Origin of the sequence: Acinetobacter sp. WC-141 (genome assembly GCF_000313935.1) — a bacterium.
GTDB lineage: Bacteria > Pseudomonadota > Gammaproteobacteria > Pseudomonadales > Moraxellaceae > Acinetobacter.
Genome location: NZ_AMSS01000046.1, coordinates 1 through 53623 on the forward strand (window position 1 = coordinate 1; position 53623 = coordinate 53623).

Consider the following 53623-nt stretch of genomic DNA (forward strand, 5'->3'; position numbering starts at 1 on the left):
GACTGGGAGGTCTAATGGATAACGAATATGCCAAGTTCTTTTTCAACCGGAAAGTTGATGTCTATCAACTGGAGTGTATTGAGCTTTCTCATCCATCTTTTCTAAACACATATCGACTTGTTCGTAATGATGATAGAGGTGTCTATGTGCAGCATAAGGTTGGAACTGGTCAGGTCTTTTATGAATATTTGCCTGTTTCAATTCAAAGATCAGGAATGTTGGGTGATCTGGACCAGACGTTGACAGTCTCTGTTTCAGGATTGGGTGATGTATTGCCAGATGAATTTGAGAGAGTAATTGAAGGACAATATCCGAACGTTAAACCAACCGTAAATTATAGACTTTATAGTTCAGACAACCTTAATTCCCCAATGTTTTATCTACTTGGCCTACAACTCTCCAGTGTTGCCATGAATCATAAGGCTGTGACATTCAAGGCTGAATCACCACGTCTAAACACAAATAAAACTGGAGATATTTTCTCACTTGATCGTTTTAGTGGTCTCAAGGGAGCTGTATGAAAAGTCACGACCATTTGCTTGATAAGCAATATGACGAAGAGCATTACAACTGTGTTCATTTCGTCCATGAAGCTGCTTTGGATTTATATGGAAAAGATCGAGGTGAGGCACTTGAACTCTTTATGCAGCCTAAGGGAAAGATTTCATTCCTTTCATCACGTTTAAAGCTTTTAAATCCGCTGCCCATGCCCAAGGAGGGCTGCATAGTCGCCTTCCACCCAAGACAAAGAAACAAGCCCCCGCATGTGGGGCTTTTTCGTGGGCAAAAGATTCTGCATCTCATGGAAAGCGGAGTTACTTACTTACCTGAAGAGGTCGTAATGGGAATGGGGTTTAGTCGAGTCAGTTATTATGATTAAAGTTATTTATAAGCAAGATGCATTGTCTGAAGAAAAGACAATTGAATACGCACATACCATAGGGCAGTGGCTTACTTCAAAATATGAGTGCATGCCTGAGCATATCCGTATTTTTTATACACCTAGCAATATGGATCATGCTGAAATCTCTTTTGCTAACGAAGTCACACCCAAGAATGCTTATGATTTAAAGCAGCTTGATTTCTTACCTGGTACTTTCATTGTTATTGAGAACCCCAGATGGGTTGCTGCTATCGTTTCAATTGTAATTAGTATTGCGATCGCGTTTTTAATGCCTACGCCATCGATGGCGCAGACTACACAGAATATTAACCAATCTTCATCCGCAAATAACGAACTTTCTAATCGAGAAAACAAGATCCGGGTGAATGGTCGTATTGCAGATATTTATGGTGCTGCTTGGGATACGCCTGATTCAATAGCTGTGCCTTATAAGGTTTATGAAAACAATATTGAAGTTGAGCATATGGTCGGTTGCATAGGCCGTGGTCAATATCACATTAAAGGTGCCTACGATGGTGAAACCAACATTGTAGATATTGCCGGTGCATCGGTAGAAGTCTTCCATCCAGGCGTCGATATTGTTTCTGGACAACCTTATTTTTCTGTCGGTACTGAAATTACCACACCGCCTTTAACAGTACAGCATCAAACATCTGTTAATGGTCAAGTCTTACGTCCTGCAGATACACAAACTTTAGAAGGGACTAATTACCTTCATTTTGCATATCCCAATGAGATCCTGCGAGCAGCTGCTAACAATACAGATTTAACGACTAAATTTGTCAGCAATGACCGAGTAGAAATTACTAATGCTTCATTTACTTATAACGGGCAAACATACGATTTAAACGGAACTTATAGTGTCTTATCCGTTGCTGATGACCGTATGACGTTATCAAATCCAGCTGCTGTTAATGCTAACTGGTTAAAGCTTAAAGAGTTATCTAATCAGCAAACAGCTGCTGCATCTCCTAAGCTTGCATCCATCGGTGAGAAATGGATTGGCCCTTTTATCTTAGACAATATTGAACGTAGTCGAGTGCTTTGTAACTTTGTCGCTACAAATGGCCTTTATACCGTTTCTTCAGGGGGCAATCAGGCAGCTGTAAACGTCACGATTGAGGTTGAGGTAACGCCAGTTAATGAGTCTGGTGCAGCTATTGGTAATCCAATGTTGAAACAGATCATTCTTAAAGGCTCCGCTAAATCTCGTCAAACCGTTGGTGCAACACTTGATATGGTTACATTTCAGGGGCGCTGTAGTGTCCGTGCACGCCGTTTAACTCCAACCCCTGGAGTAACAACGGTGGTTGATGATGTGAAATGGCAAGCCCTATATGGTGCATATCCTCTACAAAGCACGAAATACGAGTATGAAACGGTTTTCCGTGCACGTACCTATGCAACGACTGGAGCTTTATCCGTTAAGTCCCGCAAGATTAATTTTGATCTTCAGCGGATGTTACCGACTTATAAAAATGGAGCAATGACAACAGAGCTATTTCCAACATCAAGCTTTGCAGATGCACTTGTCTCAATGGCACTGGATGACAAGATTGGCCGCCGTACGATTGAAGAGATTGATATAGAAAACATCTATCGTACTTATAACGATATTGTTGATTATTTTGGCACACCTTTAGCGGCTGAGTTCTGTACAACGATTGATGATACAAACCTTTCGTTTGAAGAACTGGTCACAAACCTTTGTGATGCTGTTTTTTGTACAGCATATCGGCAAAACAATAAGCTTAAAATCTACTTTGAGCGACCAACAGATAACTCGGTGTTACTGTTTAACTTCAGGAATATTATTCCGGATAGCTATAAACATGATCTTACCTTTGGTGTAATGGATGATTACGATGGTTTGATCTATGAATACACGGATCCGACCGATGATAGCCGCATCAATATCTACTTGCCGGATAAAGGAGCCAAGAACCCCAAAGAGGTGAAATCGGTAGGTGTACGTAACAAGTGGCAAGCTCATTTTAATGCTTACCGGCTTTGGAACAAACTTCGCTTTCAGCGTAAATCTATCACCTTTGATGCAGCACCTGAATCTGAATTACTGGTTTTACGTGACCGTATTGCTGTAGCTGATTATCGCAATGATATTCATCAGAGTGGTGATGTAGTGCAGCAAGAAGGCTTAATTCTCACCTTGAGCCATGACGTAGATTTCATAGCTGGCAAGAGCTACGTGATTTATTTGCAAATGGGGGATGGTAGCGTTGATCTACTTCCTATTACTGCTGGATCTGCCAAGAACAAAGTTGTTTTAGGACGCTTACCAAATGGTGCTCTCAAACTAAGTTCAGATGATTTTGTTAATACGATCTATACGGTTGTTAATGACGATACAAAGGACTCACTACCTTATCTGGTGGCAAAGAAAGATCCTGTTGATCAATTCTCAAATACGATAACTGCAGTGAATTACGATGTGCGTTATTACCTTAACGATAAGGATTTCAATGATTTACCTGTAGATGATTCACCGATTTACATTAGATATGACCAGTTAGATATCAATCTTGCGCGTTTATATCAGATGCAAAGAGGTGATTTACCAACTACAGGTGAGATTAGTTTTGTGGTTGAGGCTGGTGCTTTGGTATCGAGTTCGAGTTCACTTAGGACTGAAACCAAAATGATTTATAAACATACTTATAATTCAGAAACTAAAGAGTTCATTGTTCCAGCTACACCTGAATTACCGGCAATTGATACAGGTGAATTTCCTTCAGGGCTTGTCGTAAATCTTACAATCAAAGGAGCAGTTGTTGGGCGTGGAGGAGATGGCGGGCTTCCACATTTAGCGTATGGTGGTCTGTCTGGTGATTCAAATTATACCTTTACCAGAACACGACGTGACGGGTTTCAAGGTGCCCCAGGTTTAATGAACCGGCACAGTAAATTGAACCTGATCATTGATGGTGGAACGCTAGCTCGAGGTGGTTCAGGTGGAGGTGCCACTCCAAGCGGGATTTATACTGAATTGACGTATGGGGTTCAAGGTATTCCTGGTGGAGCTGGAGCACCGTATGGTCGAGTTATGACAGGCGAACCTATCTACAATGATACTCAGGACTGGCGTTGGTATCTTGAGGGCGGATATTTAATGGTTGTAAAAGTCACTGATGCTGAAGCTGAGATGCCTGGTAAAGGTTATCGAACTCAGAACGATCGTTATGGATCTCCTTTATCAGGAGATGGGGGGGGATGGGGTCAGCGTGGTACCAAGTCTACAAATGATGGAACATGGAACTGGCGATATCATGGCACAACTGAAGGGCAACCGGGTGCAGGCGGTGCTGCAATTGTCGGAGTGGCACCATTAACAACACAATTGATAAATGGAGGGAAAATCTTACAAACCCTTTAATACTTTGAAAGAACTTAGAGCACCCGATTGGGTGCTTTTTTCTGTCGCACCTATGATGGATTGGACAACGAACAACTACCGCTTCCGAGCGGTTTTTTATTACCTTAATTTTCTGGAGAAATAAATGGAACCAGTTTCCACAAGCGGTTTAACAGCAATTTTAAAGTTTTATGGTGCTGCAATCATGGTGACTTTAGCGGTCGCTTTAGTTGCAGCAGTAGTATTGATGACACGTATGCCGCGGTCACCGCAGGAATGGGCAGTGGGCTTGATTTGTACGGTTGTATCAAGTTTGGCGGGTGGTTCATTCATTATCGTGAAGTGGGGGCTTCATGAATGGGTTACTGATGTATGGGGAATGATTGCACTTGGTGGTTTTTTCTTTGTTTGTGGATTACCCGGTTGGGCTTTAGTTCGGTGGATCTTTAACTTCATTGATAAGCAGGAAGGTAAAACGATCGTTGAAGTGATCAAAGAGTTTAAAAAAGCCAGAAAAGACATTGAAAACAGTTAATGCCGCCTTCGGGCGGTTTTTTACATCTAAAGGAAAGTGAAATGAATATCGAACAATATCTTGAAGAATTGATTAAGCGAGAAGGTGGTTATGTTAATAATCCGGCAGATCGTGGCGGTGCAACAAAGTACGGTATTACTGAAGCTGTTGCTCGAGCAAACGGATTTAAAGGGAACATGAAGGATTTGCCGCTTGGTGTCGCCAAGTCTATTTATCGCAAAAACTATTGGACAGCTCCGCGTTTTGACCAAGTAAATACAATCAGCTCAGCAGTGGCCGAAGAGCTTTTAGATACTGGGGTTAATTGCGGTACCGGCTTTGCAAAGCCACTTTTACAACGTGCTTTGAATTTGCTGAATAATCAGGGTAAGGGCGGTTGGCCAGATCTTACGGTAGATGGAATTTATGGCCCAGCTACTCTTAATGCTCTAAAAACCTATTTGGCCAAGCGCGGGAAAGAAGGTGAAAAAGTATTGGTGCGAGTACTTAATATTATGCAGGGACAGCGATACATTGAAATCTGCGAGCGTAATCCAAGCCAAGAGCAGTTTTTCTATGGCTGGATCGCCAACCGGATCTCGTAGTATGAAAGTCTTTCATTGTGAGCGGTCTAAGTTTGCTTTGGTTCTAACAGTGCTGTGCATTCTGCTTTCAGGTTGCACAGCTCATACTATTAATAGCAATGTGAATGTAGGCATTTGTGTAAAAGCTCTCTGAGGAGGGCTTTAAATAAAGCTATATTCTTGTAAACTCTTAAATTTTTTTACTTTTAGAATTTTAGTCATCATAATAATCAAAAAGGTTAATTATTAAATAACTTCTCTTAATAAGAGAATGGAGGTGAACGGTGCAAGAAGGCAAAATGCCAACTAGTGATCTAGTTAAAATCATAATATTTTCATTATTACAGTTACCTTATATGTATCTTGTAGGCTGGGGAGTGGTGCCAATTTTAATTTTAATTTTGGGCTTCTTTCTGGCAAAAAGAGATCAAAAAATAAGTACATTCAATGCATCAATTATATGGTGTAAATATTATTTATATCTTACCGCCGTGATTGTCTGTCTTTGTGCTTTGTATGTGATATTCATTGAGAAGAGGTATGCCACTAATGAAATTTTTCAATATGCGATACTTCCTTGGGTGGCTTTTTTATCAGTCCCGATAAGTTACTCACTCTTTTTAGAGCATCTTTACAGACGACCAATTCAAAATAATCCATCTACCCTCCTTGTATCAACTAAAAGAGAAGAACTAAGTATTCTAAAAACTGAGAATATGAAAAGTTATTCCGTTGCAGACGAATTATTGAAATGGAAAGAGCTTAAGGACCAAGGGTTAATTACCGAGAAAGAATTTGATGAAATGAAGAAGAAAATTATAGGTTCATAGTTTTTAGTCAATTTTTTTCAAGTTTTAGCATCCTATAGGCTATATGTTCAGCTCATACGATCAATAGTAATGTGAATCTAGGTAGTTGAGTGAAAGCCCTTTAAAAGGGCTTTTTAATATTTGAAAATTTCTTTTTAGTCTTAAGAACTCTTCTTATAAATAAATTTGTTGAAATCCTAACTTTGCTAAATATACCTATTCTTTCAAGTATAAAAAAAGGACTTTCGTCTAACATGCGCTTAAACTTTAATAAATATTTTATTTCATGAGTTTCATGATTTTGGTCTTGATAGGTTAGTTTTATTATTGGTCCTAGTTTTACAATATCGGCATACATATCTTGAGCTTTTGAAGAAAAGCTTACCTCCATATAGTGGTGCTTTTCTGTATCATTTATACTTTTAAAGATATCAAAATCATATCTTGAATTATGAAATCCATAATTGACTCCTGGATTGTTAATACAGGTTTCTGTTAATTGTAGATTTAAGAAGAATGCATTTTCTCCCGTATTTAACATCTTTAGGCCAACTCTAATTACATCTTTTTCTATAAAATCATCATATTGATTGGTAAGTCTTGTAGTTTCTAAAATTATATTTGGCCGCTTTCCAATTGATTGTATATGTAAAGTATAGATAGCTGAGAGAACAGCGCCTAAAGTTGAAATCCCTGAAAAAAAATAGAGAGTTAGTGTTAAATTTATTTCTGGTTTAAATTCTGTGAAATATTTAATTCCGAAAAAAAATGATAGGGATAAAATTATAACACTTATGGCTGCTATAATAATTAAGTTAAGATATTTCATATTCAGATCTTTTAAAATAATAAAAGTTTAATGACGGTTAATTATAACGGCCGACCCATTTCTTTACTCTCTTAAGCGTATCTAGATCTGCATAAAAAAATGGAAATAGCTCTCCGTAATAGGGAAGATTCATTAACCCACCTAAATCAGCGTTTGGACCATTATTTGATTCAAAAGAAATTTTGTCTAACATTCGATAGATTGGTTTTAGTGTTTGAATTAATCTATAAAGTATATAAGGTTTGCTCTTGTTTACAATGTATTGGAATTGCCATATATCTGCAGTGAGTAAAGGATGGCCATTAAAATCTAACAAATTAGTATATCCGACACCGTACTTTTCATTTTTACTATAGATTTTAATTAAGTCCTTTTCAATTTTTTCATATTTAACACTTTCTCTTAAAAAACGTTCAGAAAGAAGTACCCATTCATGTATGGGATGCTTATGATTATTATAATTTGCATTTGTAAGATTGTTTAAGTTTAAGTATCGATTAGTCGTGGCATATGTGCTAAGAAAACTTATTAGATCATATTCTAAAATTTCATCTGAAAAAGAACCGCTGTCAATATCATACTTTGAGGTTAACAAAAGGTTTGCTTTTAATAATTTTAAAAGATTATGCCCCGGTTCTTTTAAAAATTTATCTGACGGTTTTTGATAATTGTTTTGATACATATATTCAGAAACTAAGGCAATTTTTAAAAAACGCTCTATACCGATACTGAGACTAAAAAAAGCAGAATAAAACATTCCATCATGATTGCTGAATAATTCGGCTTTTTTTAAGTATTCTATTCCTGAGAGGATAGAAGTACCTGCAAGATAGCTTTCTTGCAATAGATCATTAAAGTTAGAATTACCATAAATTATTTTTATCATCATTTCACCAATAAAATTATGAAAAATTAATCTATTTTATCTTCTTTTTATCTAAACTTCCCCTGATTTGAATAGTATTTAATTAACTCTAGGTTGCAGCAGTAATACTTATTCTTTCACTGAAAGTAAAAAAAGCCTTACAATGGGCTTTAATTTTAATTATTTAAACCTTCCCATGTCATTGCGGTATAAAAGCTCTCATTTGTTGGCTCACATTTTGCAATCGCAATATGTCTAGCCTCTTCTGAACTGTTTGCTTTAATAATTAATTTATGTTCAAGATCTAGATTTTGATTATCTAAATAGAAGCATATTTGGTAACGACATAGCATATTCATACCTCACTTTTTAGCCGACTGTACCAAGTATAGGAATCATTTGTGGCCCAGTCATACGGGCTTTTCCAATAATTTCTACTAATTCATCATAAGTTAAATTAAAAGAATCTTCACTATCAAAAACATAGACCATATTTTTCCCACATCAATTCCGGTCGTGAGTGGCGAGCTCTGGGTGATTGTTGTTAAGACAGAAACATTATCTGAAAGTTTACTAGTACAAACGATAAAAACTTGCATGGTAATCAGCTTCCTGTGCATCTTATTGTCAGGGTGCACAGCTCATACTATCAACAACTATGTGAATGTGGGTATTTGTGTGAAAGCCCTCGAGGAGGGCCTATAGCTTTATGCTTTAATTTGAGGTTGAGGTGGTTGAGGACTTTTATCAATAATTAATTTATCGCCCTTTATTACTCTTACAGGCGGTGGTGGTGGTGGTGGTGGAATGTTTTGATTTTGACTCATCGAATTTCCCTTCAAGTTTGTGACCAACATAAAATAAACTAACAATTAGTGTTAAGACTAAAATCGAGTAGGAGCTGCTTGCAATCTTAGTCAGCTTTGTTTGACGATCTACATTATTTAAATAATATGCTGAAGAGCATTCCGCATATTGTTTTATAAGATATAGATTAAATTGTTCCCTCACATATTTTTCAATTTCTTGCTGACTTGGTGGAGTGGCACTATTAGTTGTGAAATGATTTTCTAAAACTATTCTATATTGCTCCATTTCAATATTAGAATTTACTAATTTATCGTATTTATGTTTTGAAATACCATAAAAATTAATAATAATCGCCACTAAATAGAATAAACAAAATATCCACAAGCCGACAACTAACGCAAGTTGAGTTTGTGATAATTCTAATAAAGCATCAAACATTGTAAAATTTGCAGTTATGCAGGCTGTTATAAATACGGAAAATATAGCCATTCTCGTATATATTTTTTCTTTCATGTCAATTTGGAATAAATATTCAGCTTTGTAAAGTTCTAATCTTTTTTCTAGGTCCATTTTAATACTACTCTTTTAGTCCTTGATTATTATATTTGTTTTAATTTCTTATTACTAATAATTCATCCCATCTAAATGGATTTCTGCTTAATTTATCCCGCGACATTGACCAGTTCCGATTGGGTATAAAGCAAGGTCCGACACTAATTTTTTTCTTTCCAAACTTACTATGGATACCATCCATAGCTTTCATCAAACATTCCTTTTTCTCTATGTGCTCAAAGTCGGTTAATAGGTCATAAGTATGGCCAGACTTTGGCTCTAAACATGTCAGCACTACACCGCATTTCTTATATTTAATTCCTTCATTATAGATTTCGTTCAACATCCTTGTCGCTGCTTTGACAAAATCTACTGCGCAGTCAGTCGGTTCTGAAAAAGAGCCTGTAATAGACTTATTGTAAAAGGGCACATTCGGATCGAAAGGGTTTGACTGAACAAAAGCAATCATACATCCACACAAAAGCCCTTCATCTCTCAACCGCTTACATGCATCTTGAGCATACATTGAGATAGCTTCTTTTAGATCCGTTAGTTCAGTTACGCGACCACCGAAAGACCGGCTTGCAACTATTTGCTTTTTTGAGGGAGGGGTATGCTCGATCTCGATGCATGAGATGCCTTGTAATTCGTAAATAGTGCGAGCCATAACAATCGAGAATTTTTTCTGCATCTCGCGAGGTTCAGCACAAGCTAAATCGAGCACAGTATTAATTCCCATCAATTGAAGCTTTTTTGAATGCTTACGACCGACACCCCATACTTCCGAAACATCAATTAATGAGAAATAATATTCTTTGTTGCACGGATCCATTGATACCAGATCGCACACACTGTTAAAGCCGAGATTCTTTTTAGCTATATGGTTAGCTATCTTTGATTCAGTTTTACTTCTGCCGATTCCCACGCATACTGGCAATCCTAACCACTTCCAAATTTGTTGGCGCATTTGTTGACCAACTTTTTCTAAGTCAAAGTTCTTTTCATAAGCTGAGAAATCAACAAAACACTCATCAATTGAGTACGGTTCAACTTCATCAGCGGTTACGTACGAGCTCAGAATCTTATGAAAACGTCTCGACATTTCTGCATACATTGCATAATTGCTTGATAGCACTAATACATTATGTTGCTGAACAATATCTTTAACTTGAAAAAGTGGAACACCCATTTTAATGCCTAGCGCTTTTGATTCATTGCTGCGAGCAACGGCGCACCCATCGTTATTGCTGAGAACAATCACAGGTTTATCATTCAAACTAGGATCAAAGACTCTCTCACATGAAACGTACATGTTATTCACATCGATGAGGAAGAAGACTTTGTTTTCATGTTTCATGATTTAATGTCGTGTCATTTTAATGATATGAGTGACAACGCCCCAGATAATTAGTTCTTGTCCTTCTTGTAGGTAGATATTTTTATATTCTGGATTTTCTGCTTTGAGCCATTTCCTAGACTCTTCAATCATTAACCGCTTAACAGTAAAATCATTATCGATTAGTGCCACGACAATATCGCCGTGTTTTGCATCGAGACTGCGATCGACAATTAGTTCATCATCAATATCAATCCCAGCATTAAGCATCGAGAGCGAAGCAGCTTTCACAATAAACGTAGCGGTTTCATTTTTTATTAAGTGCTCGTTCATATCGAGCGCTTTGTCTATATAGTCTTGTGCAGGAGAGGGGAAGCCAGCGGAAATTTTTTCTAGAGCGTAAGGGACAAGCAGGTGAGTTGATGGTACAACTTGCTTGATTAATAAGGCTTCAGATAAAACAGCACCTTGTGTGAGGTACGGTTTTATCTGGATAATGGATGGTGCAATTTCGCTCATGGAATATCCCCTAACTTGAATTTGTAACATATTCAAGATGATATGCTAGAGCTTAGTTAAATTTCAAATTTAAAAAGTTGTGGATAAATAATGACTAGTCGTAACTTGTCGCACATTATTGTGCATTTGGTCGGAATTTCTTCAATTCTGATCTAGGTTGTGCTACGAACTCATCTAATGGCATATCTAAGAAAAACTCCTTAGCTTCTTCATGCTTACAGTGCAGCCAGTCATCTCTTAGTTCTGGTGGAATAACAATAATAGAGCGCTTTTCATCAGTAGGAGCATGAAATTGCTTCATGAAAGGGTGGTGGTCAGAATTAATTGTGAGCATGCTCATAGATCTGATTTCTTCGCCGCCGACTACTGCATATTCATAAATGCCAGCAATGGTAAAAGGCATTTCATCCTTGCGATAAATTCCCCACCATTCTGGCTTATTGTTAATGTACTTCGGTTCAAAAATTACATCAGCAGGAATTAAACAGAATTGGTTTTTCTTCCAAGCATTACGGAAACTAGGTTTTTCGTGAACTGTTTCCGTTCTGGCGTTGTATGTGTTATGAACTTTTTTAAGTTCCTTAACCCATGGAGCAACTAATCCAAAGTGTGCTAATCGCCATTCCATTTGATCCTTTTTAGAGAATAAAAGGGGAGCTTCATAGTTAGGGTAGATATGAGATTTATATTCAAATGTTGGCTCAAACAGATCCAATAAATGAATTCTATCTTTAGCAATTGGTTCATAGTTTGAGCACATAAGGAACCTCAATAAAATCTTAAAATAAAAAATTATTAGTTCTTTAAATCAATATATAAGTTTATTTCTCATCTTTGTCTATTAGATTTACAAAGCTTTCACCTTTCAAAATTAGGAAATCTTCTTTGTGGTTTTTTTCAGTAATTTTAATAAAAATATATTTACCATTGTAATACTCAATTTTCAGATCATGAGATATCTGGAATGTTGATTGTATTTTGTTTAAAAAAATTTCTTCATTTTTTGTTTGTGGGAGAGTGTTTATTTTGGAGTAAATAATAAATATCTTAAATAATATAAAAAATATAACTAAAATTGTTAATAGACTAAGAATCAATAAAACAAAAAAATTAAAATTTAAATTATTAAAATAATTATCTATCGCAATTTGCCGTTCAGTCTTTGTTGGTTTGTTATTGTCGCTAAAGTTTCTTAATATATATAATATCGTGATAATTGATAATATTTCGTAAAAGTAATATAGAGAGAAGAGTTCAGCTACAAATTGTATTATAGTGAATAAAAATGGTGTGGTTTCCTTAAATATAGGTTCTATTAAATAAATGTAAATAATGCAAACTCCAAGAATAAGTAAAACTACAAATCTATTTCTTATATTATATATAATGTTTTTAAAACTCCATCCGTATTTAATTTTCATATCAAAATTATAGTATTTGTAAATAACTAAATAACATAAGAAACTAAATGAAATTATAAAAGAAATAAATAATCCATCAGGAATAACTTGCTCAACTGCAAAAAAACGTACAAAAGATGGGTCAATTGAATAAAGTTTAAAAATTTGAAATATACCACCTAGTAAGGCAGGTATAAAAACTATAATACTCCAATGTTCTTTATAGAAATCCATCTCCTTCCAAAATGGTTTCTTTTTTTGGGGTTCTAAACTAAACATAAATCTCCATAAAGTAAAATATTTGATTCTAGATTTCGTGCACTAAACTATCAGTATCGATATATTTTGGTAATTTAATTACTTCCTCAATATTTTCAAATGGGATATTCTGACCCCGTCCTACATCATCACCAGGTTCTATACTTTTATCTAATAAACACATCCAATAAGTAAGCAAATAATGATCAATATACTTCGTAGGTTTTTCTACCCAGAATTTAACAACAGTTGGATGTAATTTTTCGATTAAATCACTATAAATTGGTGAATTATGGGCGACATCGTAAAAAATTTCTGAAAGATTTAAAAATGATCTTTGTTCTGTAAGTGCGCATGCATCTTCTTTACGATAAAAACCAAATGGACCCAAAGAGGTAGTACCGGTGCTATAATATAGAGGGCCATGTTTCTGTGAATCTTTTGCTAACATCTGGCTTTCATAATCTGAAATACCTAAATCAGGATACTGTGAATGTATATTAGCAACAAAATTAACAATACCATCCTTAGAATTTAAAAGTCCTTTTGAAAACCATTCTTTAGTACCATCAGAACCAGTTCGATGATAAAAAAATATCTTAAAAACAGGATTTGAAATATCTAATGGGTCCGATCCCAAACACGCAATAATTCCCATTAAAAAATAAGTTTGATGATGACTTTCCTGATATTCTCTATAAACTATTTTTAATTTTCTCCATTTAGAACGAATATGTTCCTTAGTTGTTTGGTAATATCTCGCGAGCGTATTTAATGCATCTTCATCATCATCATAGCTGAATATAAATAGTTCATCGGACATAAAGTTTAACCCCAAAAGTTAATAATTCTAAAGCATTCTTAATTAAAAATCTTAATGTATCGTTTTATCTACACGATCAGTCCATGATAGCATCATCATAAATCGATTAACTTCGAGACATACTTACAATAATATAATTATTTCTCAAACCCAATGACCAACCGATTTCTTTATAGAATGGTTCCCCATACTTAATTGTATGTTCGATATAAAAGTAAACCCAATCTTTCATTTGCTAATTCTCAATTTTTTAGTAAGTAATTTAATATTTAGGACCATCGTAATCAGCCCAACTATTCAGAATATTTGCTTATAATAATATTGTTATGCTCAATCCATTTATCTTTCATATTCCTTATTGATTTTTGTTCAAAGTAGATTCTGTTTTTTATCAAAGCTTTTGAAATGTCAGATAACACAACGTTTTCAATCATATTCATAGCTTTACGAAGATCATCAAATGTCACTTGAACATACCCATCAGTTACATCATTATCATCATCACTGACTGTGTGATTAATCAGCTTTTTAATTGTGTAACTACCAATCGCTAGACTATTTGCGATTGTTCCGAAGGTTCTCCGCAAGTCATGAAATGTAAATTCAATACCAGTTGCTTCAGTTATCGTATAACGGGCTTCACGTTTATCAACGATATGTGAATCAAGCGTATCACCAGCGAAAACGTATTTATTATTGCCAGCAAGTTTTTTTCGCTCTGCCAATATATACCAAAGCATTTCTCCCATAGGCAGGAGAAGGTCTTCATGATTTTTTGGGTCCTGAATTTTTAAAGTTCCATATTTTAAGTCAACATTTGCCCATTCCAGTGTTTCACCTTCTTCTCTGCGGAATCCAGTAAGGATCAATAGGAGTAAGAAGTCCTGATTTGTGTACGCGCGATGATTTAAATTTTGGTTGCCTGCCCACCAAGTTGTACACACAGCAAGTGACCAGTCATGTATCTGGTCTGCTCGAATATACCCCTTACGGCGTTTAATCTTGTTCCATTTCTTCTCTTTATAAATAACCCCAACAGGGCTTTTTTCTGTGATAATTTTTTCATCATTATCGTTATATAGAATTGAGGCATGGAAGTTGTAGACCGCTGATAAAAACTTCATTGCAAGATTTGCCTGCGCTAAACTTCGCTCAGATAAATCCATATGCTTGTTTAAAGTCATTCTCTGAGAAATTTCAGTAATTTTGATGTTTTTCCAATCTTTAAAATAATCATTGGCACATCGGTCATAAGCATCAATCGTATTAGCACTTAGCTTTTTTTTACTTTTGTAGACTTCATAGGCTTGTTCAAGCGTTGGAATTAGTTCGTTTGCTTCTTTTTCGGATTTAAAGTCATTCTTTAATTGTCTTTTCTGAGCAACAGGATCAATGCCTTGATGCATCATTAGCAATATTTTTTTAGCTTCAGTACGTGCTTGCTCAAGAGTATAAACGCCATGTTTACCAATGGACTTCCTTTTGTTTCGACCATCGGGCATTCTCGTTTCAACAAAATAGGTTTTCGACTTTGTTGCAATTAAACCAAAACCAATAGTAACTGAGTCACGATAAAATTTAGTTCCCGTTTCTTCGAGCGGGATGTTGTCGATAAATGTTTTTGTAAGTTTATATCTTTGGGTCATGATGACTTAAAAAGTACGAAACGATACGCAGCAATATACCACAATATTTCTGGAGCCTACTATAAGCCTATTTTTGATTGATTTGATTGAAAATAATAGGTTTTTAAATTGATGAATCTTGTCTTAAGTTATTGTTTTTATAATTAAATAAATGCTCCGAAGATGCCGCTGCATGTGTCGTTACCCTGAACCCGATGAGTTCAAGGTGGAGGCGACGTATACTTGCTGGGTTTCCTACACGAAGGTAGGCATACACTCTAAATATACAGAACACATCCATAAGTTTAAGTATCGGCAGGGGAATAGACCCGCTGGCGAACATCCCAGAGACAGTTTAAGTATAACTGATCTGACCATGTTCGCAATCACCTAAACCTCTGGAACTGTAAACTTAGTTTGCGTTTGATGAAGCTTTGTACATTCGTAAGCATAAAATCATAGGCAATTGCGCTAGATAGCCTCAATAAAAAAACCTTGCATCTATTATTCGTAGAGCAAGGATTTTTTGTATGGATAATTTATTAAACAATTTGTTCAACATCATCCAATATCGTTTGCAATAAACGTTCGCAGTGAGTGTATTCTTGCAAAGACTTATTCAGGCTCAATACTTCTTGAGTTAACTGTAGAGCAACCATAATGACCAGTTTATTGTGTTCAACACGTGGAGCACTACGACGCATCTCATTAAATTTCTCATTGAGAAGTTCTGCTGCACGTTCAAGTTCATCTTTTTTATCAAAAGTAGTCGCGAGTCTAAAGGTCTGCTCAATCAGCCTAAGCTCTACCATGACTTGTTCACTCATGATTGGGTCTCCTCACCAGTTTCAGCATTAGGATGGGCAAGCTGCTGAATTTCTTGGGCATGCTGATCTTGGGCAGTACCTAAAATTCCTAAGCGTTGAATAATGGCTTCAACTTTCGATTTAGCAAGCTCATTTTTTTGTAACAAACGATCACGATCTTGTTGTAAATCATGTAACTCTTGCTGGGTTTGACGCTGATGAGCTTGTAACTTTTCTTTTGCAACACGTAATTCATTACGTTCGGCAAGAATTTCTTGAAAACGATTTTTTAAATCAGTCGTACTTTTTTCTAATCGGCTATAACGTTCGGCAAGTGTGTTAGCATCCTGATTCAACTGTTGAAATTGACCTTTTAACTGAGATAGCTGCTCAGTTACTGACTCAATTTCCTCTTGTTTTTTAGTGATAATACTATTTTTTTGCACAACTTGTGCGTGATGCTCTGTTTCAGCCAGTTCTTTAGCTTCTGAGAGTGCCGCATGTTCACTCTCTAAATGATGTAAGCGTGTTTTTAATACGCTAATATGCGCTTGTAGCCGCTGTAATTGTTCTAACATAACGAGGTCGCACAGAATTGCAATCAAAGGTAATATATACAAAGTATAGAGATTGGATAAACGAATGCAAGACGATATTTCAGGCTGGACAGATTGGAACGCTCATTTTGAAGGAATTGATGAAATTTCAAGCCCTAGTGAGTTACATGGTCTATTAACAGGTATTGTTTGTGTGACAGAAGCGCCAACGCGTGAAGAATGGTCACAAATCTTAACAACCCTTAATGTGCCAGAGTTAAGTGAAGACGCTTTAGTACTTTTAACGGATGAAGCAGAAGATGTTGTTCATGCGTTATCTGACGATGAATTAGACTATATACCTATGCTTCCTGACGATGAGCACCCACTTCAAGAGCGTGTACAAGCATTATCAGATTGGTGTGCAGGTGTAGTATTAGGTTTTGGGTTGGCATCAGGTAATATTCGTGCGGATGAACTTGAGTTGATTGAAAACCTTCAAGATATTGCAGCAGTTGAATTTGAGGACTCTGATAATGATGAAGAAGGTGAAAGCAGTTACGAAGAGTTGTATGAATTTGTACGCTTAATCCCTGTAAGTTTGTCTATTGGTAGAAAAAAAATTACTGTAACTGAAAGCTCTTTGTTGAAAAACTTTCATGCAAAAAGTAAATCTGCTGCTGTAGATACAGAACAAAATATTGTAGAAATGTTTACACCACATCGCCCAAGCTAATTGAGGCGATGTGTTATTGGTTGTATTTTATTTTTTGTCTTTAAAATTCTAAATCAAGTAGATCATTATGAAATTGCCTCAAGCTGATTTTCGACATCGTAGAGACCGTCTGGCAGAAAAAATGGGTCCAAACAGCATTGCAATTATTGCAACGCGTGAGGAAATGTACCGTAATCGTGATGCGGATTATAAATTCCGTGCCGATAGTAGTTTTTTCTATTTGACGGGCTTTGCTGAGCCTGAGGCAGTTGCTGTCATTGAAACCTTCGAGGACGATGACTATAGCTATAGTCTTTTTTGCCGTGAACGCAATCGTGAGATGGAAATCTGGAATGGTTTTCGTGCCGGAATTGATGGTGCAATTGAAGACTACGATGCTGATGAAGCATACGTAATTGATTTACTTGATGAAGAAATTGTTGAAAAATTATTAAATAAAGAGCGTCTTTATTATCGGATTGGGCACAATGCTGCATTTGATGCACGGGTTAGCCAGTGGATTAAAAAAGCAGATGCCGAGCACCGACATGAAAGTGCTCCAGCTCAATTGCTACAGCTCGACCGTATCGTTGATGAAATGCGTTTAGTTAAGTCACCACAAGAACTTGAACTGATGCAAATTGCTGCAAACATTAGTGCCGAAGCGCATACGCGTGCCATGCAAACGGTACACCCAGAGATGATGGAATATGCTCTTGAAGCTGAACTCAATTATATTTTTGGGAAAAATGGCTGTGTTCCGTCTTATAACAGTATTGTAGGCGGTGGTGCGAATGCTTGTGTTTTACATTATGTTGAAAATAACAAGCCACTCAAAGATGGTGATTTAGTCTTAATTGATGCTGCATGTGAATATGAATTCTATGCTTCGGATATTACCCGTACTTTTCCGGTCAATGGTAAATTTAGTGCTGAGCAAAAAGCATTATATGAAGTTGTATTGGCTGCTCAATATGCAGCGATTGATGCAGTTCGTATTGGTAATTCTTACCGTGAACCTCATGAAGTTGCAGTCAAAATTTTGACTGAAGGTTTAGTCAATTTAGGTTTGCTCAAAGGGGATGTGAATGAACTCATCAAAACCGAAGCATACCGTCAGTTTTATATGCATGGCACAGGTCATTGGCTAGGCATGGATGTACACGATGTCGGGTCTTACAAAAAAGGTGAAGACTGGCGTCAATACGAAGAGGGTATGGTCATTACAGTTGAACCTGGTTTATATATCGCACCAGATGATGAAACTGTAGATGAAAAATGGCGTGGTATTGGTATTCGTATTGAAGATGATGTGGTCGCAACATCGAAAGGTCCAAGAGTCTTAACTGCTAATGTGGTTAAAGATATTGCAGATATTGAACATTTAATGGCGCAAGCTAAAGCATAATTAAACGTATTCGCCAAAGGAGCAAAACTCGATGCAACAACAAGTGATTATTGTAGGTGGGGGAATGGTGGGTTTGAGCCTTTCACTCATGCTCGCAAAGGCTAATATTGCGGTAAAGCTATTAGAAGCTGTGAAATACCCAAACTATGATGATCAAAATGTTGCCCCTTACCATTCGAGTTTTGATGCGCGTAATACGGCTTTATCGCGTCGTAGCGTACAGATTTATCAGAAGCTAGGGTTGTGGGATGCATTACAACAACATGCGACACCAATTTTGCAAGTCCACATTACTGAGCAAGGCAGTTTTGGTAAAGCACGTTTAATTGCAGAACAAGAAAAAGTCGAAAGCTTTGGGCAGGTGATTGAAAATGCTTGGCTTGGACGTGTGCTGTTAACTCAAGTGCGTCAGCAACCTTTGATTGAGCTAATTGATGGCGTACAAGTTACAGCTTTAACTCAAGATGCCGAACACGTACATATTGAAGCTCGGCGTGGTGAAGAAACTTTAAAGCTTGAGTCAAAATTATTAATTGCGGCTGATGGTCGTGATTCTTTTTGTCGTCAGGCAATTGGCGTGGGTGTGGATGTTCATGACTATGATCAGGTTGCAATTGTCACTACGGTCCAGACCTCAAAACCGCATGAACAGGTAGGTTTTGAGCGTTTTAGTGCATTAGGTCCTTTAGCCTTATTGCCTTTACCTGGTGAATATCGCCGCTCAGTGGTATGGCCTGTGAAAAAAGGCACTGAAAACGAATGGCTGGGCGATGAAAATGACCAGCATTTCTTAACTGCCTTACAACAAACTTACGGTGACCGAGCGGGTAAATTTGAAAAAACGGGTAAACGTTTTAGTTATCCGCTTTCGCAGGTGCTTGCGCATAAACAAGCTGTTGGACGCGTTATTCTAATGGGTAATGCAGCGCATACCATTCATCCGGTTGCAGGACAAGGTTTTAATTTATGCCTACGTGATGCAGATGTTTTAGTGCGTTATTTAGTGAACCAATTAACTACTTCTGATGATTTGGGTAACCCTGATAATTTACTTGCTTATGAACAAGCCCGTTTATCAGATCAGCAGCGCGTAATTAAGTTCTGTGACACTGTAGTCCGTGGTTTTAGCAACCAAAATCCATTATTAAAATTAATTCGTAATACAGGGTTAATTGCATTTGATGTCATTCCGGGGGTAAAACCATTGGTGGCTAACTACGCAATGGGGTTAAAAGCATGAGTGAAGTGTTGGATGTCGTCATTGTTGGTGGTGGATTGGTTGGTGGTTTAACTGCTTTATTACTTGCGCAAGGTGGCGTACAACCCACAGTGCTTGATGCGGCTCCTGTGCTTGATGTTGAGAAAACATTAAGCGTGATGAATCCACGTGTTTTAGCGCTTAGCCAAGCGACCATTCATTTGCTTAAAACGGTAAATGTTTGGGATGATCTTGCACGTCAAATGCCTTATACAGGCATGCAGGTCTGGAATCTTAATGGCTATGGTGAAATTAATTTTGGTCAAGAGTATGCACGTCAGCCTTTAGCTGAGCAAGCATTAGGTTCTATGGTTGAACCAAGTGTACTAAACGTTGCTATTCAGCAAAAAATGTTGCAGCAGCTTACAGATTACCGTACTCAAGTACGGGTTACGCGTATTGAGCAGGGTGTTGGATGTTGGCATATTCAATTGGCAGATGGCACTACGCTCAAAACTAAACTGCTTATTGGTGCAGATGGTGCAAATTCATTTGTACGTGAACAGGCTTTTATTGACCTTGATGTACTCGATTACAAACAAGCAGCCATCAGCTGTGCAATTAGAACAGCAAAGCCCCATCATTATGTTGCTCGTCAAATTTTCTTACCTACAGGACCTTTGGCATATTTACCTATGGCAAGTCTTGACGAAACTGAAAACGGATACTGGCAATCCATTGTCTGGACACTACCAGATGATTATGCCGATGAATATTCAGCTTTAAATGATACCGCTTTTATGCAGCTTTTAACTCAAGAAAGCCAACACATGTTGGGTGAGGTTTTAGAGGTTCGTTCAAGAGCACAATTTCCCCTCAAAGCTCGCGCTGCAAAACAATATGTGAAAGCAGGCTTAGCTTTGATTGGTGATGCAGCACATGTGATTCACCCACTTGCTGGTCAAGGGGTAAATATTGGCTGTCTTGATGCGGCAGTGCTCTGTGATGTGTTACTTCACGATTTAAACCGTGGTGTATGGGCGCATGAGCAAACTTTAATGCGTTATGAGCATCGCCGTAAAGGTCAGAATGATGCAATGATGCATAGCATGTCGGCAATTGGTTGGCTTGAAAGTAGTGAATTATTTCCCGTAGTTTGGGCTCGTAATATGGGGCTTAAACAAGTTGAGCAGACTCCGGCTTTAAAAGAACGTTTTATGCAACAGGCAAATGGTTTAGGGGCTTTACAAAGTACCCGCTATTGGCATTAAAATATTTACGGGATCTATACTCTACTGAGCGAATTAAATACCAGTAGATATTTTTTGAACAATCATTTATATATCATTACCAATTTGGTCATAAAAGATACGGAATTGACCAATTTGGCTCTTTGCTAAACGTAAAGAGATTGCTAAATTTCTGAGGTCTTGGGACCATAGCGATGATGCAATAAAAATCATTGTGGGGAGTGTGAAATGTCAGATATCAATGATTATGAAGATGCAGAAGATTCTGCTGTAGATGAAGATGAAGCGAAAGCAGCCGAAAGCGGTGCAGCTGATGAAGAAGTAGGCAGTATGAGTGATACTGACCTTGCTGAGGCAGAAACACTAACTGTAACGGCTAAACAGAAACAGCGCCAAGCGCTGGAAGATGAAATCGCCGCATTTTTAGCTCGAGGTGGGAGAATTACCGAAGTTCCCCCTGATGAACATAGCGACCATTAATCTTAAAAAAAGCATCACATGAGTGGTGCTTTTTTATTTGTATGAATTTAAAATATGTTTAAGGAGAGCTTTGCAGTTCTTTTAAAATCCCACATTCATCCACTGTTCGATTAGTAGAGCAGTGTTGTTTTAAATCAATTAAAGATTCTTTTAAAAGCAATAATCGTTCAATTTTTTCTGATACTTCATTTAAGTATTTGTCTACTAAATTATCAATTTTTGTACATGCCTGTTTGGGCTGAGCTTTCATTTCTTTTAACGTTTTAATATCACTGAGTGAAATATCTAATTCTCGGCAATGCTTAATAAATAATAGGTCGTTGAGTGTTTGCTCGGTGTAAACACGATAATTATTTTCTGAACGTTGGATACGATCAAGTACACCTACTTTTTCATAATAACGGATCGTATCAATTGGAACATCCGCTTTTTTTGATAATTGACCAATAGAAAGACTCATAAGGCTTGACTCTGGAGCTACTCAAGGGTTTTTAATCACTATAAAAGAGTTTTAGAGGAAATAAAATGGCTGGATGTGGTTGCGCTTCAACATGTTCTCCTTCAAAGAAAGTGAGTCCACGGTTTAGAAAAGCGTTATGGATTGCACTGATCATTAATGCCTTGATGTTTGTGGTAGAAATCTTGGGTGGTTACAAAGCCCAATCAGTTTCACTCTGGGCAGATGCATTAGATTTTGCCGGAGATGCAGCAAATTATGCATTATCTTTAGTCGTGCTTTCGATGAGTTTGTATTGGCGTGCAACGGCTGCACTACTTAAAGGAATAACGATGGGGGCTTTCGGTGTTTTTGTTATTGCAAAAGTGGTCTGGTCATATTTTTATGGAGTTGCACCCGAACCCATGGTGATGGGAGTAATTGGTGTGATGGCTTTAATTGCTAACGTTTCAGTCGCGCTTATGCTTTATGCATTCCGTGATGGAGATGCCAATATGCGATCTGTTTGGCTGTGTAGCAGAAATGACTCTATTGCCAATATCGCCGTGATTTTAGCAGCGGTTGGGGTATTTGGAACAGGCAGTGTATTCCCAGATTTATTTGTTGCCTTTGTAATTGCGTACTTAGGTGTGTCTTCTGGCTATGCTGTTATAAAACAGTCGCAGCAAGAAAGAAAACAGTCGAAGCTGATGTTGAGTTCTCAAGCATAATTTTGAGCGCATAAAAAGTACCATTCAAACATGGTACTTTTTGCTGCTTTAAATGAACTAGAGGAGTAGTGATATTGCGATACTCCACATAACACAACCAATAATGAAATCTAAAATTTTCCAAGCTTTAGGATTGGTAAATAATGGTTTTAATAATCTTGCACCATAGCCCAGACTAAAAAAGAAAATCCAAGAGGCAACAATACTGCCCAAAGCAAAACTAATTTTGTCTTCTAACTGAGTTGCGACTGAACCAATCAGAACAATGGTATCTAAATAGACATGTGGATTAAGCCATGTAAAGGCAAGACAGGTCACTAGTGCTTGGGTTAAAGTCTGTTTTTGATTACTATCAAGCTCCATACTCTGGGTAGCTTTAAAAGCAGCGTAGAATGCTTTCGCACCATAGACCAATAAAAATGTTGCCCCTAAATATTTAGCCACAGTAATTAAGATCGGGGAAGCTGTCATAATTTCGGCAAAACCTAATACACCAAAAGCGATTAGAATCGAGTCAGATAATGCGCAGATTAAACATAACCAAAATACATATTGCTGTTTAAGGCCTTGTTTTAGAACAAACGCATTTTGAGCACCAATTGCTACAATAAGGCCGCTACCAATACCGAAACCTTTAAAAAATATACTAAGAGAGAACATAACAATAAGGTGGAAAAATCAGATGTGGGAATTATCTGTCTTTTTATTGAAAAATAAGTAAAATTAAGAATATTTAGGTTTGGCTAAAAAATATTTAGGTTTGATATGTTAGATAGCAAACAGTGTGAAGCCTTTCTTGCGGTGGCAGAAGTGGGAAGTTTTGATGCGGCAGGTGAGCATTTATATATTACGCCGTCGGCAGTGTCCTTACGCGTGCAAGCTTTAGAAAAGTATTTAGGCCAAATTCTAATCATACGTGGACGCCCATGTGTACTCACACAAGCTGGGCAAACCCTATTGCAACATTTACGTCATACGAGATTAATGGAGCAAAACTTATTACAAGGTTTAATGGGCAAATCATCTGAATCGGAGTTTTATAAAATTGCTCTAGCTTCAAATGCAGATTCGTTAGCCACTTGGCTTTTACCGAGCATTCAGCAAACACTTTTTAAAGAAAAAATAGTCTTAGAACTAAAAATTGATGATCAATCTCACACGCATACTTTATTAGAAACAGGGCAAGTCAACGCATGTATTTCGGCAGAAGAACAGGTCATGTCAGGCTGTTTAGCTCAACCACTTGGGAAAATGCGTTATAAAATGTTGGCCTCTGCTGAATTTGTAGCTGACTGGTTTAAACATGGCGTAAACCGAGAAACTTTAAGAAATGCACCAGCTGTAATTTTTAATCATAAAGACCTTATGCATTCAGAGGTATTATTAAAATATTATGGCTTGCCTTTGCAGAGCTATCCTTATAGTTTTATTCCTGCTACAGACGCGTTTGTGAAAGCAATCCAATTGGGTTTGGGATATGGCATGGTACCCGAGCTTCAGGTTCAATCTTTGTTAACTAACGGAACTTTAGTGGAGGTTATACCTGAAGCTGAACTCGATATTCCGTTATATTGGCACCATTGGAAAAGGCAGTCTAAACAGTTAGATGCACTGACAGAAACGATTGTTCAGTCAGCAAAACAGATATTGAGATAAGTTTAAGATTGGGTTAACTCAAGCGCACGTTGGTATGCAACTTTTTTCTTAATTCCTGTTAAATCGGCAGCAAGTTGAGATGCTGCTTTAACAGATAAGTCTTGAAGTAAACGCTTCAAAAGTTCATCTAGTTTTTCTTGTTCCAGATCTGTTTTTGCAGCTGCACCACCCACAACCACTACAATTTCACCTTTCTCTTGATTATGGTCATTTTCAATAAAACTGACCAAATCTTTTAACGTCATTTTTTTGATGGTTTCAAAGGTTTTGGTAATTTCACGTGCAAACCCTACAGGGCGGTCTTCACCAAATACCTGAGCCATATCTTTAATAGACTCTAAAATACGATGGGGAGCTTCATAGAAAATTAAGGTTTGGGTTTCGTTTTTAAGTTTTTCTAATTGAGAAATACGTTGTGAAGCTCTAGATGGTAAAAATCCTTCAAAGCTAAAACGGTCACTCGGCAACCCTACCGCACTTAAAGCAGCAATGGCAGCACATGCACCAGGCACAGGAACAACTTTAATACCATTTTCTTGAGCAGCACGGACTAATTTAAACCCTGGATCACTGATCAGCGGTGTACCAGCGTCACTAATTAATGCAACACTATCGCCAGCAAGTAATTTTTGAACTAACTGCTCAATTTTATTGCTTTCATTGTGGTCATGGCATGCAGTAAGTTGAGTCGATATATTATAGTGCTTAAATAATTGTGCTGATTGGCGAGTATCTTCGGCAGCGACAATAGAAACTGATTTTAAAATATCAATTGCACGGAAAGTCATATCATCTAAGTGCCCGATTGGGGTGGCTACAACAAATAACTGAGCACTCATTTGGTTTTACTCCGTACAGATAAACAATTTTAATGGGGTAGTTTACCCGAAATTATGATTCGGGCGTGAACAATGTCTGCCAGCTTAAGCTTTTCGAAAATGATCTGATTTTCATTTGTTCGATTTAGATCTGATATGTCAGATGAATTTAAGAAAATAACTTATGCATAAAACATATAGAGATGCTTTTAATTGGGGAAAATAAAAATGTTATTAGCACAGCAGTTGGGGAAATGGGCAGAACAAACTGCTTTAAGCCTTTTACAAACACAAAACTATGTGTGGATCACAAGTAATTACCATTCACGCCGTGGTGAAGTGGATTTAATCGTCAAAAGAGGACAAGAGTTAGTTTTTATTGAAGTAAAAGCACGCACTATAGGAAATTATGGGCAGGCTTGTGAAATGGTAACACGGTCAAAACAGAAGAAAATTATCAAAACCGCGATGCGTTTTTTACAGCGCTATCCATCTTATCAGGATTTTTATTGTCGTTTTGATGTGATTTGTTTTGATTTTCCACAGAAAATTGCAAAAACAGTACAGCAAGACTTTTCAAAATTCCATTATGATCTGCAATGGATCGAAAATGCATTTACTTTGGATTAAGAGTTCATTACTCTTTTGAGCAAATTTAAGTCTGATGCTTTATGATCAAGCCAAGAAATTGATAGGAGTCTGGTGGAGTGTTAAAACGTATTGCTGTAACAATGCTTTGTGTCGCAAGTTTATCAGGTTGCGCAAGTTTTATATCTGGTGGAACAGGCACAGCTCCAGTGGGTACAGATAGCGGTGTCCGCAGTCTGGGCCAAGTATTCATTGACTCTTCAATTAAACGTACAGCAAATATCAACATTTATAAACTTGATCAACGTTTCAAGCAGTCACGTATTAATATCGAAAGCTTCCACAGTACAGTTTTATTAACTGGCCAAGTGCCAGACCCCTACTTAAAACAATTGGCAGAAGACAATCTTAAGGCCATGAGTGATGTGAAAGCCGTACATAACTATATTACGGTGGGTAACAAGGTTAGCTATAACACCATCATGCAAGATGCGGGTGTAACAGCAAATACGCGTGCTCTTTTAATGAAGGCACCTGTGGTTTCTGATAGTAAGGTTCTCGTCCATACCGAAGACGGCGTACTTTATGTAATGGGCCGTTTAAATACAGCTGAAATTAATGATTTAAATAGCGTCTTACAAAACGTTGGTAACGTCACCAAAATTGTCACTTTAATTGATAATGTTGATTTGGCGCCTGCACCAGCCGCGAGTACTGGTAGCGCAACGACTACACCAATTATTAATAACGTCATTGCTCAGCCAACAGTTCAAACACCTGTTGCAATTGATCCTGACCAAACAGATCCTGCTTCGACTGCACAGTAATATATGAATCTGATTGAACAACTACAAAGCAGAATTGAACAGGCGCGAACTCTCTATAAAGAGTTCCGCCTGTATGATTTGGGGAGTTTTGCTTTAAACCGTTTTACGCCAAAAGATGGTTTTGAACAGGTTCCAAATGTTCGTTATGGCCTAAAGCCTCGCCACCGTTTAGATATTTACCGATCTGTTAAAAAGCTATCTCATCAGCCTCTGATTGTTTTTGTGCATGGTGGGGCTTGGCAGCATGGTAATAAACGAGATTATCTTTTTATTGGTGAGTCATTTGCCAAAGAAGGTTATGACGTTGCTGTAATTAACTACCAGCTAGCGCCTAAAAATATTTTTCCAAGTTTTGTTGATGACCTGACTCAAGCATTGAATTATTTGCATCAAAACCAAGATAAACTAGAAATCTCTACAGAAAATATTGTACTTATGGGGCATTCGGCAGGGGCATTTAATGTCATGTCTGCTGTTTATCACCCTAAACCAAATACTATTCAATGTTTGGGCAATATTAAGGCGATTTTTGGTTTGGCTGGACCATATCATTTCGATTATAAGGGCGATCCACTCGCCGAAGATGCTTTTGACCAAAGTATTTCTTATCAAGAAGTGATGCCATACTATTTCGTTAAACAAAATAGTATTAAACATTACTTACTCATGGCTGAAAATGATCAGCTTGTAGGCAAAGAAAATACTTTAGATTTGGACCGGGCTTTAAGACAAAGTGGAAATCACAGTCATATTGCCGTGATTCCAAAAACTGGACATATTACAATTTTGGCCAGCCTTTCTAGTTTTATTAGTCATTATTTCAGGACTAAAAGAACGATTTTACATTTTCTTGAAGAAGTGTTTTAAGCAATACTCTCACTTAAAACACGGCAGATTACCCTGCTTGGGTAATCTGCATAATCATTGAATGAGCAATACTACCTTTAAATGGAATTTCAGGTAATTGATCAATTTTGAAGAATTGTGCATCTGCAATTTCTTCTTCTTGTAGCTTAATTTCACCAGACTCATATTCTGCTCTAAACGCAACCATAAGGTTACTTGGGAAAGGCCAAGGTTGGCTTGACATATATTGAACATTTTTGAGTCGTAGGCCTACTTCTTCAAAAGCTTCGCGTTGTACTGCTTCTTCAAGCGTTTCACCCACCTCAACAAAACCTGCAATCAAACCATACATGTTGGTTTTATTGTGGACTGACTTCGCCAACAAGATTTCATCATCACCTCGAGTAATGACGGTAATAATGCACGGGTTTACACGAGGATATTGGTGATAGCGACAAGAAGGACACACCATTGCATATTCAGTTGGATGAACTTCTGTCTGGTGTCCGCAGTGGCTACAAAACTTATGATTACGTCGCCATTCAAGTAACTGTACAGCGCGGCTTGCTTGTAAGAACTGTTCTTTAGACCAACTTGTAATAAGCTGTCGAATTGGAACAAGTTGTAAGCCTTCGGGGATGGGTTCCTCAGCAAGCAAATCACGTGCAATGACCTGCTCATCATGAGTGAAAAGTAAATCACTTGCTAACTTTTCGACTTTGGGTAGTTGAAGGTTTTGGTCAACCAGTAATTGTTGATGATGGAAAATATAAGCAAGTGATAATTCAGACATTAAGCTGCCTTTTCTTGAAGTTGTTGACTACTCGACAATGCTACATTAAACATGGATTGTAGAACAGGTTGTTTATTTTTTAAATTGTCAACCAACATGTCAAGGCCCGCTAATACGTTAAAAATACAGTGAATTTGGTCTGTATTAAAAGGCTGGTTTTGTTCAAGTTGCTCTCGAACAAATTGAGCAGTTTGAAGTAACGCATCTTGTTGAATCGTGCTTCCTAAAAATTCTGCTGCACCCGCTAGCTCTTTTAGTGAACCTGCAATTGCTTCAATATTCTGTGTTGAATCATTTGCATATAACGTAAGGCTCTGACAAATAAAATCAATTAAATTTTTTGTCTCGGTGAGTAAGGCTTGATGTGCTTCATCAAGACGATCTAAGGAAATATTCGTATTATTCACATTAAGTTGTAAGCGACTAGACGTATATTGGCGGACCAAAATACCAATTGAGTTCATGGCAGACAAAATGCTGTCCATAAGCTGCTGTGCATAGTTTTCATTACTTAATATATTGAGCTGACTTAAACTACTCGCTTGTTGAGAAAGCTCAACTGAGGCTTCATCAAGGTTAAGTAGTTTGAATGTATATGCGAGCTGTAAAAGACTCGTTTGCAATTGTTGTGCTTTTTCAGTCGACATATTTTGATAGTTATATTCAATATCGTTACGCACTTTGTTCATTTCGCCCAAAATTAATTGGCTGACTGCGTGCATAGTGTCGAAGTCAGGACCAAAAAGATGGCGGCTTAAAACCAGTAGTTGTGTGTCTGTTGGTATTTCATCACCTATATGAAGTTGGTTGCGAATCTGGTAGGCAACCTCATCTTCTTGAGCGATCACTATACTTAAAATATCTGCAAGTGCCGCCAAATCGGGCTTAAAAGTTTCCGGAGTTGCTAAGAACTGACCTATATAGCTTTCAATATTAATGAGTACACGTTGGCGTGAATCATTTAAAAGCAGATTATCTATATGGTTGAAAGCATAATTTACGAGTTGCCAATATTGTTGGCTTGGCTGATGGTTTGCCATGCTGACCAAATAGGTAGCAATCAGTTTAAAAGCTTGATAATGATGAGTAGATTCAGTCTTGTTTAAAAATTGATGCAGAGATAGTTTATAGAGTTGATGAATAAACTGAGTTTTTTCATTAATGAATACTTCTGGGAATGGAAGGTCAAGCGAAGCATTTGCAAGTAAAGGAGCAATCGCTTGTCCAGAAGAGGTCAGTGGTTTATTTAAAGCTAATTCTAAATTATTTAAAGTATTCAGTAGAAACTGAGGTACTTGTAATTCACGCAAACAGATAAAATCAATATATCGTTTTACCATGGTCGTGCCTTCACTCAGAGCAATGACATCGTCGGTATTAATTTGCGTGGGTTTAGCAATAATTTTTTGCATCAGCTCAGTTGAATATTGAGTGATTTTTGCAAGATAGGGGATATCAATTAAACGTAGGACTTGAGTGCATTGCTTAAATTGTTCTAATGCATCATCAATACCAAAAGGGAGTGCTTGTTCTTCAATTAAAGTGCTTACTGCGCCTTCAACCAGTTTTATTGAACGATCAATTTCATGTTTAATGATGAGTAAAGCTGTTGGATCGAAATGAATCGAAGTCTGCTCAGACATAAACGTTCCCCTTTGCAAAAAAATCAATTGTTATATTCGTCATGCTCGGTAATTTGAGCTAAAAATCTATGTGACTAATATAACTTAACTTACAAAGGGGAAAAGCTAAAAACGCTAAAGAATCAAAAATTTATTTTGCAAAAAGGCAAGGTTCTCCATGTTTTTCCTCAAATTCTTTGACCCAAGTCTCATGTATATTTAACTCGTCTTCGGAAGGGAAAATAACGGGTAGATCAATTTGAACCCTAGTTTTATTTGTTGTGTTCTGGCTATTTTCACTTTGGGATAAAGCATCTATATCAAAAGAAACCTGTCCACCTGTCATTGCCAGATAAACGTCTGAAAGAATTTCAGCATCGAGTAATGCACCGTGGAAAGTACGGTCTCGTGCTGGAATTTCATAACGTCTTACAAGAGCATCAAGCGAGTTTTTTTGTCCTGGGTGTTTGCTTTTCGCTAAAGCTAAAGTATCTGTTACCTCACATACCTCGGAAAGCGCGGGTAGGCCAGCGCGTCTAAACTCCATATCAAGGAAGTTCATATCGAAGGTCGCGTTATGGGCAATAATCTCTGCGCCTTTTAAATAATCAAAGAGCGTGTCAGCAATTTCTGCATAGAGCGGTTTATCTTTCAAGAAATTATCACTGATACCATGGATATTTTCTGAGTCACCCACTGGTTTTTGCGGGTTAATATAAATATGAATTGAGCTGCCAGTGAGTTTCCGGTTAATCATTTCAATAGCGCCCACCTCGATAATTCGGTCGCCATCCTGGAAATAAAAACCAGTGGTTTCCGTATCGAGAATCAGTTGTCGAGGCCCTTGTAATTTTAGTTTGGCTTCGGTCACAACAATTTGAGGGTGAATATTATTAACGGGTTGCTTACTTTCTGGCTCAGCAGCTTCAACTTCAATAACTTCTTCGTCCACAATAATCATCTCAATTTCTTCGGGCTGTTCAAGATCAATATTATCTTCTTCGATTGCTTCTGCCATATCAAACCCAAAAGGGTCGTCAAGTAACCAATCCTGTTCAGGCTTTTTTATATCTTGCAGGGCAGTCGCTTGAACTGTTTTTTTTTGCAATGCAGTTTGATCGGCTCCGATATTTGCAAGCTCATCGGCCATTTCGTTGCCAGCATGTCCAGCATGGCCTTTAATCCAGTTCCATTCAATATTTCGGCCTGCACAGACCGCATCTAATTTTTGCCAAAGGTCAGGATTTTTTACATCTTTCCAGTTTTTCTTTTTCCAGCCATGAATCCATTCGGTAATCCCTTGTTTCACATAATTTGAATCTGTCCAGATAATTAAATGTGCATCGGGTGGACAAAATGAAACGCCTTCAATGGCAGCAGTGAGTTCCATGCGGTTATTGGTTGTCTCAGGTTCACCGCCAAATAATTTATGCTCACCCTGCTCGGTAATGACATATGCGCCCCAACCACCTAAACCTGGATTGCCACGACATGCACCATCAACATACAGTGTGATTGTTTGAGACATAAATCGAAACCTAAACTAAAAGAAAAAGAACTGAATATGGTGTATTGTATACGCAAAAAGTTCGGTTCCATCGTTACGAAGCAAGGTTTTTTTAATTTCTTGTAACATTTCCATGCAAATGACATTAAATTATTGCCTTGTCTATCCTGCATGCTTTACTACAATGGCATCGAAGACCTAGGGTTTGTGGGCAGACCCCAAAAAATATTACGCGAGTTGTTTGGAAGTTTTTATGTATAAACCAACCACATTTGTGTGGCAGCCATCTGCGGCATCATTGTTTAAAATTACCGTACTTAGCTCTGCTTTAGCTGCGTTGGGTATTACAACAGGCTGTTCATCGACTCCACAATCTGCAAAAACCTCAAAAACAAAACAGGTCAGCGGCGCAGGTTATTTAGATGCAAGTAGTCTTGATTCTTTAGAAGACTTACTTTCAGCAACCGATATGCGTGCTGTAGAAGGCGATCGTCTGCTTATTTTAAAGCATGGTGATGTCTGGAAGCGTATGTCCGTTGGTTTCAAAATGGATTTGAACCATTGGGATTCTCGTATTGAAGCTCAGCGTAGTTGGTTTATTTCTCGTCAGCCTTACCTTGACCGCTTAAGTGCCCGCGCAAGTCGTTATTTGTACCATACGGTTAAAGAAGCTGAACGCCGTGGACTGCCGACAGAACTTGCGTTATTACCAGTAATTGAAAGTTCTTATGACCCAGCTGCAACAAGTAGTGCAGCAGCGGCAGGATTATGGCAGTTTATTCCGAGTACTGGTCGTATTTATGGCTTAAAGCAAACTGGTATGTATGATGGGCGTCGAGATGTGGTTGAGTCGACTCGCGCAGCTTATGAGTTTTTAGGAAGCCTCTATAATCAATTTGGTTCTTGGGAACTTGCTTTAGCGGCTTATAATGCTGGTCCAGGACGTATTCAACAGGCGATTAACCGCAACCAAGCTGCTGGTTTACCAACCGACTATTGGTCTTTAAAACTTCCTCAAGAAACAATGAACTATGTTCCACGTTTCTTGGCTGTTGCTCAAATTATTAAAAATCCGAAGGCTTATGGTGTAGAACTACCACCGATTGCAAATAGACCCCATTTCCGTGAAGTGACTTTATCTGCGCCTTTAACTTTAAATGAAATTGCTTCTACAGCAGGATTAAGCCGTGCAGAACTTTATGCATTGAACCCAGGATATCGTGGTGAAGCAGTAGACCCTGCGAGTCCTATGCGTATTTTGATTCCAGCAGATTTAAGTCCTTCAATTGATAATAAATTAAAAGGGAAAAAAACGGGTGGTAGCTCAGGTTGGTGGGCAAATACAACTTCACCGTCTACACCTACAACTGTTAGTCCTTCTACTACAGTAACAACAAGAACAACGCCTACAACGCAAGTTCAGCCAGTTAAACCTTCTTCGCCAGTGAAGACCAGTTCAACTCCTTCAAAATCTACACCACGTGGTTCCGATGCATTAGCTGCTTTTGCTGCGTCGGCGGATGTACCAAGTGCGCCGCGTATTCCTGTAGCTGTGACAAATGCAGCTAACATTACGAAGCCTGTTAAGATGGAGCCACCAATTTCGGCTTCTGAACGTGAAAAGATTTTAGCTGCAGTTCGTGCTGAAGGTGAAAAAGAAACAGTTCAACAAGCTTTAGAGCCGCAACCAACACAAGCTGAAAAAGATCAAGTTGTTGCTGAGTTAAAAGCAATCGCGCCTAAAGGAACTGAAATTGTCGATCCGTATGATGGCAAAATTAGGTTAACCGCAATTCAGACGAGCCAGTCAGTTGCAGAGCAACAAGGTAAAGAGGTTAGTAGAGGTTTTGCTTATCCAAAAACTTTAGCTGAAGACGTGACCGTAGCTAACTCTGAAGACGGACAGCGCAATAAAGACAAACCTTACATCAAGACTGATACTGATGTAGTGGTTGTACAGCCTAAAGGTAAGCGTAGTACTTATACGGTTTTACCGGGTGATACGTTGGCCGTTATTGCAATGAAAAATGGCGTAAACTGGCGCGATGTTGCGAAGTGGAACCAGATTGACCCTGAAAAGACGTTATATGTTGGTTCAACGCTTTATCTCTATGATGCTAAACCGCAAGAAACTCAAACAACATCTAAAAGTACAGCTAAACCAGATGTATATGTAGTTGAAGCTAACGACAGTTTAAGCGGTGTTGCTAATCAGTTTAATTTGTCAGTAAGACAATTGGCTGAATATAACGATTTATCAGTAACAGATGGTCTATTTGTTGGGCAAAAATTACTGTTAAAAGAGCCGAAGAATAGTCGCTCAAGTGCTAAAGTCGAGCCGAAAGCAGTTCAGGCAAATGCAAAACGTATAGCAACTAAAAGTTATACTGTGAAGCGCGGTGAATATCTTAAATTGATTGCAGATCGTTATGCGCTCTCTAATCAAGAACTTGCTGAATTAACGCCAGGCTTATCTGCGGGTAGTAACTTGATGGCTGGCCAAAAAATTAATGTGCCTACACAAGATATTTCTGTAGATGAAGTTGCTGAAACTAAAACTTCTAGTAAATCTGAAAAGGCTGCTGCGAGTATTTCTTATAAAACTGAAGGCTACAAAGTACAGCGCGGTGATACTTTATCGAGTATTGCAACGAAATCAAAAATTAGCCTAGCTGAATTAGCCGAGTTAAATAACTTAAAAGCAAGTAGCCATGTACAGCTTGGTCAAACGATAAAAGTACCAGCAGGGTTAAGTGTTCCAGAACAATACGTTGTAAAGTCGGGTGATAGCTTAAATGCGATTGCGAGTAAATATAACTTGCAAACAGGTTATTTGGCTGACTTAAATGGTTTGTCTCGTACTGCTGGGTTACGTGCTGGTCAACGTTTAAAACTCACAGGTACAGTTGAAGAAGAAGCACCAACTAAGCCTTCTAAAAATACTAAAGAAGAAACACCCGAAACTTATACAGTCAAATCTGGTGATAGCTTAGGTAATATCGCTAACCGTTACCACTTACAGCTGGACTACCTTGCTTCATTAAATGGTCTTTCACGTACCAGTAGCGTTCGTGTCGGGCAACGTTTAAAGCTAACAGGTGATGTACCTACAGTAGAAACAGCTAAAGTAGATACTAAGTCTTCAACTAAAACAGTTGCGGCTGGTAAAAACACTGAAAGATATACTGTGAAATCTGGTGAGTCATTAAATAGTATTGCGAGCCGTGCAGGCATTTCAGTGCGTGAACTTGCTGAAATGAATGCATTAAAAGCGAGTGCTAATTTACAGCGCGGCCAAAATATTGTAATTCCAAAAACTGTTGTGGAATACAAAGTGAAGCGTGGTGATACATTAATTGGTCTTGCTAGCAAATATGGTTTAGAAACCAATTTCTTGGCTGAGCTGAATAATTTGACACCTTCTACTCAGCTTCGCATTGGTGATGTTATTAAAGTGCCTAATTTATAAAACAATTAGCAATTTATGCATAAATCATCTTTTCAACTGAGCCTGCTAGTCGGGCTCAGTGTCGTTTCACATGCAGTTTTTTCTGCACAGCAAACCACATCATATATAGCGATTCATTCCAAGCCTAAATATTTAGGAATGATAGCTATGCCATATGCAAACCCGAATGCCCCTAAAGGTGGTCTGTTAAGTCAGGCCGCTCAAGGAACTTTTGATAACCTTAATAGTATGAATGGTAAGGGGAATGCTACAGAGGGCGTTAATTATCTTTTTGATACTTTAATGACTCAATCGTTAGATGAGGTCGGAGTTTTATATCCGCTTTTAGCTGAGAAAGTGAGTTATGACCCAGAAAAAACGCAGTCTGTTACTTTCTATTTAAACTCTAAAGCGCGTTTTAGTAATGGACAGCCAGTCACTGCGGCAGATGTTAAATTTAGTTTTGATGCCTATCAGACGAAGTCTAATTTAGGTTTACAGATGTACCTTGCTGATTTGGCAAAAACAGAAGTCATCAATGCCCATCAAGTAAAGTTTAGTTTTAAGTCTAACCATAATCCTAAAATGCCATTCATTTTGGCAACCTTACCGATTTATTCAAAAGCGGATTGGCAAAAAAGAGATTTTAGCCGAATTACCCTACAACCGATTGTGGGTTCGGGGCCATATGTAGTTGAACGGGTGGATGCAGGTAGAAGCATTAGTTATAAAAGAAACCCAAATTATTGGGCAAAAGATTTGCCTATTAACAAGGGGCGTTATAATTTTGACCGATTAAAATATGTCTATTATCGAAATTGGGATATTGCTTTTGAAGGATTTAAATCTGGGCAATACACTTTGCATGAAGAAACTAATCCTAAAAAATGGGTAACAGATTATCGTTTTCCTGCCGTAAAAGCGGGACTGGTTACTCAATATAAGTTTCGTCACCACAACCCGATTGCCACTGAAAGCTATGTGTTTAACACTAGGCGAAAACCTTTAAATGATATTCGTTTTAGACAAGCCTTAACCTATGCCTATGACTTTGAATGGCAAAATAAAGCTTTGTTTTATGGTCAATATCAACGTCTTCAAAGTTATTTTGAAAATAGTGAATTAGCAGCAACAGGTCGACCTTCAAAAACTGAATTAGACTTATTAAAACCGTTATTGCCTAAGTTATCTCCACTCATGCAACAAGGTGTTTTAGCCGACTGGAAATATCCAGTGTCGGATGCAAGTGGCTTTAATCGTCAGAACTTGTTAACTGCACGGCAATTACTCATACAGGCTGGCTATAAAGTTAAAGAAGGGCAGCTATTTACACCAGAAGGAAAAAAAGTTCAGCTTGAGTTTTTAATTCAGCAAGATGGTAAACAACGAACACTTTTACCTTTTATTCGTAACCTAAAAAAGTTAGGCATTGCAGTTAATTTGCGTCAGGTCGATGCTCCGCAATATTTAGAAAGGACTCGTCGTTACGATTTTGATATGACCACGATGAATCTGCCGCAATCTCTCAACCCGGGCAATGAACAAACACAGTTTTGGGGAAGTATCGCTGCAGCGCAAGATGGAAATTATAATTATGCAGGTATTCGCAACCCAATAATTGATCAAGTGATTTCAAAACTTGTTGCAAGTAAAAGCCGTGAACAACAGATTATTTATACTCGCATTCTCGATCGATTGCTTAGAGCTGGTTATTATCAAATTCCGACCTATGGTAAAGGTGAAAACTGGTATGCTTATTGGAATATGTATCAACAACCTAAAGTTAAACCAGCACTTTCTTCTGGAATAGAATATTGGTGGAGTGATGCAAACAAAGCCAAAACAGTTGCCAAATATTTACATCAACAATAAAAAGCACCTGCCATAAAGGAAATCCTGTTATATGGGTTCATATATTCTCAAGCGACTTCTTTTAATGATTCCCACATTGTTTGTCATTTTATTGATTAACTTTGTGGTTGTGCAAATTGCACCGGGTGGGCCAGTTGAGCAAGCAATACATCAGGCACAAAGCGATTTGGGAATTGGCCGTGCATTGAGTGCAGAAACTTATTATCAAGGTGCTCAAGGTTTAAGCCCTGAAATGGTTGAGCAAATTAAGGCTCAGTACGGCTTTGATCGTTCTGGCCCTGAACGATTTTTTCTAATGTTAAAAGGCTATTTAACTTTAGATTTTGGACAAAGTTTCTTTAAAGATAAACCAGTCGTGGAATTGTTGTGGGAAAAAATACCTGTTTCTATTTCGCTTGGACTGGTGAGCACTTTTCTGATTTATTTAATTTCTATTCCGCTGGGAATTAAAAAAGCAAGACAGCAAGGCTCATGGTTTGATCGGTCCACCTCTTTAGTTCTTGTGGTGGGATATGCTGTACCGAGTTTTGTATTTGCCATTTTGTTAGTTGTTTTTTTTGCGGGCGGCTCTTATTTTCAATGGTTTCCATTACAAAATTTAGTATCAGATAACTTTCAACAACTTAGTCTTTGGGGCAAAGTGACCGATTATTTATGGCATTTGACTTTGCCACTGATTACCATGATATTAGGCGGTTTTGCCAGTTTAACTTATTTAACTAAATACTCATTTTTAGAAGAACTCAATAAACCCTACGTTTTGGCAGCCTATGCAAAAGGTTTGAATGGCCAACAAGTCTTATATAAGCATGTATTTCGTAATGCCATTTTAGTTGTGCTAGCAGGCTTGCCAGAAGTATTAGCGGGTATTTTCTTTGTGGGTAATCTGTTTGTAGAAATTATTTTCCATTTAGATGGGGTGGGTTTGTTGGGCTTTGAAGCAATTGTCCAGCGTGACTATCCTGTTATTTTTGGGGTTTTATTTTTCTTTACTTTATTTAGCCTAATTTTACGTCTCATATGTGATGTGTTGTATCAATGGATTGATCCAAGAATTCACTTTGATGCACAAGGAGGCAAATAATGTCTTTAATTGTTCGTACACGATTACAGCGTTTTAGGCAGCATAAATTGGGCTGGGCCAGCTTTATTTTATTTAGTCTGATTTTGGTTTTATCCTTAGCTGCGGAGTTAATTGCTAACGATAAACCGCTGTTAGTGAAGTATGAAGATTCTTACTATTTACCCGTGTTAAAAACTTATCCTGAAACTGCGTTTGGTGGGGTGTTTGAAACAGAAGCTGATTATAAAGACCCTGCCGTACAAGCGCTTATTGAGGCTAAAGGATGGGCTGTTTGGCCGCTCATTCAATTTTCATATCAAACACCCAATTTAGACTTAGCCGTTCCTGTACCTTCACCACCCTCCAAGCAAAACTGGTTGGGAACAGATGATCAAGGAAGGGATGTTTTCGCCCGTATTCTTTATGGATTAAGAGTATCGTTACTTTTTGGTTTAGCCTTAACCTTTTGTTCCTCTTTATTTGGAATTACCGTAGGTGCCATTCAAGGTTACTATGGCGGTTGGGTAGATTTATTAGGACAACGTTTGGTTGAGGTTTGGAATGGCTTACCCATGCTTTTTATGGTCATGATTTTAGTCAGTATGTTTGTTCCCAATGTATATTGGCTCTTTTTCATTATGTTGTTTTTTGGCTGGACCGTTTTGGTGGGAATTGTCAGAGCAGAATTTTTAAAAGCTCGCCAGTTAGATTATGTGCGTGCAGCCCAAGTTTTGGGAGTGACCGATCGCGCTATTATTTTTAGGCATATTTTGCCCAATGCGATCAGTTCGAGTTTGTCTCAGTTACCTTTTATTTTAACGACTAATATTAGTGCGTTAACCGCTCTTGATTTTTTAGGGTATGGACTGCCGCCGGATGCAGCCTCATTAGGCGAGTTATTGCTACAAGGTAAAAATAATTTAGATGCACCATGGTTAGCAATTTCGGGTTTTTTTAGTCTGGCTATTGTTCTTTCACTTTTAATTTATATTGGGGAGGCGGCCCGTGATGCGTTTGACCCAAGAAAATAGTTTAAATACTGCCTCAACGTTGTTAAAGGTAGAGCATCTTTCGGTGCAAACCAAAGATCAAAAGATTTTATTGGAAGATCTAAATTTTTACTTAAGTGAAGGTGAAACACTCGCTATTGTGGGTGAGAGTGGTTCAGGTAAATCGATGAGCTGCTTAGCAATAATGGGGTTGCTACAAGAAAAATTAGAAGTAACAGGTCAGGTCTGGATTGGCTCACAAAACATGCTTGAGTTAGATGAGACAGCTCAAGCATATTTACGTGGTCGACAAATCGCTATGATTTTTCAGGAGCCTGCTACTGCGTTAAATCCGCTCCATCGTGTTGAAAAAATTATAGGGGAAAACCTTCTATTATCGGGTTTCTCAAAACTTGAAGTTCGACAGCGAATAGTTGATCTACTAAAAGATGTCGGAATTGTTGAACCAGAACAAATTTTAAAACGCTATCCACATGAGCTCTCTGGTGGACAAAAACAACGTGTCATGATTGCGATGACATTGGCGCTTCAGCCTAAAATTTTGATTGCTGATGAACCTACGACTGCGTTGGATGTGGTCTTACAGATACAAATTTTAGAGCTATTAAAATCTTTACAAGCAAAATATGGAATGGCACTTATTTTAATTAGCCATGATCTAAATTTAGTACATCGCTATGCTGGGAAACTGATTGTATTGCAAAGTGGGCATGTAGTAGAGCAAGGTGAACTGAGCCAAATCTTTGCAAACCCTAAAACAGCTTATACAGCACAGTTATTAGATCATGATTTTGGAAGTGTAGAGTCTAGACCCATTCAACAGAATGTTTTATCAGTTCGACAGCTCAGCGTGCAATTTCCTATAAGAAAAGGAATTTTAAATCGCATTCAAGGATATTTCACCGCAATAGAAGATTTGAGTTTCGATCTTGCTCAAGGTGAATCACTTGGAGTGGTTGGTGAAAGTGGTGCGGGTAAGTCATCTTTAGCCCTAGCTTTGGTTCAGCTTGTTAAGAGTAAAGGGCAAATTGTTTTTTTAGGGCAAGATTTGAATCAGTTACAGCCAAAAGTGCTACGGTTGATGAGATCAGATTTTCAACTTGTATTCCAAGATCCATTTGGCAGTTTAAACCCCCGTATGACAGTAGGGCAGATTATTGCTGAAGGGTTAAAGTTAAAAGCTGTGAATGAAAAAGAGGTAACTCAGCAAGTTAAATCTGCTTTGGTAAAAGTTGAATTGGCTGAAGATTTTCAACATCGTTATCCTCATGAACTTTCGGGTGGCCAACGTCAACGTGTAGCCTTAGCTAGAGCTTTAGTGGTTCAGCCTAAACTTTTAATTTTGGATGAACCTACATCGGCTTTAGATCGGACCACGCAAAAAGCCATAATTAAGTTGTTGCGACAATTACAGCAAACTGAGCAGTTAAGTTATATTTTTATTAGTCATGATCTGAATATAGTGAAATCACTGTGCCATAAAGTGATGGTATTACGTCATGCTAAAGTTGTTGAATATCAGGAAACTGAACTCCTATTTTCTAAGCCTCAAACTGAATATACCAGACAGTTAATTAAAGCATCTCTTTAAGATTTTATTTTAATTATTTGTTTTTTAATAGAATAAATTTAATTTTTGTCTTATGCAAAAAGTTGCATATTTTTATATTCTTTAAAATTGACATGTGCTATTGTCAGTTATCGATTATGTCTTGACACGCTCAATAACTCATTTAAATTAGAGTAATTGCTCTATAATTCAAAAAAAGAGGTTAACCATGAACCAGATTGCTCAACCCATCACAATTCGCAATACCACCTTTAAAAACCGAATTATTAAAGGTGCGATGAGTGAGGCGCTTGCAAATTATGAAGGCCAACCAAATGATTTACATTTGGGCTTATATGGTGCTTGGGCAAAAGGTGAACTTGGCTGTGCCATTACGGGCAATGTCATGGTAAATGCTGGAGCAAAAAATGAACCGGGTGTTGTGGTTATTGAAACTGAACGTGACCTAAATCGCTTAAAAGAGTGGGCGGCCTTGGGTAAAAAATATGGCATGGTGCAATTGATTCAATTGTCACACCCAGGTCGCCAGTGTCCAAAAGGTTTAAATAAAGAAACCGTGGCGCCATCGGCAGTACCTTTTAGTCCAGCTTTAGCAACCATGTTTGGAACGCCACGTGAACTTACTCATGATGAAATTCTAGATATTATTAATCGTTTTGCGAAAGCAGCTCAGATCTGTGAAAAAGCAGGTTTCGAAGGTGTGCAATTGCACGGCGCACATGGTTATTTAATTAGTCAGTTTTTATCGCCATTAACCAATAAGCGTACAGATCAATGGGGCGGTTCAGTTGAAAATCGTAGCCGTTTTTTATTAGAGGTTTATAAGGCGGTACGTGAAGCAACCTCTGAAAATTTTATTATTTCCGTGAAGCTTAACTCGGCTGACTTCCAGCGTGGCGGTATTAGTGAAGAAGATGTGATTTCAGTTTTTAAAGCAGTAGACGAAGCTGGTATCGATTTAATTGAAATTTCAGGCGGTACTTATGAGGCACCAGCAATGGCTGGGGCTAAGGCGGATAAACGTAAAGCAAGTACGATTGCGCGTGAGGCATACTTTTTAGATTTTGCTGAGAAAATCCGCCAACATGTTAAGTGTAAACTCATGGTAACAGGTGGGTTCCGTACTGTAGAGGGCATGAATGCTGCACTCGCAAGTGGCGCATGTGACTTTATTGGTATTGCTCGCCCATTTGCGGTGGAAACCGATTTAACAGAACGTTTAATTGCAGGGCAAGACGTGCGTTATGCCGTAAAACCGATTAAAACAGGTTTACCTTTTGTCGATAAAATGGCAATTATGGAAATTATTTGGTATGCCGCTCAATTTAAAACCATTGGCAAGGGTAAAAAACCAAATCCAAAACTTTCACCACTTGTGGTGTTTTTAAATTATGCCAAAGGCAATATTAAAGCGGTGATTCAAGGACAAGTGAATTCGCGTAAGTCTGCATAATTTCATTACCATGCAGTCGTCCAGTAAGCGTTAAATGTAGAAGCAGACCATTGGCCTTTAATTAAAGCATTGTTAAAGGCGGGTCTGTTTTCTATTTGGGCAAGATAACGGTGTATATGTTTAAACTGACTGTAATTTTGTGAGCAAGCTAATAATGGAAACTACATCAAAATATCAGCAATAGTAAACTGATCTCCAGCAAACCACGCATGTTGCTCTAAATGTTCATCAATCATTTTCATTTGTCGTTGTAACGATTGATTGAGATAGCCTTGATCGAATCCATATTTTAAAAATTTAGGAATGAAACGGATTGGAAAAGGTGTACGTTGTGCAATTTGGTGAAAGATTTGTTTGAGTACTAAATCGGGAATGAATGTTGCCTCACAATAATTTTTCCAATAATAAAAATTTAGGGGTTGTTGGTTTGATAGGCTATTCGGTCCCAATTGTGGGTGTAAATGAGATAGGTAATCTAAAATTGCTGAGGTTTCAGCTAAGACTGAAGTTTTTCCTTGTTCAATAATTTCGATAGTTGGAAATTTTGATAATTGATGAGGTGAGTTTTTATCTTCGCCTATAACTGAATGATCTTTTATAATGAGTTTATAGCCGAGTCCTAATTCTTCTAAAAACCAAATAATGCGTTGAGAGCGAGAATTTTTTAAATGAAATAATCGAATTTGCATGTCATGTCTAAATTATAGTTTTGATCTATGTTGAGTATAGAACATAATTTAATTATAAAAATATTTATAAATCAGTAAATTATATTTTTTACATAAAAGTAGCTTAATAAAAAGCCACTGCCTTAAAAATACAGTGGCTTTTTAGTGTTTGATATCCCTAACGAGATCTGACCTACAAGTTTGTCGCCTTGAAGAGGCTACCGTATATCAGATCTTTTTATAGTTCAGTTTAGAACGTATAGCTCATACCCAATTGAACCGTACGTGATTCACCTGGATAAGCATATAAATTGAAAGCACTTTCATCATAAACTTTGTCAAAAATATTCTTCACATCTAAGTTAAGACGAAGTTTTGGTGTTGCTTGATAATAAGAAACCAAATCTGTAATCGCATAACCTTTCATAGTGTAGGTGCTATTTGCTGTTTGTCCTGCACGCTTATCAATATATTTTTGATTAATTCCTAGACCTAAGCCTTGTAAAGGGCCACCCTGAAACTCATAGATATTTAAAAGATTAAAACTATTCTTTGGAATATTGGCTAAGGTGGTTCCTTTTTTCAAAGTATTGTCTTTGCTGACTTCTGCATCTGTATAGGCATATCCACCAATAATTTTCCAAGCTGGAGTAATTTGCCCTGCAACATTTAGCTCAATACCTTGGCTACGAACTTCGCCAGCAGCAACTTTATAGGCTGAATCTACAGGATCGAGGGTTAATACATTTTCTTTTTTTGCATAAAAAATAGCAGAGTCAACCGATAGCATATTGTCGAGTGCTTGCCATTTAAAGCCTAACTCGTAAGCCATGCCTTCCTCTGGGTCAAAACCTTCTCCATTTCGGCTAGCACCAGTGTTTGGTTTAAAAGATTTTGCAGCATTGCTATAGATTGAAAGGTCATCACGAGCTTTAAAAACCAAACCTAAACGTGGAATAAATGCATTGTGACTCGTATTCCAATTTGCAGTATTCGGTAATAGGTTTTTGTAATCATGTGCGTAGTGCTCAAAACGTAAACCCAGTAGCGCGCTTAAGCGCTCATTTAAATCGATTTGGTCTTGTACAAAAAGGGCGGTTGTTTTTAAGTTTTCACGATCATGTGTAGTAACCCGATTAAGCTCAGGTAGCGGTTGGCCTAAAACAGGATTATAAATATTAATAGGGTAACTACCGACATCACCACTTGAACGAATAATATATGACTTGTAATCATAATTTTCATATTCAAGCCCAGTCACTAAAGTATGAGTTAGACCTAAAATTTGGAAATTACCTGTTAGATTAATTTGGGCATCGGTATCTTGCCATTTCAATTCACGATAGTTGTAATTTCGGCCTAAAGTTTCACCGTCATTTTGAATGCCATTTGCCTCTACCGCATAGCCATACAATTTGCCATTTAAATATTGCACACCAGCATTCAGTTTCCAGTCATTTCCAAGGTCGTGTTCGACTCGTAATTGAGTCATATTATTATCATTGTAGAGTCGGTTGTTGTATTTACCCGTTTCCCATAAATAGGTTTCTGGTGAGCTATTAAAAGATTTCTGTGTTGGATAACGTGTATGACCACGGTCAAGCGGATGCTGGTTTCTTAAAATATCGGCTTCGAAGGTAACTTTAGTCGCGTCGGAAGCTTGCCATTGAATGACTGGAGCAATTCCATAACGTTTAGACTCAACGTGGTCGCGATAACTATCACCACCTTCTGCAATCACATTGAGGCGATAACCAATGTTTTCTGCATTTGGAATGATGCCTGTTGTATCTATAGTGGTGCGATATAAACCTTCACTGTTAAGCTGGGCACCTAAAGTAGTTTGTTGCTCAGACTTTGGAGTTTTAGAAATTAAGTTAAACGTACCACCTGGGTCACCACGGCCATACAAGCTAGAAGAGGGGCCACGCAAAACGTCTACGCGTTCAATCGTGTTGCTATCTGGAGCGTTCGGATAACCGCGGTTAATCGGGAATCCGTTACGGTAAAACTCACCGCTGGTGAAACCACGAAGGTTAAACCCTGTTAAACCTTGACCGCCAAAGTTATTAGCACGAGTAACACCGCCAGCTAAATCCAACGCTTCGATTAAACGTGTTGCTCCAATATCTTCAATTACTTTTTGGGTCACCACACTGACAGATTGCGGCGTATCTTTTAATGAGACTTCACTACGTGTTGCGCTACTTGAATTATCTACTTTGTAAGTTTGATCAGCAGCTTGTTGAGCTTTAATTTTAATAGTAGCAAGCGTAGTTGAAGATTGATCTGTTTCTGCGAAAGCACTTGAGATACAGCAGAGTTGAGCGATGCTCAGGGAGAGGAGGCGAAGCTTAAGATCCATTTAAAACCTTGTTGATAATAAATATCAGTATAAAAATAAGAATTATTATATTGTAAAACTATGTGTAAAAAGAATACTGGATCAATGAAATATTTGCACAAGTGTATTTTATTTAGAAATATAAATGATAAAAATTAAAAAACAAGCAACGATAGGTTTAAATAATTATAAATTACAGTTTAAAATAGAGCATCAAATACATAAAACAATAGCTTTTAAAATCAAATAAATAATTTATAGCTAACCGTTTTTAATTGTATTTTTGAAAATCAAAATAGTTTTTATATTTATTTAGGGGAAGTTCGATGTTTACGATTGTTGGCATATTTTTATTAGCCATGATGATATTGGCAATTTTAAGTATTTTAAAGAAAGGGGAAAGTAGAAAGGGAAATGCAAAACGTAACCCAATTAAGGGAAAACGTATCATTACTATGAATGAGCAACCTACTTTTATGAAGCTAAGAGAAGCTTTACCTGAACATATTATTTTGGCACAAGTTGCTTTTAGTGCATTTATGACAGCACAAGGATATGCGACACGTAATTTGTTTAATCGTAAAGTTGCTGATTTTATTGTGTTAGATAAGGCATTTAATATTGTTGCTATTGTTGAACTAGATGATTCGAGTCATAAGGGGAAAGAAAAAACTCATGAAGAACGAGATGCTTTAATTCAGGAAGCTGGTTTTAGAGTTGTACGTTATAAAAGAACACCAGAGCTTGCACAAATACATGCAGATTTTAATATTGCAACAATCTCATTAGCTCAAGTTTCAATAGAACCAAACTCAAGTGAAACAAGAACAAAGTTTGTCGCTGATGCAATAACTGTTGAAAGAGACGATCCGACAATACAACCTTTACCATATATTGATGAAGTAAAGTTGAAATCTTAAATTTTGAAAAATACTAAGCTATCTCATGGATAAAATTTGAAGTGAGATAAAGTAATTTAAAAGATGTGATTTTGAAATGAATTTCTTATAAAAGAAATTGGCGTCCCTACGGGGATTCGAACCCCGGTTACCGCCGTGAAAGGGCGATGTCCTAGGCCTCTAGACGATAGGGACGTTGAGGATGGCGGTATCTTAAGAAGCCACCACCAAACTGTCAAGTAGGTAAGGAGACAGTTTGTTCAAAATATAGCAAAACAGTTCAGCAGTTTTCTGAGTATCGTATAAAGCAGAGTGTGCTTCTTTACCATCGAACTCAATTCCAGCTTGAATACATGCTTTAGCAAGGACAGTCTGTCCAAACATAACAGCACTTAAAGTGACCGTATCCATGACTGAAAAACTATGAAATGGATTCTGGTTTTTTGTGCTTGTACGCGCAATTGCCGCTTGTAAAAAACCAAGATCAAAATGGGCATTGTGACCAACCAACACTGCGTGGGTACAATGTTGCTGTTTACGAACTTCATTGACTGATTTAAAAATACGGCGCAATGCTGTTCGCTCATCTTCAGCCATTGCTATACGCATTGGGTTGAATGGATCAATACCAATAAAGTCTAGCGAACGGCGGTCGAGGTTAGCCCCTTCAAACGGGTTAATGTGCGCATGAAATGCTGGACCAGGGACAAATTGTCCCTGAGCATCATACACAATTGGAATGCACGCAATTTCTAGCAATGCATCTGTCTGGGCATTAAAACCTGCAGTTTCAACGTCAACAACCACAGGTAAGAAGCCACGAAAACGTTGGCCAATGACCGGGACAGAGGTTTCTTGTGTCACACTTTTCTCCATTGCAGCGTTTTCCCGGCATGCAGCGGGATAATTTTTTGATCATCTAAATAATCAAAAGATTCTGGTACAAGGTTATCTTCTTTTACCAAGGTAATGGTAGAAGTATTACGTGGTAGACCGTAGAAGTCTGCGCCAAAGTGGCTTGCAAAACCTTCTAAACGCTCTAATTTACCCACTTGGTCAAATGCTTGGGCATAAAGCTCAATTGCATTAGGTGCACTATAACAGCCCGCACAGCCACACGCATTTTCTTTTGCATTTTGTGAGTGAGGTGCACTGTCTGTACCTAAGAAGAATTTAGGATTACCACTTGTTGCAACTTCAAGCAAAGTTGTTTGGTGTGTTTGGCGCTTCAAAATTGGTAAACAATAAAAATGCGGTTTAATACCACCGACCAACATGTCATTACGGTTAAATAATAAATGCTGAGGAGTGATTGTTGCCGCAACATTACGGTCATGCTCTAAAACAAAATGAGCCGCATCGCTTGTTGTAATGTGCTCAAGTACCACTTTAAGTTTTGGAAACTGTTGTAAGAGTGGGTTGAGTACTTCATCAAGAAAACGTTTTTCGCGGTCAAAAATATCGACATGGTTATGAGTGACTTCACCATGAAGTAATAATGGAACTTGATGTTCTTCTAATTGCTCAATCACTGCATAAACTTTACGAATGTCACTTACACCGTTATCAGAATTGGTGGTCGCGCCTGCTGGGTAAAGTTTAATTGCATTTACATGCCCAGATTCTTTAATTTTACGAACTTCGTCTGGTGAAGTGAAGTCAGTAAAATAAAGCACCATACGTGGGTCAAAATTAAGACCCTCTGGAACATGAGCAAGAATACGTTCACGGTAAGCCAATGCTTCTTCCACAGTTTTTACTGGCGGAACAAGGTTTGGCATACAGATCGCTCGAGCAAACTGTTTAGCCAAATCAGGTACGGTACGTTTTAATGCTAAACCATCACGTAAATGTGCATGCCAGTCATCTGGCTGGAGCAGGGTAATAGAGTCCAAGGCAGTTCAAACTTCGAAATAAAACAAATGATAATCGATAAAGTGTGAAAATGGTAACGAGAATTACGGACAAATGGCAAAATAAAGCGCAAGAGGCCTTAAAAATTAATGTTATATTTTGTTAATGTGTGAGAGGCAGGAATCGGGTAGTGGCAAATAGGGGCAATGTACATGAATTACTCAAAGCAAAAGAAGAAATAGAATATCTTGTAACTTTACATACTCATCGTTATGCCAATACACCTTTACCTCATCAATTAGAAAAAAAGTTCTGGTGCTTAAACCTTGAACGAACTAAACAAAATATCTCAAAATTTTTAGCAAGTGGCGTTCTTACCTATCTCATTTTTATTTTATTGGCACTGCCTACTGATTATTTGGTAATCGGTGTGCCTTACATTACTTGGGACTTTATTTATTGCTTACTGAGCGCAATTAATATTGCTTGTGCACTGTTGCTATTTTGGGCTTTTGCTAAGTTAAAGAAACTCACTGAATATTTTTATATTGCTGCATGCGGTATTGTATTTTTTACGATTATTATCAATGCAATGTTGCTTCTTAGCGTAGGAAATGTCGCTCTTAAAAATCAGTCGATGTTGCTACTTTCTTTTTTATATATGCTTGGTTTTATTTTGAGCGGTATAAAGCCTGTGCACATGCTTTATGTGGGTTTGATCGCAGCAATTTCTGTTTTTTCTCTATTGATTTTATTGCAAGCGAATTGTGATTATATTGCTTTGGGGCGGGCATTGTTTGGTAGCTGTATTTTAGGTTTTTCAATTAGTACGATGCTTATATCGAGAGAAAGAAGCCTTTTTTTAAATAATCAGCTTGCTGAGCTTAATGAGCAGATTTTACGTATAGAGGCCTCTGAGTTACTTCATTTAAGTCAGCAAGATGCACTCACTAATATCTCGAACCGACGTACTTTTGATGAGATGTTTGACTTTTTTTACTATCGGGCAAAGCAAGAGCAACGACCATTAGCCGTTTTATTTATTGATATCGATTTTTTTAAAAACTATAACGATTTTTATGGGCACCAGATGGGCGACAAGGTCATCGCATCTATTGCTTCTGCAATTAAAAATTCGATTCGGCATGTTGATTTTGTGGCCCGTTATGGCGGCGAAGAGTTTGTGGTTCTTTTACCGAAAACACCCGCTCAAGGTGCCTACGCTGTGGCTGCCAATATTTATAAAGCGATAGAGCGTCAAGCGATTCCTCATGCGGCATCTTTAGTTTCTAAGCATGTGACCATTAGTTTGGGTTTTACCGTTTATACAGAAGGTTTAAAAGTCACTCAGGAAAATTTAATTCATGCTGCCGATCAAGCTTTATATCGGGCTAAGCAGCTTGGGCGTAACCAAATTTATTATCAGCCTTTACAAGTCGCCGAAATTGCCTGAATGAATTTAAAAAATAAAAAGGCCACCTTAATAGGCGGCCTTTTTTGACGTTATAAGAAAATTATTTTTTCTTACTGTCTAATTGAGGAATAGCAGAACCTTGACCGATTGAAAGTAAACCAGCATCTGTATAGATACCAAGTTTTGCACGTGTATCGGTAATGTCGAGGTTACGCATAGTCAACTGACCAATACGGTCCATAGGCGAGAACATTGAATCGCCTTTTTCCATTGTTAAACGTTCAGCTTCGTACGTTAAGTTTGGAGATTCAGTGTTCATGATGGTGTAGTCATTACCACGACGGAGCTCAAGAGTTACTTCACCTGTAACAGCTTTAGCAACCCAACGCTGTGCAGTTTCACGCAACATAAGCGCTTGAGAGTCGAACCAACGACCTTGGTAAAGTAAACGACCTAAACGTAAACCGTTAATGCGGTATTGTTCGATGGTATCTTCGTTATGAATACCAGTAACTAAACGCTCGTAAGCAATATGAAGAAGGGCCATACCCGGTGCTTCATAGATACCGCGAGATTTCGCTTCGATAATACGGTTTTCGATTTGGTCAGACATACCTAAACCATGACGGCCACCAATACGGTTTGCTTCAAGAATAAGCTCAACTGGATTGTTAAAAGTTTGACCGTTTAACGCAACAGGTACACCTTCTTCAAAACGTACAGTTACTTCTTCTGGTTTGATTTCAACTTCTTCTTTCCAGAAAGCAACGCCCATAATTGGGTCAACGATTTTAATACCAGCATTTAGGTATTCAAGATCTTTTGCTTCGTGAGTTGCACCCAACATGTTTGAGTCAGTTGAGTAAGCTTTTTCTTTTGACATTTTATAGTCAAAACCGTTGTCGATCAGGAACTGTGACATTTCAGCACGGCCACCGAGTTCATCGATGAAGTTTTGATCTAACCAAGGTTTGTAAATTTTAAGATTCGGGTTGGTCAACAAACCATAACGATAGAAACGTTCAATATCGTTACCTTTATAAGTTGAACCGTCACCCCAGATGTTTACGTCATCTTCTTTCATTGCAGTAACTAACATTGTACCTGTTACTGCACGACCTAATGGAGTCGTATTGAAATAAGGAACACCACCTGTACTGATATGGAATGCACCACACTGAATTGCAGCAATACCTTCAAGTGCAAGTTGTAAGCGGCAGTCAATTAAGCGAGCTTTTACAGCGCCGTATTGTTCTGCTTTCTTTGGAATTGCATCGTAGTCATCTTCATCAGGCTGGCCTAAGTTTGCAGTATATGCATAAGGCTCTGCGCCCTTTTGTTTCATCCATAATAAAGCAGCTGAAGTGTCTAGGCCTCCGGAGAAGGCAATCCCAACTTTTTTGCCTACTGGTACATGCTGCAAGATAGTTGCATTATCAGTCATTGCTAATCCTAACATTTATAAAAAAGACCCCGTTGAGGTGGTCTCGAGAATTCTGAATGGCGGCTATTGTAGCACTATTCACGGTGCTTTTTTTGGCAAAAAAATCATTAATTCACTTGTTCTGATTGGTATTTATTATTTGAAGAAAATATAGGATTGTCTTCTTTATATATAGATTGACCATAATCTCGAATAAAAAATAATTCTGGGTCATCCAAAATTATCAAAAAAGTATTAAAGTACTATGCAACAAGTTGCAAAAAATTATTGGGACGCAGCATGACAAGTTACGCCAATTTATTAAAACCATTACATTTAGGCTTTACCACCATTAAAAACCGTGTGGTGATGGGATCCATGCATACAGGACTTGAAGACCGTTTTTTTAACTACCCAAAACTGGCAGCTTATTTTGAAGAGCGTGCAAAAGGCGGGGTTGGCCTGATTGTGACAGGTGGTATTTCTCCGAACCGTCAGGGATGGTTGGCACCTGCGGGTGGAACCATGAACAGTCTCTTTGATGTTCCTCAGCACCGTTTGGTAACCCATGCTGTCCATAAACATGGCTCTAAAATCTTAATGCAGATTTTGCACGCTGGCCGTTATGGTTATCAACCTTTTGTTGTGTCTTCAACGGCAATTAAATCTCCTATTTCACCGTTTAAACCGCGTCAGCTTTCTGAAAAAAATATTCTAAGTACAATAGAAGATTACGCACAGTGCGCTGACATTGCCAAAAAAGCAGGCTATGACGGTGTCGAAATTATGGGCTCGGAAGGTTATTTAATTAACCAGTTTTTAAGTAGCCACGTAAACCAGCGTACTGACCGTTGGGGCGGTGAAATTGAAAACCGTATGCGCTTTCCAGTTGAGATTGTGAAAGCGATTCGCGCCAAAGTTGGTGAGAAATTTATTATTTGTTTCCGCTTGTCTTTACTCGACCTTGTGCATGATGGTAACACCATGCAAGAAGTGGTGACTGTTGCGAAAGCTTTAGAAAAAGCAGGTGTGACTTTATTAAATACTGGCATTGGCTGGCATGAAGCTCGTGTTCCGACCATTGTCACGTCTGTACCTCGTGCAGCTTTTGTTGATTACACGGCCCATGTAAAACAACATATTTCTATTCCGATTATTGCGTCAAACCGAATTAACATGCCTGAAACTGCCGAAGAAATTTTGGCAACTGGCAAAGCAGATATGGTTCAAATGGCACGTCCTTTATTGGCCGATGCATTTTGGGTAAATAAAACTGCGACTAACCGTGTTGATGAAATTAATACTTGTATCGCCTGTAACCAAGCGTGTTTAGACCATGCTTTTAAAAATAAGCGTGTGTCTTGTTTGGTTAACCCGCGCGCAGGGCATGAAACAGAACTGGTTTATTTAAAAACCAAGCAGCCTAAGCGTATTGCTGTTGTAGGTGGTGGTGTAGCAGGTATGTCCGCGGCAACTGTTGCGGCAAGCCGTGGCCATGCAGTGACGCTATTTGAAGCAACTTCAGATGTGGGTGGTCAATTTAACTTTGCCAAAGTTGTACCGGGTAAAGAAGAATTTCACGAAACGATTCGCTACTTTAAAGTCCAACTCGAAAAAACAGGGGTGGATCTACGTTTAAATACTCGCGTGAATCGTGAGCAACTTGAACGCGAAGGTTTTGATGAAGTGATTGTTGCAACAGGTGTAATCCCTCGCGCATTAAAAATTGAAGGAAGCAATGCACCACAAGTTCTTTCTTATGCTCAAGTTCTAAAAGGGGCAGAAGTTGGACAAAAAGTTGCAGTGATTGGTGCTGGTGGTATTGGTTTTGATGTGTCTGAGTTTTTACTTAAACCTCCACATCACCCCCAGCCGCAACCTTTAGCCGAATGGCAACGTGAATGGGGTGTAGACCCAGATCCGAACTATGTTTCTGAAGGTGGTATGCAGCCGCCAGAAGTTGAACCTCCAGTTCGCCAGATTTATTTATTACAACGTAAAGCAACACCTCTCGGTATTGGCCTAGGCAAAACTTCGGGTTGGGTACATCGTGCACAGCTTAAAAAGCATGGTGTGCGTATGTTACGTGGTGTGCAATATAAAGCTGTCACTGATGAAGGGATTTGGATTGAGCACAATGGCCAAGACCAGCTTTTACGTGTAGACACGGTTGTAGTGTGTGCAGGTCAAGAGTCGGTAAAAGACTTGATGCCCAAAGAAGGTGAGTCGACTTTAGCCAACTACCATATTATTGGTGGTGCAAAGCTCGCAGCAGAGCTAGATGCGAAGCGTGCGATCAAAGAAGGAGCAGAATTAGCTGCTCGATTGTAAAATTGATGAAACAATATGCACTTGAACACAAAGCGATGATATTTTTCTTGAATAAAATGAATAAGCTTTGTATTCTTACGCACATGGAAGCGTGGCAGAGCGGTTTAATGCACCGGTCTTGAAAACCGACGAGGGTGTGAGTCCTCCGTGAGTTCGAATCTCACCGCTTCCGCCAAAATTCTAAATAAGCCCTTGTTTTTACAAGGGCTTATTTTTTATCTGTTATTTTACCCCTCAACCTACCCCACATTAAAACTTGGATTAGAATAGTTAAAATAAGAATAATTCAGATGGCTTAAGATTGAGGTTTAAATTTCTTTAAGCATTTTCTAACTTCATTTATTAATTTTTTTTAAATCTATATAGAAGCACTTAACGTGCAGCTTTCTGAATCGGTAAAATATATCAATTCTAGTTTACGATCTTTAGTGTCTATAGATGAATCTAAAATAAACACTTGAGTTCTTTACAGGTATTAAGACGACATTTGATGACGTACTTATCTTTTATTTGTACTGAAGTTGATTAAAATCCTAATTGAAGGAGGTTAGTCATATGAATAAAGATGTAGTGTATTTAATACAAAATGAAGGCAAGGAAATTGTATTACATTGTCAACGTGACACAAACTGATGTGTGCTGAAAAAACAGGAGGTTTTAACTTGGTAAACTAAACACACTCATCAGGAGTTTACCATGAGCAAGAAACACAAGACTTACACCACAGAATTTAAAGCTGAAGCCATCAAATTAATTGAAGCCAATCAAGGCAATGTCTCGGAAACAGCCAGACAACTTAGCATTTGAATGCAAACTCTTTCAAATTGGAATACCAAAGCAAAGGCTGGAACTTTAGCAG

At 38.0% G+C, this 53623-nt stretch carries 48 protein-coding genes, 2 tRNA genes, 1 other RNA gene and 2 pseudogenes; 27 read left to right on the top strand and 26 right to left on the bottom strand.

Annotated elements, in window-relative coordinates:
• Positions 1–14 precede the first annotated feature (14 nt).
• From ACINWC141_RS08755 to ACINWC141_RS08780, 6 genes are all read left to right on the top strand, one after another.
• Complete coding sequence (locus tag ACINWC141_RS08755) at positions 15–521, top strand: hypothetical protein (RefSeq protein WP_009390424.1); 507 nt, start codon at positions 15–17, stop codon at positions 519–521.
• Positions 518–880: a hypothetical protein gene (locus tag ACINWC141_RS08760; protein ID WP_009390379.1), complete on the top strand. Its 363-nt coding sequence runs from the start codon at positions 518–520 to the stop codon at positions 878–880. Before ACINWC141_RS08755 ends, ACINWC141_RS08760 begins: the two co-directional genes overlap by 4 nt.
• The gene (locus tag ACINWC141_RS08765) at positions 873–4295 is read left to right on the top strand and encodes a host specificity factor TipJ family phage tail protein (RefSeq protein WP_009390414.1); all 3423 of its coding nucleotides are present in this window, start codon (positions 873–875) and stop codon (positions 4293–4295) included. Before ACINWC141_RS08760 ends, ACINWC141_RS08765 begins: the two co-directional genes overlap by 8 nt.
• Positions 4296–4419: 124 nt before the next feature.
• Positions 4420–4809: a hypothetical protein gene (locus ACINWC141_RS08770; RefSeq protein ID WP_000433918.1), complete on the top strand. Its 390-nt coding sequence runs from the start codon at positions 4420–4422 to the stop codon at positions 4807–4809.
• Positions 4810–4850: 41 nt separating this feature from the next.
• On the top strand, positions 4851–5393 hold the full coding sequence (locus ACINWC141_RS08775) for a glycoside hydrolase family 108 protein (protein ID WP_009390477.1): 543 nt from the start codon (positions 4851–4853) through the stop codon (positions 5391–5393).
• A 263-nt stretch (positions 5394–5656) separates the two neighbouring features.
• Positions 5657–6202 (top strand): SHOCT domain-containing protein, encoded by a 546-nt coding sequence (locus ACINWC141_RS08780; protein ID WP_009390373.1) that lies wholly within the window; start codon positions 5657–5659, stop codon positions 6200–6202.
• A gap of 100 nt (positions 6203–6302) precedes the next feature.
• Here the strand turns inward: ACINWC141_RS08780 and ACINWC141_RS08785 are convergent, their stop codons facing one another.
• The 14 genes from ACINWC141_RS08785 to ACINWC141_RS08835 all read right to left on the bottom strand — a co-directional run bounded on the left by ACINWC141_RS08785 (position 6303) and on the right by ACINWC141_RS08835 (position 16582).
• Positions 6303–7010: a hypothetical protein gene (locus tag ACINWC141_RS08785; RefSeq protein ID WP_009390412.1), complete on the bottom strand. Its 708-nt coding sequence runs from the start codon at positions 7008–7010 to the stop codon at positions 6303–6305.
• Positions 7011–7047: 37 nt separating this feature from the next.
• Positions 7048–7896 (bottom strand): hypothetical protein, encoded by an 849-nt coding sequence (locus ACINWC141_RS08790; protein ID WP_009390371.1) that lies wholly within the window; start codon positions 7894–7896, stop codon positions 7048–7050.
• A 155-nt stretch (positions 7897–8051) separates the two neighbouring features.
• Positions 8052–8234 (bottom strand): hypothetical protein, encoded by a 183-nt coding sequence (locus ACINWC141_RS20080; RefSeq protein WP_135536509.1) that lies wholly within the window; start codon positions 8232–8234, stop codon positions 8052–8054.
• Positions 8235–8244: 10 nt separating this feature from the next.
• Positions 8245–8367: a hypothetical protein gene (locus ACINWC141_RS20620; RefSeq protein WP_009390399.1), complete on the bottom strand. Its 123-nt coding sequence runs from the start codon at positions 8365–8367 to the stop codon at positions 8245–8247.
• A 267-nt stretch (positions 8368–8634) separates the two neighbouring features.
• Positions 8635–9255: a hypothetical protein gene (locus tag ACINWC141_RS08795; RefSeq protein ID WP_000362647.1), complete on the bottom strand. Its 621-nt coding sequence runs from the start codon at positions 9253–9255 to the stop codon at positions 8635–8637.
• A gap of 40 nt (positions 9256–9295) precedes the next feature.
• Positions 9296–10594: a Y-family DNA polymerase gene (locus ACINWC141_RS08800; RefSeq protein WP_009390422.1), complete on the bottom strand. Its 1299-nt coding sequence runs from the start codon at positions 10592–10594 to the stop codon at positions 9296–9298.
• A gap of 3 nt (positions 10595–10597) precedes the next feature.
• Complete coding sequence (locus ACINWC141_RS08805) at positions 10598–11092, bottom strand: LexA family protein (RefSeq protein WP_009390403.1); 495 nt, start codon at positions 11090–11092, stop codon at positions 10598–10600.
• Between the two features lie 115 nt (positions 11093–11207).
• The gene (locus ACINWC141_RS08810) at positions 11208–11852 is read right to left on the bottom strand and encodes an SOS response-associated peptidase (RefSeq protein ID WP_034678080.1); all 645 of its coding nucleotides are present in this window, start codon (positions 11850–11852) and stop codon (positions 11208–11210) included.
• A gap of 61 nt (positions 11853–11913) precedes the next feature.
• Positions 11914–12771, bottom strand: a complete 858-nt coding sequence (locus tag ACINWC141_RS08815) for a hypothetical protein (protein ID WP_009390364.1) — start codon at positions 12769–12771, stop codon at positions 11914–11916.
• Positions 12772–12799: 28 nt separating this feature from the next.
• Positions 12800–13573 carry a hypothetical protein gene (locus ACINWC141_RS08820; RefSeq protein WP_009390474.1) on the bottom strand — a complete coding sequence of 258 codons (774 nt, stop codon included), beginning with the start codon at positions 13571–13573 and terminating at the stop codon, positions 12800–12802.
• 293 nt (positions 13574–13866) lie between these two features.
• A complete protein-coding gene (locus ACINWC141_RS08825) occupies positions 13867–15219 on the bottom strand; it encodes a tyrosine-type recombinase/integrase (protein ID WP_009390402.1) in 1353 nt (450 codons plus the stop codon).
• Between the two features lie 149 nt (positions 15220–15368).
• Positions 15369–15552, bottom strand: a non-coding RNA gene (gene ssrS / locus ACINWC141_RS19540) — 6S RNA.
• Between the two features lie 188 nt (positions 15553–15740).
• Positions 15741–16025, bottom strand: a complete 285-nt coding sequence (locus ACINWC141_RS08830; protein WP_009390425.1) for a cell division protein ZapA — start codon at positions 16023–16025, stop codon at positions 15741–15743.
• Positions 16022–16582, bottom strand: coding sequence for a hypothetical protein (locus ACINWC141_RS08835; RefSeq protein ID WP_003652857.1), 561 nt, complete (start codon positions 16580–16582; stop codon positions 16022–16024). Before ACINWC141_RS08835 ends, ACINWC141_RS08830 begins: the two co-directional genes overlap by 4 nt.
• A gap of 64 nt (positions 16583–16646) precedes the next feature.
• Between ACINWC141_RS08835 and ACINWC141_RS08840 the strand changes: the two genes are divergently transcribed.
• From ACINWC141_RS08840 to ACINWC141_RS08860, 5 genes are all read left to right on the top strand, one after another.
• The gene (locus ACINWC141_RS08840; protein ID WP_009390369.1) at positions 16647–17276 is read left to right on the top strand and encodes a UPF0149 family protein; all 630 of its coding nucleotides are present in this window, start codon (positions 16647–16649) and stop codon (positions 17274–17276) included.
• 67 nt (positions 17277–17343) lie between these two features.
• Positions 17344–18663 (top strand): Xaa-Pro aminopeptidase, encoded by a 1320-nt coding sequence (gene pepP, locus ACINWC141_RS08845; RefSeq protein WP_009390417.1) that lies wholly within the window; start codon positions 17344–17346, stop codon positions 18661–18663.
• 31 nt (positions 18664–18694) lie between these two features.
• Positions 18695–19903: a 2-octaprenyl-6-methoxyphenyl hydroxylase gene (ubiH, locus tag ACINWC141_RS08850; RefSeq protein WP_009390479.1), complete on the top strand. Its 1209-nt coding sequence runs from the start codon at positions 18695–18697 to the stop codon at positions 19901–19903.
• Positions 19900–21132: an FAD-dependent monooxygenase gene (locus ACINWC141_RS08855; RefSeq protein WP_009390406.1), complete on the top strand. Its 1233-nt coding sequence runs from the start codon at positions 19900–19902 to the stop codon at positions 21130–21132. Before ubiH ends, ACINWC141_RS08855 begins: the two co-directional genes overlap by 4 nt.
• A 207-nt stretch (positions 21133–21339) precedes the next feature.
• Positions 21340–21591 (top strand): hypothetical protein, encoded by a 252-nt coding sequence (locus ACINWC141_RS08860; RefSeq protein WP_009390366.1) that lies wholly within the window; start codon positions 21340–21342, stop codon positions 21589–21591.
• A 58-nt stretch (positions 21592–21649) separates the two neighbouring features.
• Here the strand turns inward: ACINWC141_RS08860 and ACINWC141_RS08865 are convergent, their stop codons facing one another.
• Positions 21650–22051, bottom strand: coding sequence for a MerR family transcriptional regulator (locus ACINWC141_RS08865; RefSeq protein WP_009390419.1), 402 nt, complete (start codon positions 22049–22051; stop codon positions 21650–21652).
• Positions 22052–22116: 65 nt separating this feature from the next.
• Between ACINWC141_RS08865 and ACINWC141_RS08870 the strand changes: the two genes are divergently transcribed.
• Positions 22117–22758 carry a cation efflux transmembrane domain-containing protein gene (locus ACINWC141_RS08870; RefSeq protein WP_034678083.1) on the top strand — a complete coding sequence of 214 codons (642 nt, stop codon included), beginning with the start codon at positions 22117–22119 and terminating at the stop codon, positions 22756–22758.
• Positions 22759–22815: 57 nt separating this feature from the next.
• Here the strand turns inward: ACINWC141_RS08870 and ACINWC141_RS08875 are convergent, their stop codons facing one another.
• Complete coding sequence (locus ACINWC141_RS08875; RefSeq protein ID WP_009390428.1) at positions 22816–23418, bottom strand: LysE/ArgO family amino acid transporter; 603 nt, start codon at positions 23416–23418, stop codon at positions 22816–22818.
• A gap of 105 nt (positions 23419–23523) precedes the next feature.
• Between ACINWC141_RS08875 and ACINWC141_RS08880 the strand changes: the two genes are divergently transcribed.
• Positions 23524–24414: a LysR family transcriptional regulator ArgP gene (locus ACINWC141_RS08880; RefSeq protein WP_009390405.1), complete on the top strand. Its 891-nt coding sequence runs from the start codon at positions 23524–23526 to the stop codon at positions 24412–24414.
• Between the two features lie 2 nt (positions 24415–24416).
• On the opposite strand, the gene rsmI is transcribed toward ACINWC141_RS08880, so the two are convergent.
• Entirely contained in the window at positions 24417–25253 is an 837-nt protein-coding gene (rsmI, locus tag ACINWC141_RS08885; protein ID WP_009390409.1) for a 16S rRNA (cytidine(1402)-2'-O)-methyltransferase, read from the bottom strand.
• A 207-nt stretch (positions 25254–25460) separates the two neighbouring features.
• Here rsmI and ACINWC141_RS08890 point away from each other — a divergent pair, with 207 nt between their 5' ends.
• The 3 genes from ACINWC141_RS08890 to ACINWC141_RS08900 all read left to right on the top strand — a co-directional run bounded on the left by ACINWC141_RS08890 (position 25461) and on the right by ACINWC141_RS08900 (position 27514).
• Positions 25461–25862 carry a YraN family protein gene (locus ACINWC141_RS08890; protein ID WP_009390410.1) on the top strand — a complete coding sequence of 134 codons (402 nt, stop codon included), beginning with the start codon at positions 25461–25463 and terminating at the stop codon, positions 25860–25862.
• A 77-nt stretch (positions 25863–25939) separates the two neighbouring features.
• A complete protein-coding gene (locus ACINWC141_RS08895; RefSeq protein ID WP_003652832.1) occupies positions 25940–26647 on the top strand; it encodes a BON domain-containing protein in 708 nt (235 codons plus the stop codon).
• Between the two features lie 3 nt (positions 26648–26650).
• Complete coding sequence (locus ACINWC141_RS08900) at positions 26651–27514, top strand: alpha/beta hydrolase (protein WP_009390420.1); 864 nt, start codon at positions 26651–26653, stop codon at positions 27512–27514.
• A gap of 28 nt (positions 27515–27542) precedes the next feature.
• Here the strand turns inward: ACINWC141_RS08900 and nudC are convergent, their stop codons facing one another.
• The 3 genes from nudC to dnaQ form a co-directional block, all read right to left on the bottom strand.
• Positions 27543–28286 carry an NAD(+) diphosphatase gene (nudC, locus tag ACINWC141_RS08905; protein ID WP_009390367.1) on the bottom strand — a complete coding sequence of 248 codons (744 nt, stop codon included), beginning with the start codon at positions 28284–28286 and terminating at the stop codon, positions 27543–27545.
• Positions 28286–29929 carry a hypothetical protein gene (locus ACINWC141_RS08910; RefSeq protein ID WP_009390418.1) on the bottom strand — a complete coding sequence of 548 codons (1644 nt, stop codon included), beginning with the start codon at positions 29927–29929 and terminating at the stop codon, positions 28286–28288. Before ACINWC141_RS08910 ends, nudC begins: the two co-directional genes overlap by 1 nt.
• Before the next feature lie 130 nt (positions 29930–30059).
• Positions 30060–31436 carry a DNA polymerase III subunit epsilon gene (gene dnaQ / locus ACINWC141_RS08915; protein ID WP_009390365.1) on the bottom strand — a complete coding sequence of 459 codons (1377 nt, stop codon included), beginning with the start codon at positions 31434–31436 and terminating at the stop codon, positions 30060–30062.
• Between the two features lie 232 nt (positions 31437–31668).
• Here dnaQ and ACINWC141_RS08920 point away from each other — a divergent pair, with 232 nt between their 5' ends.
• The 6 genes from ACINWC141_RS08920 (at position 31669) to ACINWC141_RS08945 (ending at position 41831) form a co-directional block, all read left to right on the top strand.
• Complete coding sequence (locus ACINWC141_RS08920; RefSeq protein WP_009390421.1) at positions 31669–34884, top strand: lytic transglycosylase; 3216 nt, start codon at positions 31669–31671, stop codon at positions 34882–34884.
• A gap of 15 nt (positions 34885–34899) precedes the next feature.
• Positions 34900–36735 (top strand): extracellular solute-binding protein, encoded by a 1836-nt coding sequence (locus tag ACINWC141_RS08925; RefSeq protein ID WP_034678086.1) that lies wholly within the window; start codon positions 34900–34902, stop codon positions 36733–36735.
• 31 nt (positions 36736–36766) lie between these two features.
• The gene (locus tag ACINWC141_RS08930; RefSeq protein ID WP_009390473.1) at positions 36767–37819 is read left to right on the top strand and encodes a microcin C ABC transporter permease YejB; all 1053 of its coding nucleotides are present in this window, start codon (positions 36767–36769) and stop codon (positions 37817–37819) included.
• Positions 37819–38829 (top strand): ABC transporter permease, encoded by a 1011-nt coding sequence (locus tag ACINWC141_RS08935; protein WP_009390368.1) that lies wholly within the window; start codon positions 37819–37821, stop codon positions 38827–38829. Before ACINWC141_RS08930 ends, ACINWC141_RS08935 begins: the two co-directional genes overlap by 1 nt.
• Positions 38804–40399: an ABC transporter ATP-binding protein gene (locus ACINWC141_RS08940; RefSeq protein ID WP_081400081.1), complete on the top strand. Its 1596-nt coding sequence runs from the start codon at positions 38804–38806 to the stop codon at positions 40397–40399. Before ACINWC141_RS08935 ends, ACINWC141_RS08940 begins: the two co-directional genes overlap by 26 nt.
• A gap of 187 nt (positions 40400–40586) precedes the next feature.
• Positions 40587–41831, top strand: coding sequence for an NADH:flavin oxidoreductase/NADH oxidase family protein (locus tag ACINWC141_RS08945; RefSeq protein ID WP_009390432.1), 1245 nt, complete (start codon positions 40587–40589; stop codon positions 41829–41831).
• Between the two features lie 5 nt (positions 41832–41836).
• Here ACINWC141_RS08945 and ACINWC141_RS08950 read toward each other — a convergent pair.
• Both ACINWC141_RS08950 and ACINWC141_RS08955 read right to left on the bottom strand, forming a co-directional pair.
• A pseudogene (locus ACINWC141_RS08950) lies at positions 41837–42520 on the bottom strand (glutathione binding-like protein).
• A 229-nt stretch (positions 42521–42749) separates the two neighbouring features.
• The gene (locus tag ACINWC141_RS08955) at positions 42750–44864 is read right to left on the bottom strand and encodes a TonB-dependent siderophore receptor (protein WP_009390431.1); all 2115 of its coding nucleotides are present in this window, start codon (positions 44862–44864) and stop codon (positions 42750–42752) included.
• A 305-nt stretch (positions 44865–45169) separates the two neighbouring features.
• Here ACINWC141_RS08955 and ACINWC141_RS08960 point away from each other — a divergent pair, with 305 nt between their 5' ends.
• Positions 45170–45763 carry a DUF2726 domain-containing protein gene (locus ACINWC141_RS08960; RefSeq protein ID WP_009390401.1) on the top strand — a complete coding sequence of 198 codons (594 nt, stop codon included), beginning with the start codon at positions 45170–45172 and terminating at the stop codon, positions 45761–45763.
• 98 nt (positions 45764–45861) lie between these two features.
• On the opposite strand, the gene ACINWC141_RS08965 is transcribed toward ACINWC141_RS08960, so the two are convergent.
• The 3 genes from ACINWC141_RS08965 to pyrC form a co-directional block, all read right to left on the bottom strand.
• Positions 45862–45937: transfer RNA gene (locus tag ACINWC141_RS08965), tRNA-Glu, on the bottom strand.
• 18 nt (positions 45938–45955) lie between these two features.
• Entirely contained in the window at positions 45956–46618 is a 663-nt protein-coding gene (gene rnt, locus ACINWC141_RS08970; RefSeq protein ID WP_009390416.1) for a ribonuclease T, read from the bottom strand.
• Positions 46603–47637 carry a dihydroorotase gene (gene pyrC / locus ACINWC141_RS08975; RefSeq protein ID WP_009390362.1) on the bottom strand — a complete coding sequence of 345 codons (1035 nt, stop codon included), beginning with the start codon at positions 47635–47637 and terminating at the stop codon, positions 46603–46605. The genes rnt and pyrC overlap by 16 nt, the downstream gene beginning before the upstream one ends.
• Before the next feature lie 149 nt (positions 47638–47786).
• Here pyrC and ACINWC141_RS08980 point away from each other — a divergent pair, with 149 nt between their 5' ends.
• Positions 47787–49049: a GGDEF domain-containing protein gene (locus ACINWC141_RS08980; protein ID WP_009390430.1), complete on the top strand. Its 1263-nt coding sequence runs from the start codon at positions 47787–47789 to the stop codon at positions 49047–49049.
• A 61-nt stretch (positions 49050–49110) separates the two neighbouring features.
• Here ACINWC141_RS08980 and argG read toward each other — a convergent pair whose 3' ends face one another.
• A complete protein-coding gene (gene argG, locus ACINWC141_RS08985; protein ID WP_009390370.1) occupies positions 49111–50469 on the bottom strand; it encodes an argininosuccinate synthase in 1359 nt (452 codons plus the stop codon).
• Between the two features lie 264 nt (positions 50470–50733).
• On the opposite strand from argG, the gene ACINWC141_RS08990 reads away from it, so the two are divergent.
• The 3 genes and pseudogenes from ACINWC141_RS08990 to ACINWC141_RS20085 all read left to right on the top strand — a co-directional run.
• Entirely contained in the window at positions 50734–52764 is a 2031-nt protein-coding gene (locus ACINWC141_RS08990; RefSeq protein ID WP_009390475.1) for an NADPH-dependent 2,4-dienoyl-CoA reductase, read from the top strand.
• Between the two features lie 85 nt (positions 52765–52849).
• Positions 52850–52939 (top strand) — tRNA-Ser (locus tag ACINWC141_RS08995).
• 521 nt (positions 52940–53460) lie between these two features.
• Positions 53461–53568 (top strand): annotated as a pseudogene (locus ACINWC141_RS20085) (transposase); the annotation flags it as partial.
• Between the last annotated feature and the right edge of the window lie 55 nt (positions 53569–53623).

Bases quoted from the DNA above. Each gene is read 5' to 3' on its own strand.
- ACINWC141_RS08755 (WP_009390424.1), top strand. From the start codon at position 15: ATGGATAACGAATATGCCAAGTTCTTTTTCAACCGGAAAGTTGATGTC.
- ACINWC141_RS08760 (WP_009390379.1), top strand. From the start codon at position 518: ATGAAAAGTCACGACCATTTGCTTGATAAGCAATATGACGAAGAGCAT.
- ACINWC141_RS08765 (WP_009390414.1), top strand. From the start codon at position 873: ATGATTAAAGTTATTTATAAGCAAGATGCATTGTCTGAAGAAAAGACA.
- ACINWC141_RS08770 (WP_000433918.1), top strand. From the start codon at position 4,420: ATGGAACCAGTTTCCACAAGCGGTTTAACAGCAATTTTAAAGTTTTAT.
- ACINWC141_RS08775 (WP_009390477.1), top strand. From the start codon at position 4,851: ATGAATATCGAACAATATCTTGAAGAATTGATTAAGCGAGAAGGTGGT.
- ACINWC141_RS08785 (WP_009390412.1), bottom strand. From the start codon at position 7,010: ATGAAATATCTTAACTTAATTATTATAGCAGCCATAAGTGTTATAATT.
- ACINWC141_RS08790 (WP_009390371.1), bottom strand. From the start codon at position 7,896: ATGATAAAAATAATTTATGGTAATTCTAACTTTAATGATCTATTGCAA.
- ACINWC141_RS20080 (WP_135536509.1), bottom strand. From the start codon at position 8,234: ATGAATATGCTATGTCGTTACCAAATATGCTTCTATTTAGATAATCAA.
- ACINWC141_RS20620 (WP_009390399.1), bottom strand. From the start codon at position 8,367: ATGGTCTATGTTTTTGATAGTGAAGATTCTTTTAATTTAACTTATGAT.
- ACINWC141_RS08795 (WP_000362647.1), bottom strand. From the start codon at position 9,255: ATGGACCTAGAAAAAAGATTAGAACTTTACAAAGCTGAATATTTATTC.
- ACINWC141_RS08800 (WP_009390422.1), bottom strand. From the start codon at position 10,594: ATGAAACATGAAAACAAAGTCTTCTTCCTCATCGATGTGAATAACATG.
- ACINWC141_RS08805 (WP_009390403.1), bottom strand. From the start codon at position 11,092: ATGAGCGAAATTGCACCATCCATTATCCAGATAAAACCGTACCTCACA.
- ACINWC141_RS08810 (WP_034678080.1), bottom strand. From the start codon at position 11,852: ATGTGCTCAAACTATGAACCAATTGCTAAAGATAGAATTCATTTATTG.
- ACINWC141_RS08815 (WP_009390364.1), bottom strand. From the start codon at position 12,771: ATGTTTAGTTTAGAACCCCAAAAAAAGAAACCATTTTGGAAGGAGATG.
- ACINWC141_RS08820 (WP_009390474.1), bottom strand. From the start codon at position 13,573: ATGTCCGATGAACTATTTATATTCAGCTATGATGATGATGAAGATGCA.
- ACINWC141_RS08825 (WP_009390402.1), bottom strand. From the start codon at position 15,219: ATGACCCAAAGATATAAACTTACAAAAACATTTATCGACAACATCCCG.
- ACINWC141_RS08830 (WP_009390425.1), bottom strand. From the start codon at position 16,025: ATGAGTGAACAAGTCATGGTAGAGCTTAGGCTGATTGAGCAGACCTTT.
- ACINWC141_RS08835 (WP_003652857.1), bottom strand. From the start codon at position 16,582: ATGTTAGAACAATTACAGCGGCTACAAGCGCATATTAGCGTATTAAAA.
- ACINWC141_RS08840 (WP_009390369.1), top strand. From the start codon at position 16,647: ATGCAAGACGATATTTCAGGCTGGACAGATTGGAACGCTCATTTTGAA.
- pepP (WP_009390417.1), top strand. From the start codon at position 17,344: ATGAAATTGCCTCAAGCTGATTTTCGACATCGTAGAGACCGTCTGGCA.
- ubiH (WP_009390479.1), top strand. From the start codon at position 18,695: ATGCAACAACAAGTGATTATTGTAGGTGGGGGAATGGTGGGTTTGAGC.
- ACINWC141_RS08855 (WP_009390406.1), top strand. From the start codon at position 19,900: ATGAGTGAAGTGTTGGATGTCGTCATTGTTGGTGGTGGATTGGTTGGT.
- ACINWC141_RS08860 (WP_009390366.1), top strand. From the start codon at position 21,340: ATGTCAGATATCAATGATTATGAAGATGCAGAAGATTCTGCTGTAGAT.
- ACINWC141_RS08865 (WP_009390419.1), bottom strand. From the start codon at position 22,051: ATGAGTCTTTCTATTGGTCAATTATCAAAAAAAGCGGATGTTCCAATT.
- ACINWC141_RS08870 (WP_034678083.1), top strand. From the start codon at position 22,117: ATGGCTGGATGTGGTTGCGCTTCAACATGTTCTCCTTCAAAGAAAGTG.
- ACINWC141_RS08875 (WP_009390428.1), bottom strand. From the start codon at position 23,418: ATGTTCTCTCTTAGTATATTTTTTAAAGGTTTCGGTATTGGTAGCGGC.
- ACINWC141_RS08880 (WP_009390405.1), top strand. From the start codon at position 23,524: ATGTTAGATAGCAAACAGTGTGAAGCCTTTCTTGCGGTGGCAGAAGTG.
- rsmI (WP_009390409.1), bottom strand. From the start codon at position 25,253: ATGAGTGCTCAGTTATTTGTTGTAGCCACCCCAATCGGGCACTTAGAT.
- ACINWC141_RS08890 (WP_009390410.1), top strand. From the start codon at position 25,461: ATGTTATTAGCACAGCAGTTGGGGAAATGGGCAGAACAAACTGCTTTA.
- ACINWC141_RS08900 (WP_009390420.1), top strand. From the start codon at position 26,651: ATGAATCTGATTGAACAACTACAAAGCAGAATTGAACAGGCGCGAACT.
- nudC (WP_009390367.1), bottom strand. From the start codon at position 28,286: ATGTCTGAATTATCACTTGCTTATATTTTCCATCATCAACAATTACTG.
- ACINWC141_RS08910 (WP_009390418.1), bottom strand. From the start codon at position 29,929: ATGTCTGAGCAGACTTCGATTCATTTCGATCCAACAGCTTTACTCATC.
- dnaQ (WP_009390365.1), bottom strand. From the start codon at position 31,436: ATGTCTCAAACAATCACACTGTATGTTGATGGTGCATGTCGTGGCAAT.
- ACINWC141_RS08920 (WP_009390421.1), top strand. From the start codon at position 31,669: ATGTATAAACCAACCACATTTGTGTGGCAGCCATCTGCGGCATCATTG.
- ACINWC141_RS08925 (WP_034678086.1), top strand. From the start codon at position 34,900: ATGCATAAATCATCTTTTCAACTGAGCCTGCTAGTCGGGCTCAGTGTC.
- ACINWC141_RS08930 (WP_009390473.1), top strand. From the start codon at position 36,767: ATGGGTTCATATATTCTCAAGCGACTTCTTTTAATGATTCCCACATTG.
- ACINWC141_RS08935 (WP_009390368.1), top strand. From the start codon at position 37,819: ATGTCTTTAATTGTTCGTACACGATTACAGCGTTTTAGGCAGCATAAA.
- ACINWC141_RS08945 (WP_009390432.1), top strand. From the start codon at position 40,587: ATGAACCAGATTGCTCAACCCATCACAATTCGCAATACCACCTTTAAA.
- ACINWC141_RS08955 (WP_009390431.1), bottom strand. From the start codon at position 44,864: ATGGATCTTAAGCTTCGCCTCCTCTCCCTGAGCATCGCTCAACTCTGC.
- ACINWC141_RS08960 (WP_009390401.1), top strand. From the start codon at position 45,170: ATGTTTACGATTGTTGGCATATTTTTATTAGCCATGATGATATTGGCA.
- rnt (WP_009390416.1), bottom strand. From the start codon at position 46,618: ATGGAGAAAAGTGTGACACAAGAAACCTCTGTCCCGGTCATTGGCCAA.
- argG (WP_009390370.1), bottom strand. From the start codon at position 50,469: ATGTTAGGATTAGCAATGACTGATAATGCAACTATCTTGCAGCATGTA.
- ACINWC141_RS08990 (WP_009390475.1), top strand. From the start codon at position 50,734: ATGACAAGTTACGCCAATTTATTAAAACCATTACATTTAGGCTTTACC.